Raw genomic sequence first — 55,447 nt, 5'->3', positions numbered from 1 at the left:
TCGTCGTCATCGGCGGCATCGGCTACATCGAGGGCCCCATCATCGGGGCAGTCATCTTCTTCGCGCTCCAGCAGGTGCTGTCGGACTACGGAAGCTGGTACCTCATCATCCTCGGTGCATGTGGCACGCTCGTGGCCATCTGGGCACCACGTGGTCTGTGGGGCCTGATCACGGAGCGGGCGCGGATCAGCCTCTTCCCGGTGGGATACCTCCTCGACCGCCGGCCCGGCGCCGGTGCACCTCAGAATGCCGGCGGCCGCCGTGCCTGAGCCGGAGCGGCTCGGTCTCGTCGAAGCGGCGGAGGCTGTCCTGCGGGGCGCGGGGTCGGATGCCCTGAGTCGCGGTCCGGATCGTCGGACGCCCCGGCGCCGACCACACCGTCGCAGCCGTCGCCGCGATCATCCACAACGAGACTTCGGGAAGGACCTCCTGGCATGAAGGTGACCGCCGCCGTCGTCGAGGAACTCGGCGCCCCGTTCACTCTCGCCGAGCTCGAGCTGGACGAACCCGGGCCGGGCGAAGCGCTGGTCCGGATCGTCGCAACCGGCATATGTCACACCGACGAGATCACCCGGCATGGCGACCTGCCGATGCCCTTCCCCGGCGTCCTGGGTCACGAGGGCGCCGGCGTCGTCGAGGCCGTCGGGCCGGACGTCACCCACGTAGCCGTCGGAGATCACGTCGTCATCGGCTGGCCGTCCTGTGGTAGCTGCGCGAACTGCCGACGTGGGCAGCCCCGTTACTGCGCGCGCCTCGGTGAGGCGCTCTGCGGTGGAGGCCGGCTGCTCGGACCCCGTGCGGGCCAGAGCGCTCTGCATCGCGCGAACGGAGACGAGGTGGTGCACAGCCACTTCTTCGGCCAGTCGTCGTTCGCCACGCATGCACTCACCTGGGCCGAGGCGCTGGTGGTGGTTCCCGACACGGCTCCGTTGGCGGCACTCGGTCCGTTGGCCTGCGGCATCGCGACCGGAGCGGGAGCCGTCTTCAACACGCTGCAGCCTCGTCCCGGGAGCTCGCTCGTCGTGTACGGCGTGGGAGCGGTCGGACTCGCCGCCGTGATGGCGGCACGACTGAGTCCGGCGACCCGCATCATCGCGATCGACCGGCACGCCAACCGACTCGAGCTCGCACGCCGCTTCGGCGCTACCGACATCATCGATGCGACGCACACCGATCCGGTCGAGGCCGTGCACACCATCTGCGGTGGGCCGGCCGACTACTCGATCGAGTGCACGGGCGTCATCTCGGTCGTCCGTCAGGCCGCCGACAGCGTCGGGATGCTCGGGACCTGCGTGCTCATCGGCGGTGCACCCGCCGGCGCCGAGTTGAGTCTCGACCATCTCACCACGCTCTGGGGCAAGCGCGTCGTGGGCGTCCTGGGGGGCGGAGGCCGTAGCGAGGAGCTGATCGGCACGCTGGTCGAGCTGAACGCCCAAGGCCGTTTCCCCTTCGATGAACTGGTGGAGTTCTACGACCTCGCCGACATCGAACGAGGTATGAACGACGCCCTCGCGGGCCGCGTGCTGAAGCCGGTCCTGCGCATGCCGGCGCACCCCTGACCGACGCGCACCTCATCGAACTCGAACTTGTCTACCAAAGGAATCGTTGTGGCACTCCTGGACTCTGTCGACTGGCAGGGCAAGATCTTCAAGAACGGCGCCTGGGTGACAGGCCGCGGTGGCGACTACCCCGTTGTCGAACCGGCAACCGGCACGGAGCTGGCTCGCATGGGAGCAGCCGGCCCGGAGGATGTGGCCGAGGCCGCTGCCTCAGCGGCCTCGGCGCAGCAAGCCTGGGCAGCCGTTCCGTTCACCGAGCGAGCGGCAGTGCTCCGCAGGGCAGGTGATCTGTGGAAGCAGCACGCGGAGGAAGTCGCCGAGTGGAACATCCGTGAGGTCGGCGCCGTCCCGGGCATGGCCCGGTTCGCACTCCACACCGCTGCCGAGGAGTGCTACGAAGCCGCCTCGCTCCCTGGCCGCCCGCTGGGTGAGGTGCTGCCGAGTGAGGAGCCGCGACTGTCCATGACACGCCGCGTCCCCGCCGGCGTCGTGACGGTGATCGCGCCTTTCAACGTGCCGATCATCCTGGCGATCCGCTCTGTCGCTCCTGCCCTGGCTCTCGGCAACTCGGTCCTGCTCAAGCCGGACCCCCGCACCGCAGTCACCGGTGGCACGCTGATGGCTCGTATATTCGAGGAGGCGGGCCTGCCGGCCGGTGTGCTGCAAATGCTTCCGGGCGGTCCGGACGTCGGCGAGGCATTGGTCGTCGACCCGCATGTCCGGGTGATCTCGTTCACCGGCTCCACGGCCGTCGGCCGACGCATCGGCGAGCTCGCCGGCCGGCATTTGAAGCGCGCTCACCTCGAGCTCGGCGGCAACTCCGCACTGCTCGTCCTCGATGACGCCGACGTGGAAGACGCGGTCAACCTGGCCGCATGGGGCTCGTTCTTCAACCAGGGTCAGATCTGCATGACCACGGGAAGGCACCTCGTGTCGAGTGCGATCTACGACGATTTCGTCGCTGCGCTCGCTGCGAAAGCGCAGGGCCTGCCGGTCGGGAATCCGGCGGCCGGTGGCGACGTCGCTCTCGGGCCGATCATCGACGCCAAGCAGCGTGACAAGATCCACCACCTGGTCACCGAGAGCGCCTCCCAGGGGGCGAAGGTCGCGGCGGGAGGCACCTATGAGGAGCTCTTCTACCGTCCGACGGTCCTGGCGGACATGTCACTCACGGCCCCGGCCTTCGCCGAAGAGGTCTTCGGGCCGGTGGCACCGGTCACCCGCGTCGAGTCCGTGGAGGACGCGGTGAGGATCGCCGAGGACAGCGAGTACGGGCTTTCGCTCGGCATCGTGACCAAGGATGCCATGCGCGGCTTGGCCGTGGCCGAGAAGATCCCCACCGGGATCGTGCACATCAACGACCAGACGGTGAACGACGAAGCGGTGGCACCGTTCGGAGGGGTCAAGGCATCGGGTACGGGATCCCGCTTCGGCGGGGCCGCTGCGAACATCGAAGCCTTCACCGAGACCCGCTGGATCACCATGCGTGGCACCACTGCGCGCTACCCCTTCTGACCGCTGTGCCTTGGCCCGGCCGGGGCGCCTCGTCCGGGGCCCCGGCCGGGCCGAGCGTCGTCGGCTCCGGCGGACACCGTCGGTATCAGACGCCTGGAGATCCGCCGACGAGATCCGCTCGGCGGCACCGTTCGCGCGTACCGACATGCGGCCTGAGCCGGGTGGATGAAGTATTCGGCAGCCGCACCATCGGCTCCGCTGCGTCAGTGCCGTGTGTAGGGGGCGACCAGCACCGCGGTGGCATCGGCCTGACTCCGTAGTTCTTTGAGGGTCTGGCTCGGCGAGGTGTTCCGGCCGAAGGACCCCGGCAGGGGGGTGCGGAACGCGTACAGCGTCAGCTGGTACTCGTGCGTGTGACCGGCCGGCGGGCAGGGGCCGTCGTACGTCGCCTCGTCGAAGTCGTTCAGGAGTTCCCTGGCACCGGGCGTCAGGGTGTGCGCCTGCGTTCCCGACGCTGTCGCGGGAAGGCCGACCTGGAGCCAGTGGATCTTCTGGTTCTCCCGGTCGACCATGGACAGGGCGAGCTCGGCGGTACCGGCGGGGACGTTCTCGAACGTGAGCCCCGGGGAGTAGTCGTGGGGGCTGTCGCAGGTCATGAGGGGGAGGAACGCGCCTGACGCGTCGAAACCCTGGCCTCTGCCGAGGGTGAAGGGACCTGTAGGTACCGCCGTCGCCCGGGAGACGGCGGTGGACGGGGCCGGCGTTGCTTGGGTCTGCCCGGAGGGTGACGAGCACGCGCCGGTCGTCAGCAGCGCCACTGCGGCAATCGCGTCTGACACAAGGAATCGACGCTTCATGCTGGAACCGTATGCCAGGCGTACGCCCCTGACCGCCCCGTACCGGCTCGCGGCTTCGTGACGTGAGGTTCCCCCGCTGTGCGGCAAGTGCTGATCCGCTGGTCAGAGCAGGTTGAAGGGCTGTCAGGTTCGCTCGTTCAGCCGCTGCCTGGTCGGCGTAGCACTTCTCTTCGAACTCGATCGGGCCGAGCCGGCCAAGCCGCTCCTCGATGCGCCGACATCACGCTCGCCCTGCTCGCCCACGCCTTCCTGGCGGTGATGGCAGTCCAGGAACACGAAAAGAACTGCACGCCGCGAGCACGTGGTGAACTGGACTCATGGCGGCGTCGCCGGCGCGCCTACGTGAGTGCGCGGATCGGTAAGCAGTTGGCGCACACACGGGTTGTTCGCCTACTGGGGGTGCCTTGTCTGCCGCTCGGCATCGCGGATGGCGCGAGCGGCGTTGATGAGCCCGATGTGGCTGAAGGCTTGGGGGAAGTTGCCGAGGGCCTCTGCTGTGGTGGAGTCGGTCTCCTCGGCCAGCAGGCCGAGGTCGTTGGCGTGTGCGAGGGCGGCTTGGAAGACGTGCCGTGCACGGGTGGTGTGGCCGGTGAGGGCGAGGGCTTGGGCAAGCCAGAAGGTGCACAGCAAGAAGGCGCCTTCTCCTTCCTGCAGCTCATCGGTGAGGTAGCGGCGGACCAGGCCGTCGCGGTCGGTCAGGTGGGTGGCGACGGCCAGCACGGTGGACTGGACGCGAGGGTCGTGCGGCGGCAGGAAACCGACGATGGGCAGCATCAGCGCGGAGGCGTCGAGGTCGTCACTGTCGAATGCCTGGGTGAAGGCGCCCAGGCCGGGGTTCCAACCATGTTGTTCGATGGCTCGGCGGATCTGGGCGCGCTCGTACCGCCAGTGGGGCAGGCGTTCGTCGGCCTGGAGGGCGGGGGCCATGGCGATGGCGCGGTCCAGGGCGACCCAGCACATCAGTTTCGAGTGGAGGAAGTGTCTGCTGGGTCCGCGTCTTTCCCAGATGCCCTGATCCGGTTCGTTCCACCGCCGGCCGGCTGTCTCGGCCGCCTGGAGCAGGAAGGTGCGGGTGGTCGGGTCGAGCGGCTCACCGGGCGGAAGGGTCTGGTGAGCGGCGTCGAGGAGTTCGCCGTAGACGTCGAGTTGGCGTTGGCGCCAGGCGTCGTTGCCGATCCGAACGGGGCTGCTGTTGCGCCAGCCGGTCAGGTGCGGCAGGAGCCGCTCGCTCAGGTCGTGTTCGCCGCCGATGCCGTACATGATCTGCAGGTCGACGCCGCGGTCGAGTTGGCTTGCCCCGGCCCGGGCGAGGAAGTCGAAGAATCGGTTCTTCTCCTTCTCGCAGGCGGCCGTGGCCAGTGCCTGAATGGTGAAGCTCGCGTCGCGCACCCACGTGTAGCGGTAGTCCCAGTTGCGCATCCCGCCCGCCTTCTCGGGCAGGGAGGTGGTGGCCGCGGCGACGATGGCCCCGGTGGGCGCGAAGGTCAGGGCTCGCAGCACGCGTCCGCTGTGGCCCACCTCGTCCTGCCAGGGGCCGACGTAGCCGCGGTGGAGCTTCGACCAGGAGCGCCAGCCTTCGACGGTGTCGGCCATGCGGCGCCGGATCCGCCCCGCCCGCCAGCCCACCGACTCCCTTTCCCACGCCGGTCTGACGTGCAGGGCGAATCCGAGGCGGTGCCCCGCCGAGAGCGGGATTCGGCCGTGCGCCGTGGAACCGCTCACCCGCAGGTCGACGGGGCTCGACAGCAGCAGAACATGGGCTCCCCCGTACGCCGCGAGCCCGCCTCGCACGGCTGAGAGGAGTGGGTGGACGAGTCCGAACTCCGGGCGCGGCGCATAGGCGATCTCGATGTCCACCCGCCCTTCGGTGCAGGTGATCTGCCGCAGCAGCGTTCCGGGGGAAGCGGTGCCGAGCGCGTGCCCGCGTTCGCGCCGTCCCAGGGCAAGGGCATCCCGCAGGACCGCCGTTCCCCCGGTCGTGCGGAAGACCGTCTCCAGAACCAGGGTGTCCTCGACGTAACGGCGGCTGATGCCGACCAGGCCGGTGACAGGGCGGATCGACCAGTGGCCGGCGTCCTCGTCGAGGAGCCGGGCGAAGATCGCCGGGCTGTCGAACCGGGGCAGGCACAGCCAGTCCACCGAGCCGTCGGAGGTGACCAGTGCGGCCGAGCGGCAGTCGGACAGCAGAGCGTGGTCACCGATCGGTCGCGCACTCATGTGCCGCAGCCCGTCCGCCTCGGGCTGAACGTGGCCCGGCTGGGACGACGTGAGCAGTCGCCTGCGCGGCAGGTCTCTCCCGGTGCCCGACGAGTGTCATTGATCCCAGCCTCCCTGCACAGCGGATTCACCCCTACTCAATCAGCACGATCGGTGGATCGCACGTGCCGGCCGCCGGCGGTTGCCCCGACCGGGTGGCACGATCAGGTGCCGCGCCTCGCGGTCGGCGTCCGGTCGGCGTACGTCGTGTCTCCCCGCCGCCGCGTGGCCGGCCCCGCCTCAGCAGCGACGTCCCGGGGCTGAATCCTGGCGGCCGAGGGCGAGGAAGCATCGGTGGCCGTGTCTCCACTGGTCGGTGACGCTGAGGGCGAGGTCCTCGGCGATCCTGTGGAGCGCCGGTGCTCCCAGACGCGCCCAGGGAAACGGCGGCCCCTCGTGGCCACGGATGTCTTCGAACCAGGCGGTGCAGCGCTCCTCGACATCGTCGGGGTCCACCTCGACGAGGAGAACACCCGTCGGGGCGGTGAGCCGGATGCATCGGCCCAGCAGGGCGCGCGGGTCACCGCCGATACCGATGTTGCCGTCGATGAGGAGGACGGTCTGCCAGCCTCCCTCGGCCGGCAGCCGGTCGAACACCGATCGGCACAGTGCGATTCCGCCGAGAGCGATGGTATGGGCCACCGCGCGGGGAGTCACATCGACGCCGAGAGCGAAGACTCCGCGGCCCAGCAGCGCTCTGCACAGCCGGCCCGGTCCGCTGCCGACGTCGAGAACGGGGCCGACGCAGCGATGGAGCAGGGATTCATCGGCCGGGGTGGGCTGCGCGTACCAGCGATCCACAGGCATCCGGATCCGGCGCCCGTCTCCCAGGCGTAGATACACCGGTCCGTGGCCGGTTCGCAGGGCGAGTGCATAGGGGTCTCCCTCGGCGCGGGGCGAGCCGTCCTCATCGGTCGTCACGGTGCAGCATCGTGACCTGGTGCGGGTCGTTCCTCGTCGGCGCGGGCGGCCCGCCGGACGCGGCGGAGCCTGAGAGCGAAGGCCAGTGCGGAGGCGGCGAAGAGCACGGCGGTGATGGCCAGCCACCGGCCGAGGTAGACGTCCATGGACAACCGGGTGGCACCCGGGTAGGGGGTCGACAAGGCGAAGATGAGGGGGAACCAGACGAGCAGGAGCACACCGGAGAGAAAGGTGGGCACGCGCAGGTGGTTGATCCACGGCGGTTGTGGCATGCGGATGGCGCGATGCCGCAGGACAGCGTGTGCCGACAGGTCGGCGAGTGAGTACAGGGGCAGCAGGATCAGATCGTGGAGGATCGCCACGCCGACGAACCAGATCGCGACCGCGAGCGGGCGGACCGCGAACAGGCGTACCAGGGCGTAGCCGGTGAGGGCGAACGAGGCGATCAGGACGAGAAGGTGGAGCGGGCCGGAGCCGTACCAGCGGACGAAGCGTGCCATGGTCAGGTCCTGAAGGTGAGCCGGTGCACCCACTTGGTGTTGTTCACGCCGGGGTTGGCCGGGACGATGACGCGGGCCGGGTAGCCGTGGTCGAGTGAGAGGTCCGCGCCGTTGACGTGCAGGGCGAGCAGCGATCGGAGGTCGTGGATCTGGTTGCCCCGCAGTACCACCGAGCTGTAGGGGCCGGGGGGTTGAACGGACTCCACCAGGACGCTTCCGGCGTCGGGGAGGCCCGCCAGGGCAGCGAGGTCGGCCAGCCGAAGGCCGCTCCACTGCTGGTTGGGGGTGGACCACCCTTCCACGCAGGCGATCGGCAGTGCGGCGGCGTGCTGGGGCATCGCGAGGAGCTGTGCGCGGGTGAAGACGAGCGTCGGACCGGGGCCGTGGATCTCCAGCCGCCAGCCGGGGCCGACGTGCGCGGGGGTGACGCCGACGGAAGCGGCCGTCTTGTTGATCTGGAAGCCGCTCGGGCCGCTGCCCGGAGTACGGTTGTGCGGCGCGAGAAGGGCGGTGCTCCGCAGCCAGCCGCCGATGCTCTGTCCCGCGGTGACCACCAGGAGGAGCAGCGATCCGCCTCCCACCATGGCGAGCGCGCCACGCCGGGTCATTGTCGGCGGCCCGGGAGCGGTCGAGACCAGGCCGTCGGGGTCGGGGGGCTCGGGCCGGGTGTGGGCGAGGTCGGTGCGCAGTTCGGCGGCCAGGCTACGGGAGCGCAGGGCGCGGGTCATCCGGCCGAGTCTGAGGCACACATGGACGACGAAGGCGGCGATGAAGACCCAGGCGCCGTAGAAGTGCAGGGTGTAGAAGGAGCCGGGGAAGACGTAGAAGAGCTGGATGTTGAAGATGCCGGTGACGAATTCGAAGATCACCCCGCCGACCAGCATGAGCAGGGACAACCGCTCCAGTCCGTGGGCGACGGAGCGGACCGGCAGCCACTCGAACAGCTTCGGGATCACCGACCACAACTTGGCCAGCAGCACGGGCACCAGGACCACGCCGAGGGTCACGTGCACGCCCTGGGTCAGCCGGTACAGCCAGTACGGATGTGTGGGCCAGTCGAAGAGGTAGAAGCCCAGCAGGCCCTTGTCCGGCGTCTGGTCGTTGATGCGGCCGAGTCCCGGGTTGTAGGAGGCGTAGGAGAGCATCCCGGTGACGAAGAGAAGCGGGATGCCGATCAGCAGCACCAGGCCGAACACGGACGTCAGCCAGGGCCCGCGGAGAGGACTGCGCCAGAAGCCGGGACGGAACGGTCCCGGGGGCGGAGGAGTCCTCTCGACCCGCCGCACGAGAGCTCGGATACGAGCGGCCTCCTTGGTGGCCCGCGCGGCCATGGCAGCGCGAACGCGCTCGAGGCGCCCTGGCGCGTGACCCTCGCCCGGTCTCGGGCGCTGAGGCCCGCCGGGCTCCGGGGACGGCGGCCGTCCGCCACTGTCCATCGGCTGCCTCCTCTGCCCGGGCCGACTCTCAGAGGGGGGATCGCATCCCGCCGCGCCGTCCGCGTCTGTGGTCGTCAGCCACAAACTGGCACAGATCCGGTGGGCTTTCCGTGCCAGGCCTGCATGCGGGTGTCGGGCGTCAGCCGAACGGCCGAACCGGGGCTCCGCACGGCTCGACGGGTCGCACGGTGGCCTCATGATGGTGAGGTGCGACGCCTCAGCGCACAGCGCAGCGCCGCCACCCGGCCCGGCCGCCCCGCGCTGACCAGAGAGGTGATCTGGTTCGTCGTGATCGGCGTCGCGTCCACGGTGGCCCAGGCCTTGCTGTACTGGGTTCTGCGCCACGGGTCGCCGCCCGTCCTGGCCAATTTCGCCTCTCTTCTCGTCGTCACCGTCCTCAACACGGAGGCCAACCGCCGGCTGACCTTTCGCGGGTCCGCGGTCCGGGTCCTCCAGGCGCATCTGGCCGCGGGTGGCCTGTTCGTCCTGGCGTACCTGGTCACCTCAGGCGCCGTCCTGCTCTTCCGCCACTACCGGCCCACCGCCTCACCGGCGGCGGAGACCCTGGTGCTCGCACCGAGCTTCGCTCTGGTGACCGTGGTGCGCTTCACCGTCCTGCGGATGGTCCTCTTCCGACGCCGCCGTCGATGACTCCCGCACACCCGATGCGGCAGGCACCTCAGCCCTCACGCACCGTCCCGCCGCCGGTCCTTGCCTCCACAAGCCCGCGCCCGGACAAATGCGCCGGCAAGCACCGCCACGGCGGCCGGCCCGTACGCGGCGAGTTGGACACCATGCCACTGCAGTGCGTCCGCGACATACAGCGCGGTGCCCGCGGCGGCAACGGCGAGCCACTCCCCCCGGCCGCCCAGGGCCACCAGGGCCACGACGAGCAGCGCGTACCAGTAGTACGCGGGCGAGGTGAGCAGCAGCGCAGTGCCCGTGACCAGCAGCGATCCGTGCCACGGCTGCTCTGGATCACCTCGCCGCAGGACATGCCAGGCGCTGAGCGCCACCAGTGCGGCGGCGGCCGGACCGGCCCAGGCGTCCGGCAGCACCAGCCGCAGCAGCCGAAACCGGCCGACGCCGCCCGGCTCGTACCCCTCCTCCCGCAGATACCCGGGGAGATAACCCAGAACCGCGGAACCGGACGCCAGCAGGTACGGAAGATAGGCGAACACCACGACACCGACGGCGGCGAGCAGCACGCTCGCCGCCTCCCGCACCCGGGCACGCGGGCCACGCCCGGGAGCCAGCACCCCCGACAGCGCACCTGGGAGGGCGAGCACGGGCAGCAGCTTGACGGCGATCGCCGCCCCCAGCAACGCTCCACGGCGCGCTCGCGCGGCCGTGCCGAGCGCGGTCACCGTGAACAGCACTCCGAGCGTGTCCACATGGGCGTCGTTGACCGCGGCGAACGGCACCGCCGGACACCACGCCCACAGCGCCACCCGCCGCACGTCCCCGCGCGTCCGCCGCTGCACCAGCAGCAGCGCCACCGTCGTGGCGAGCGCGAGCATCGCACCTGCGAGTTGCAGAGGCTTGTGCCGCCCGCCCGCCGGGGAGACGGCGTGCACCAGCAGGAACCACCCCTCGGCCACGGGCGGATAGATCGTGCGTTCGGAGGGCCTGTTGATGTGCGTGCACGCACCCGCCACCGGGTGGAGGTCCCACCCACGGCACGCGGTCCCGGCGGGGAAGAGCCACGGATCACGCAACCGGGCAAGCTGTGGCGCGTCCGGCGGGTGGGCGTACGGAGAGACTCCCGCGGCCTGCACGCGGCCGTCCCACGCATAGCGGTACATGTCGTCGCTGGTGCGCGGCGGAGCCGACAGCGCCGCCACACACACAGCGATCCCACCGGCCAGGATCAGCGCCACGGCGGTGCGCACCGGCACCCGCCGCACCGCCCACGCCGCCCCGGCGAACAGCACCCACGCGGCGGCATACCAGGACAGCAGCGCGGCCGGACGACCGAGATCACCGCCGATGCGGACCGCTGCGGCGACCACGGCGACGAGGGCGGCGAGCAGTGCCGTGGCGCAGAGCGTGCGTACTCCCACACCCGCCACAGTGGCAGCCGCGAGCGCGCCGGACGGTCTCGCGGCGCCGCGTGTCCGAATCCGCCGTAGCCTCGAAGGCGTGCTGGTCCTTGTCACGGGAGGGGCCGGGTTCATCGGCTCGCACGTCGTCCGGGCTCTCCTCGAGGCCGGGCACGGGGTGCGCGTGCTGGACGTGCGGTGGCCCGAGCCGCACTTCCCGCCCGGCGTCGCGCTCGTGCGCGGCGACGTACGGGACCGGGCGGTGGTCGAGGAGGCGCTGCTCGGGGTGGACGCGGTCTGTCACCAGGCGGCGATGGTCGGCCTGGGCCGGGACTTCGGCGACGCACCCGAGTACGTGGGGCGCAACGACCTGGGCACCGCCGTCCTGCTCACGGCCATGGCCCGACGGCGGGTGAGCGACCTCGTCCTGGCCGGATCGATGGTGTACTACGGCGAGGGCCGCTACGAGTGCGCCCGCCACGGGACCGTCCGGCCCGGCCCGCGCCGGGTCGCCGACCTGGACGCCGGGCGGTTCGAGCCCGTCTGCCCGCGCTGCGGCGATCCGCTCACCCCGGGCCCGGTGCCGGAGGACGCGCCGCCCGACCCGCGCAACGTCTACGCCGCGACGAAAGTCGCCCAGGAGCACCTGGCGGCAGCCTGGACGCGGGCCACCGGCGGCCGGGCGGTCGCCCTGCGCTACCACAACGTCTACGGGCCGGGCATGCCGCGCGACACCCCGTACGCCGGGGTGGCCTCGCTCTTCCGATCCGCGCTCGCGCGCGGCGAGCCGCCCCGGGTCTTCGAGGACGGTGGCCAGCTCCGGGACTTTGTCCACGTCGCCGACGTGGCCGCCGCCAACCTGGCGGCGCTCGGCGCGGTCGGCACCGCGATCCCGGCCTGGACGCTGCGCGCCTACAACGTCGGCAGCGGGAGCCCGCACACCGTGGGAGAGATGGCCACCGCGCTCGCCGGCGCCTGCGGCGGGCCCGAGCCCGTGGTGACCGGCGAGTACCGGCTGGGCGACGTCCGCCACATCACCGCCTCCTCGTCACGGCTGCGCACGGAACTCGGCTGGCTGCCCCGGGTCCCGTTCGCCGACGGCGTGCGGGAGTTCGCGAAGGCCCCCCTGCGCGGCCGGGCGTCGATGCCTCGGTAAGGCGCGCGTGGGAGACGGCCTCGAGCGCACGGCCACCGGAACCGTAGCGGCCCGCATCGGCCTGAGGCACCCGGCGTCCGAACCCCGCCGGCCGGCGTCGAAGACGGCGACGCCAGCTGCCTGCGCGGCACGGCAACGGCGGCGCGCAGGCAGGTGATCCGGGCGCGTCATCCCACGGATCTCCGTACTCTGGAAGACGTGACCGAGAGCCATCGGGCCCCCCTTGTGGACGTTGTGCTGCCCTGTCTCAACGAGGCAGCCGCCCTTCCCTGGGTGCTGGAGCGGATACCGCCCGGCTGGCGCGCCCTGGTCGTCGACAACAGCTCGACCGACGGCTCCGCCGAGGTCGCCGCGTCGCTGGGCGCGCGCGTCGTGGGCGAACCGGTGCGCGGCTTCGGCGCCGCCTGCGCGGCCGGGCTGCGCGCTGCCACCGCGCCCGTGGTCTGCTTCTGCGACTGTGACGCCTCCCTCGACCCGGGACTGCTGCCGTCACTGGCCGGGCCCGTCCTGGACGGCGAGGCGGATCTGGTGCTCGGGCGGCGCAGGCCGACGACGCGCGGAGCCTGGCCGGTGCACGCTCGGTTCGCCAACCGCGAGCTGGCGCGGCTGATCCGCCGCCGCACCGGCCTGCGCCTGCACGACCTCGGCCCGATGCGGGTGGCCCGCCGGGAGGCCCTGCTCGACCTGGACCTGACCGACCGCAGGTCGGGCTACCCGTTGCAGATGGTGATCCGCGCCGCCGACGCCGGATGGCGGGTGCGCGAGGTCGACGTGCCGTACTACCCGCGCTCCGGCCGTTCCAAGGTCACGGGCACCTGGCGTGGCACCTGGCACGCGGTGCGCGACATGCGCGCGGTGCTCAGCGAGCCGCCGCGGATTCCGGCGGGAGCACTTCGGTGAGCGGCCCGGCGGGGCCGAGGCCCGAGAACGAGGTCGGGCTGACCGCGCTGTTGGTGATCGCCAAGGAGCCGCGGCCTGGACACGTCAAGACCCGGCTCACCCCGCCGTTCACCCCTGCCCAGGCGGCTGCGCTGGCGGAGGCAGCGCTCGCCGACACGCTGGAAACCGTGCTGCGCTGCCCGGCCCGCCGCCGGGTGCTCTTCCTGGACGGCACGCCCGGACGCTGGCTGCCGCCCGGCATCCAGGTGATCCCGCAGGCGTCCGGTGGCCTCGACGAGCGGCTGGCCGCGGCCTTCGCCGCCGTGGCGGACGGCCCTGCCCTGCTGGTGGGCATGGACACCCCGCAGCTCACCCCGGAGCTCCTCGCCCCCGCACTGGATCCCGGCGCGTGGCGGAAGTGCGACGCGTGGTTCGGTCCAGCGGAGGACGGCGGGTTCTGGGCGCTCGGCCTGGCCGAGCCCGATCCTGCGCTGCTGCGCGGCATTCCGATGTCCACCGCGCACACCGGCGTCGCCCAGCGCCACCGCCTCACCGGGGCGGGCCTTCGGGTGCGCGACCTGCCGCTCCTGCGCGATGTGGACACAGCGCCCGACGCGGCCGAGGTGGCGGCCGCGGCGCCGGGATCGAGATTCGCCACCCGTTGGGAGCGCTACTCGTGCGAGCGTCGGTCAGCACGGTGACCGCAAGCCGCTCGTCGCGCAGCTCTCGGGATTCAGGGGCAGTCAGGTCAGGTTCCGGTCGGCTCGGTCGGTGGTGGGGCAGGGTGGCCCGCAGCTCGTTCTCGGTGATCTGCCCGGCGGGGCGGTGGAGTGTCCAGCGGTGCGCCTCGCCGTCCATGGGCAGCACCTCGACGACGGTCTCCAGCGGCGGTTAGCCGACCGGGCGGCTTCGTGGCGGTGGTTCAGTCGGGTGGCGTGCGGGTGGTGGCCCGGTTGGGTGTCCTGACGGTCGGTCGGGCAGCGCGGGGTTGCCTGCCGCGGCACGAGTCACGGTCATCTGCCAGATGGCGAGGAGCAGCAGCGTGCCGGTTTCGGCGAGGAGGCTGAGGACGGCTTGTGGCGCGGGCCGCAGACCGTGCTCGGTGAATCCGGACACCCCTACGGTGCGCGAAGCGGCGAAGCCGCCGAGAGCGCCGAGCGCGACGCCTGCCGCGGCGGTCCTCAGCAGCAGGGGCGGTGTCCCGATCAGCAGCAGGGCGGCGAGGGCGAAGGACGCGCTGGCCTGGAGCAGGAACAGGGGGCCGATGATGTGGATGAAGCGGTACCCGTCGATGTAGAGCTGGGCGTGAATGTATCCGCTGGCGGCGAGGGTCGCGGCGGTCATCCACCGCAGGGTGGGGGCGAGGAATCGTTGGGTGTTCATGCCAGCCTCTGGTCCTTGATGGCCAGTTCGCGGTCGCCTTGGCGGTAGCCGACGCTGCGGATGCCGAGTGCCTCTTTGAGCTGCCGGGCGGGGACGACCTGCGGGGTGGGGGCGGGGGCGCGGCCCGGTTTGGGCAGGGGGTAGGCGGTGGTGGTGGCGGAGTGGAAGGTGATGTTGCCCTCTGTCTTGGTGAACAACTGGTGGACGTGCCCGTTGAGACAGGTGACGGAGGAGAAGCGGCGCAGCAGGGCGATGACCTTGAGGGCGTCGTCGGTGCTCCAGCCCCACTTCGGGTACATGGCGAACAGCGGGATGTGGCTGAAGACCACGATGGGGGTGTCCGACGACAGTCCGGTGATGTCCTTGCGTACGAAGTCGATCTGGTCGGTGCCGAGGTGGCCGAGCTTCTCCAGGCTCAGGGTGTTGACCAGGGCGATGAAGTGCACGCCGTGGGTGTCGAAGCTGTACCAGCCGTCGCCGAGCGTGCCCATGCCGAAGGTCCGCCGGTAGGCGCGGCCGGCGTCGCCGATGGAATCGTGCTCGCCCGGCACAGTGAAGACGCGGTCCGTCTTCATTCCGGCCATCATCTGCCTGACCTGGTCGAACTGCCCGGCCGTGGACAGGTGGGTCAGATCGCCGCTGTGCATGACGAAGTCAGGTCTGAATCCGAGCGAGTTGACCTGCTTGATCGCTTCGGTGAAGGAGCCGGCCACATCCATGTTCGCCGGGCCCTGGAACCCGATATGGCTGTCGGAGACCTGCACGAACCGCAGCGCGCCGCTACCCGCTGCGGCGTCCCCGGCCGCGGCCCCGACGTTGGTGTTCCGGGAGCCGGCGATGTGGCTGATCACCTCTCCGCCGGCCACGGTGAGCACCACCGCGCCGCCGAACCACCCTGCGTGCCTGATGAGTTGACGCCGAGTCATACAGTGTTCGGTATCGGGCTGACCGGCGTCGTCGGCCAGTGCTCCGTCATGACTGTCGTAGTGGTCGGTCATCGGGTCACCTCCACAGTGGCGGTCATGAACGGATGGATGGTGCAGAGATAGGCATAGGTGCCGGGTTTGGTGAACGTGTAGGTGTAGGTGGCGTGGGTGGCCAGGGCGGCCGAACGCAACGGGCCGCCCGATCCGGCACTGGTGACGGTGTGGGGGTCGGTGTCCTGATTGGTCCACGTCACCCTCGTGCCCACTTTGACCTTCAGCGTGGCCGGGGAGAATGCGAAGTTCTTGATCGCCACCGCGTTCCCGGTCACCGGCGCGGCCGGCGCGCCCGTGCTCGAGGGACTCATGGGCATGCTCATACCGGGCATCGGCGAGGCGCCGGGAGCGGAGCCTTTCCCCGGCCCCGTGTCGCCGGGCATCCCTGCCGTCCGGTGCTGACCCGGACCGGGTGTGATGGCGCCGCCTCCGCCGGCCGAGGAGTGCGACGACTGGCCGCATGAGCTGAGGACCCCCACCGCGCCGGCGGTGGCGATGACGGCGACAGCCAGCCCGGCCGCAGCGCGTGATCGGCGGCCTGGTGTGCGAAAGTTCAGGTGCATGGTGTCCGTTCCTTAACTGATCAGGCGGAGACGGGGACTGCGCCGGCTCGGCGCACGTCACCGCAGGAATATGTGGTGGATGCCGTGGTGGATGCCGTGTTCATGGGCGTGCGCCCGTCTCGGACCCGGCGAACCAGCATGGGTGCCGCCCCGGGCCGGCGGCTCGCCCGACGTACCGCGCGCCGCACATCCGCCCTTGCGTGCCGCGAAGGTGCGGGCGGCATGCGGCAGTTCCCCTATGGGGAGCCGCGAGTGACCCGGGGCAGGCCGGCGGTGCCCATACGGGTGGTGCGCACGCCGGGCCGGGCGGAGTTCCGTCCCGGTGACTGCGCGGCCCTCGATCGCTGTGCGCGTAGAGCCGTCGCCGTGGTGGGCGCTGGGCACGGGCGGAGACTGCGCGGTGGCGCCTGCTTGGATGCGCGGGGGCGGGGTGAGCTTGGCCGGCGCCAGGGGCGTGTCCGTCGCGTGGTGTGTCTCCGTCACCTCTGATCCATCCTTTGTCGCATAGGGAATCGACGAGGAATCGCGTGTGAATCGGCTCTTGTCCGGCTCCACGGACGGCGGGGGTCCCACGGTTCGGCAGATATGCACTTTTTATGAGATTTCTTGACATCGCCGCAGATCAGTCGGCCTCCCGGGCGCCGCGCACCCTTGGCCCTGGTGGCACCACAAGGTCCGACAGGGACATATCACCTGATTCTCACAGAACGTAACCGAGATCGACCCGTGCGTCACGGGACAAAGCGATGCATGTGCGCGATTATCGGCTTATGCACTGGAGTTCCCGAAAACACGGTCCACGGACCGATCCGGATCGCTCCGCGCACCGTGTCTCTGGTAAAGGGACGCTTTCGACCGCAGATGAGGAACTGCTGCGCACGCTGTACGCGGAGCATGCAGGAGCCCTGTTCCACTACGTGCTGCGACTGACCTCAGGAGATCGGCAATGGGCGGAGGATGTGGTGCAGGAGACGCTGCTACGAGCGTGGCAGCATCCCGCCGCGTTCGATCCTGCACGGGGCCCGGCCCGGGCATGGCTGTGTACGGTCGCCCGGCACTTGGTCATCGACGCCCACCGGGCCCGGCAGTCCAGGCCCGCCGAGGTCGGCGGCGAGGCCCTTCAGCGGGCCGCCGAGCAGACGCCGGGCGAGGACCAGATCGAGCAGGCACTGCAGAGCTGGGCGGTGGCCGACGCCGTCCGGTCGCTGTCCCCGGACCACCGCGCCGTCCTGCTGGAGACCTACTACCGGGGGCGGACCATGGCGGAGGCCGCAGCGGTGCTGGGCATCCCGCTGGGCACCGTGAAGTCACGGACGTACTACGCCCTGCACGCCCTGCGGCTGGCGCTGCAGGAACGGGGCATCGAGCCATGACCGTGGCGGGCAGGAGGTGGCGGCCATGAGTGCGGAGCACGACGCCCTCCGGCTGGCGCTGGGGGGATACGTCCTGGGCACGCTGCCCTCGGCAGAAAGGGAACGGGTACGCACCCACCTCACGGAATGCGCCGAATGCAGGACCGAACACGCCCAGCTGGCGGGATTGCCTGCGCTGCTGGCGACGGTGACCGACGCCGAAGCCTCAGGCCAGAGGGTGCCGACGGCCGACGGGGACCTGGCCGACCGGCTGGTGGCACGGGCAGCCGAAAGCGCGCAGGGCTCCCTGCCCGAACGGCCCGCCGCGCCCGCGGTGCCGCAGGCGCCGGCCGGGGGTGTGCTGGAGAGGCTGCTCCAGCAGGCCGCGGCCCGGCGCCGCAGGACCTGGCGTCTGCAACTGGCCGGCGCGGCCGCCTCGCTGACGTTCATCGCGGCAGCGGCCGGCGGCACCTGGCTGGCGGCCATCGGCACCGTGGGCAGCGTGGCGACGCCGCCCGGGCCGACCGCGCCCACGGCCTGGCGCACCTTCTCCGGAAGCGATCCCACCACCGGCGTCTCCGCCTCGGTGAAGGTCTCGCCCTCTGCCTGGGGCAGTGTCCTGCAGGTCTCCGCCAAGGGGGCACCCGCCGGAATCACCTGCCGGCTGCAGGCGGTCGGACCCGGCGGAGTCAGAACGGACGGCGCTACCTGGCGGGCAGGCGAGTACCCTCCCGGCACCACGATCCCAGGGGCGGTTGCCATGTCCCCGGGAGCCATCGACCACTTCGAGATCCTCGCAGACAACGGTCAGAAGCTGGTCACAATCCAGGCGTGAGGCGATGCCGGAGTCGTCATGTCACTGGGCGGCCTGGCCGCCCAGTGACATGACGACAGCTGTCGGGTGTGAGCGTACGGCGGCGAGTGCGGCATCGAGCCCTGGCGGAGGCGAGTGAGCCCAGCCAGACCGCCGGCATTGACGTGACCCACAAGAAGTCGGGCAAAAGCCGTGCACGATTCGAACCGTTCGGCATGCGTCGCCCGTGGAACTGAATGAGCGCGCCCTTCAGGATCCGGCCTACCGACCGACCCCGAAGTTGTCGGTGGTGTCCCCCCGTTCCGCTCTCCGCACATCCACAGAAGAGCCAGAAGACCATGTTCGTGACCGATTCCCCCCGCCCGAGTTCACTGCTCGGCCAGCCCTGCCGCCACGAGGCGCTGCTCACCCTGCCCGCGCAGGAGGCGCACGTCTCCGCTGCTCGTCACTTCGCGGCCGATCTGCTGGAGACCTGGAGCGTGCCCGCGAGCGAGCGGGACTCCGCCGTTCTCATCGTCGACGAACTCGCCGCCAACGCCGCCCAGTACGGCCGCGAGCGCATGACCCTGCTGCTCGTCCTCGACGACGGCACTCTGCACATCGTGGTCACTGACTCCGGCACGGCCGTGGAGCGCGATCGCCCCGACACCGCCCCCGACGAACACGGCCGCGGCACCGGCATCGTCCAGTACCTCGCCCAGTCGACCGAGGTCCACCAGACACGCAGCGGCCGCGAGGTCCGCGCCTGCCTCAGGTGCTCGCCATGACCGAGCCGGGCGTTCCGCACGAACTGCGGCCCCTCGCCAGGGCGGGCACCGCAGCACAGCGACGGGTCACCGGGGGCGGCTGCGGCGCCGGGTCACCCGACGACCCCGCCGAGTGGGCCTCCACGACCCACAAGCCGTGCCCCGTCGACGGCTGCCCGGGCCCGGCCCGGGTGCCCATGCGGTCCGCGGCACACCCATCGGCCCTCGATCACGGCGACCCCGACCACGACACGGTGCTGTGTCGACGCTGCGGCGCCGGCCCCTGCGTACCGGCGGAGGTGTGAGCATGGACGTCACCCCGAACAGCGGCGAGGGCATCGACGCCCCGCCCCCGCACGAGGCGTACGCGAATGCGCCGGACCTGCGCCGCGAGATGCGCCACGTGCTCGCTCTCGGGGCCGAACGTGAGGGCCGCCAGGCCAGGCCCGTCACCGGTCCCCTGGTCGATGCGACGGCCGCCGAACGCGCCTGGCTGCTCCGACGGGCCGCCCTCATGGACCGGATGGCCCTCGACGACCCCGGCCCCGGCCCGGACGCAGCCGCCGCGGAAACCGCCGGGCAACTCGTCCTGCACGACCGTCGCCATCCCGAACTGGTGGCCGGCCCGCACCACCCCGACGCGATGACGCTCGCCCCGGGCCACCGCCTCTACGTCCGCCAGGAGTACGCCGCCTGGACGGCTGCCGGGCGCCCCAGAAACTGAATCGACCCCGATCCGACAAGGAGAAGGACACATGAACCGCAAGGACATCGACACCCGGCACTCCCCCGCGGCAGCCGGCCCACTCCCCTCGCCTCGCCTCCCATGCCCGACAGCCATGCGTGAGCATCACGCCGGTCCGCGACAGGAACGGTCACGTCAGGGAAAGCCGATGAACGCACCGTGGCCGAACGCGAAGACCCATCGGCTGTTCCCCGTGCCCGAACGTGTTTGCTCCCAGGGGCAGCGGCAGGGCGTCCATCCGGCCCAAACGCCTCCACACACTCCGCGAGCCGGGCAGCCGGCGCAGGTGGCCATGCGGGTCACAGGCGGCGAACCGCGCCTCGCCGTACCGGTCGAGCTCCCCGCGGTTGCGGCGGCGACGGGCGACGCGTTCGAAGGGGTGGTGTGACGATGTTCCGCAATGCGCTGGAGCCCTGGCACCTGCTGATCCTGGTCGCGGTGGTGGTTTTGATCTTCGGCTCGAAGAAACTGCCCGACACGGCCCGGGCGCTGGGCAGGTCCATGCGGATCCTCAAGAGCGAGACCAAGGCCATGAAGGACGACGGCGCCTCGAACGAGCCACGCCCCGAGCCTGCACCGGGACCGGGACCGCGGACGATCTCGGGCGCTCCCGGAGACACCGCCGCCGCCCGCACCGCGCCCACGGACAGCACGACCAGCGACTGAGACCGAGCCCGGTCCTGCGCACCCCTGGCTCATCCCCGCACGAGACGCTGCCCGAAGCCTCCCCGGCCGGCTCACCTCTTGCACGGTCGGGCCGCCCGCGTCCGTTGTCTGCGGTATCGGTCGGCGTCTTGGCCGGAGCACCACGGGCCGCAATCGGCGCCGTAGCGCGCTCGCGCCCCACCGGGTGACGGAGACAATCAACTACGCACGCAGGGCCGGTCGTCTCCGGTCTGCCGCACGAGATGAGGACGAGGCGTGCCCCAGTCGGCCCGCAGCAAGGAGAAGGATCCCGAGGGGCGGATGCCGCTCGCGGAGCACCTTCGTGAGCTCCGCAAACGGCTCGCCAAGGCCGTCCTTGCCATCCTGGTCGTGACGATCGCCGTGGCCTTCCACTACAAGGGCATCGTGAACTTCTTCACCAGGCCGGTGCTGGACTCGGTCGGCTGCCCGACGTCCTTCGCCGATCTGGCCCGGCAGACCGCGGACACCACCTGCGCGCGGATCACGATCAACGGTCTGCTCGCGCCCTTCACCCTGGCGCTGAAGGTGTCCCTGATGGCCGGCGTCGTGCTGGCCTCGCCGGTCTGGCTGTACCAGCTGTGGGCGTTCGTCGCCCCCGGCCTGCACAAGCACGAGCGGACATACGCCTACGCGTTCGTCGGCGCGGGCGTCCCGCTGTTCTTCGGCGGCGCCTTCTTCGCCTACAAGGTGCTGCCCACGACCGCGAAGGTGTTGATCGACTTCACCCCGCACGGGGTGAACAACCTGCTGCCGCTGGACGATCTGCTCGACCTCGTCACCCGCATGGTGGTCGTCTTCGGTCTCTCCTTCGAGATGCCGCTGCTGCTGGTGATGCTGAACCTCACCGGAGTGCTGTCCGGCCGGCGGATGCTCGGCTGGTGGCGCGGCATGATCGTGGGGATCACGGTCTTCTCGGCTGTGGCGACGCCGAGCACGGACCCGCTGACCATGCTGGCGCTGGCCGCGCCGATCTGGGTGCTCTATTTCGCCTCCGTTGTCTTCTCGCTTCTCAATGACCGGCGCAAGGCCCGAAGAGAGGCAGCGGCACCCGGTGACGACGAGACCTCCGACCTCGACCTCACGCCGCAGGACATCGGCGCAGTGGAATCGGTGTCCGCCAGTCAGGCCCTGCCCGCGCCGACGGGTAATGACGACGTGACCTGAGGATGCCTTCAGGCCAGTTCGCGTCGGGCGCGGGCGGCGGCTCCGACCGGGATGGCGTCGGAGGCCAGGGCGGCCTGGACCAGGCGGACGGGGTGGCCGCTGACCGGGGGGTCGGCGGCGAGGGCGGACAGGATGACGGGCTCCAGCAGGGGCCAGGCGCGGCTGACACCGCCACCGACGACCACCGTGGTGATGTCCACGATGCCCGCCGTGATCACGATCGCGCGGGCGATGCCCGCTCCCGCGGCTCGGTACACCGCGGATGCGTCCTCGTCCCCTCGGGCGGCGGCCTCGGCGACTTCGCGGGCGGTGAGGCGGTGGCCGGTGCGGTCGGCGTAACGAGTCCCGATGGAGCGGCCGGAGGCCAACGTCTCCAGGTGGCCGCGTCCGCCGCAGGAGCAGGGCAGGTCACCGAAGCCGGGGATGTGCCCGATCTCGCCGGCCGCGCCGTGCGGACCCGCGTACAGGGCGCCGTTGGTCCACAGAGCGCCGCCGACCCCGGTCCCCAGGGTCATGCCGAGGACGTCGGCCTCGCCGCGCACCGCTCCGCCGCAGACCTCCCCGTAGAGGAAGGCGTTGACGTCATTGTCCAGGAAGGCCGGGACGCCGAGGGCCTCCTCGACGGCGGCGGTAACGGCGAAGCCGGCCCAGCCGCGGAAGGAGTCGCTTGCGACCAGGATGCGGCCGTTCGCGGAGTCCACCACACCGGCGGCGCCGATTCCGGCGCCCACCAGGCGGCCCGGGGTGCGGGCCAGCAGCGGGGCGAGCGCGTCGAGCGCGGCGCCGACCATGGCCCGGCCGCCCTCGTTCGCCGGGGTGACGACCTCTGCGCGGTCGAGGACGGTCAGGTCGTCGGAGCAGACCACCACCTGGGTGGTGGTGCCGCCGATGTCGATGCCGGCGAACAGCGGGCGGGGGGTGGTGAGCATGGCCGGTTCCTGCGGAGTGTGGGGGGAGAGAAGGGGTCCGGTCACGCCTGGGCCTCCGTACGGCCAGCCGCGAGGGTGGCCAGGCGTTCGGCCCTGCGGCCTCGCTGCACCACCGGGTCGGGCACCGGCACGGCGGCCAGCAGACGGCGGGTGTAGTCGGTCTCCGGATGGAGCAGGGTCGTCCCGGTGGAGCCCTGCTCCTCGATGCGGCCGGCGCGCATGACGACGACGCGCTGCGCGAAGTGCTGCACGACGGCGAGGTCGTGGGAAACGAACAGGCAGGCGAAGCCCAGTTCGCCCTGGAGTTCGGTGATGACCTCCAGGACCGCTTCCTGCACGCTCACGTCGAGCGCGCTGGTGGGTTCGTCGGCGACCAGGAGCCGGGGTTCCAGGACGAGGGCGCGGGCCAGGCTGACCCGCTGGCGCTGTCCGCCGGAGAGTTCGCGGGGCGTGCGCCGGGCGAGTTCGCGGGGCAGCCGGACCCGGTCGAGGACGGCGGCGACCTTGGCCTGCCGGTCCTTGGCGGACAGGTCGTGACGGTGTACCCGGAGCGGTTCGGCGATGCACTCGCCGACGGTCATCCGGGCGTCGAGGGAGGCCACCGGGTCCTGGAGGACGACACCGATGCCGGCCCGCAGAGCGCGGCGGGCCCGGGCGCGGGTGCGGCGGAGGTCGGCGCCGAACAGGGAGACGGTGCCGGAGGTGGGCGGAATCAGGCCGAGTGCGACCCGGGCAGCGGTGGACTTGCCGGAGCCGGACTCGCCGACCAGGCCCAGCGTCTCCGCCGGCCCGACCTGGAACGACACTCCGCCCAGGGCATGCACGGCGGCCCGGCCGCGGCCGAACACCACGCTGATGTCGCGCAGTTCCACCACCGGTTCACCCTCGGGGCCGCCGGGCGCGGCAGGCGAGGCCGAAGGCTCGGCCGCGGAACGGTTCGTCCGGGCCGGCACGGATGCCGCAAGCCGGCCCGTGCCGTCCGCGACCTCGGCGACGGACAGCCGGGGCACGGCGGCCAGCAGGCGCCGAGTGTAGTCGTGGGCAGGGCGCAGCAGGACGTCCTCGACCGATCCCGTCTCCACGATCTCGCCGTGGTACATGACGGCGACCCGGTCCGCGAAGTCGGCGACGACACCCATGTTGTGGGTGACGAGCAGTACGCCGGTGCCGGTCTCGACGGCGAGCCGGCGGAGCAGATCGAGGATCTCGGCCTGCACGGTCACGTCGAGGGCGGTGGTCGGCTCGTCGGCGATGAGCAGGACGGGCTCGTTGGCGATGGCCATGGCGATCACGACCCGCTGGCGCTGTCCGCCCGAGAGCTGGAACGGGTAGGCGTGGGCGCGCTTCTCCGGTTCGGGGATGCCGACCCTGCGCAGCAGTTCGACGGCCTCGGCGGCGGCGTCCTTGGCGGACACCTCGCGGTGGTTGCGGATCACCTCGGTGATCTGCTTCCCGATCCGGGTAAGTGGGTCGAGCGCAGTGGCCGGTTCCTGGAACACCATGGAGACGGTCTTGCCGCGCAGCGCCGCGAGGCCGTTCTCCGAGGCGCCGACGATCTGGGTGCCGGCGATGACGGCGCTGCCGGTGGCGCGGGCGTTCCCGGCGAGCAGGCCCATCGCGGCGAGCGCGATGGTCGACTTGCCGGAGCCGGACTCGCCCACCAGGGCCAGCGTCTCGCCCGGTCGGACCTGGAGAGACACTCCCTTGACCGCGGGTACGTGGCCGGTCTCGGTGGTGAAGACGACGCCCAGGTCGTCGAGTTCGAGGATCGGGCCGGACGCCGCGGTGCGGGCGGCGGAGCCCTTGGTGGTGGCGGTCATCCGCGTCCCCTCACATCGAATGCGTCGCGGAGTCCGTCCCCGATCGCGTTGAACGCCCACACCACCAGGATGATGGCCAGGCCGGGCGGCAGGATGAGCCACCAGTAGCCGGAGTAGGCGGCGGTCAGACCGGCGGAGAGCATGCCGCCCCAGTCGGTCTGCGGCGGCCGGACTCCCATGCCCAGATAGGAGACGTAGGCGACCAGCAGGATGGCGTCGGCGACCTGGAAGGTCGCGGCGACGATGATGGTCGAGACCGAGTTCGGCAGGATGTGACGCAGGATCGCCCGGGCGTGCGTGCCGCCGATGGCGCGCAGGGTCAGGACGTAGTCCCGGTTCTTCAGGGTCAGCGTCTCGGCGCGGACCAGCCGGGACGGTACCAGCCAGGACACCAGGCCCAGGATGACGACGAGGCCCGTCAGTCCCGGCGTGGTGATGGCGGAGACCACCAGCAGGATGAACAGCGCGGGGATGGCGATGCCGGCGTCGACGATCCGCATCATCACGGCGTCGATCCAGCCGCCCGCGTAACCGGCGGCGGCGCCCCACAGAGTGCCGATGACGGTGGCGAGCACGCCCGCGGCGAGGCCGACGATCAGGGAGACCTTGCCGCCGTACATCAGCCGACCCAGCTCGTCGTGGCCGACGGCGTCGGTGCCGAGCCAGTGCGCGCCGCTGGGGGCGAGGTTGACCTGCTGGAGCATGGTGTGGGTCTGGTCGGTGGAGTACACCAGCGGACCGACGAAGCAGAACAGGAAGAAGAAGACCACGACGGCGAGTCCGACGACGGCCAGCTTGTTGCGCAGGAAGCGGCGGACGGCGAGCCGCGCGCCGGAGGCCTCGCGCGGCGCGGCGGCCTTCGCCGGGTCCATGTCCACCTGGGGGACGGCGCTCATGCCCGACCTGCCTTCACTCGGGGGTCGATGATCCGCTGGACGATGTCGGCGAGCAGGGTGCCGACAACGGTGGCGACGGCGATCACCAGGACGCAGCCCAGCAGGACCGGGTAGTCGGAGGACTGCGCCGCAGTCCAGAACAGCAGCCCCATGCCGGGGTAGTTGAAGAGCTGCTCGACGACCAGGGCACCGCCGAAGAGCACGGGCACGTAGTAGCCGAGCATGGCGACCACGGGCGTCAGCGAGTTGCGGAACACGTGCCGCCGCAGGATGGCGCCGGAGTGGGAGCCGCCCGCCCTGGCCGTGCGGACGTAGTCCTCGGAGAGGTTCTCCAGGGTGGCCGACCGCATGTAGCGGCTGAACACCGCAACCATGGAGGCCGCGCCCGCGGCCACCGGCAGCACCAGGGCCTGTGGGTCGGAGAACACCTGGCCCAGCGTCTCGCCCTGCGGAGCCTGCGACGGGAACCACCCCAGCTCCTGGCTGAAGACCAGCACCAGGATCAGCCCGAGGAAGTACACGGGCGTGGAGTAGGCGATGAAGCTCAGCGTGGTGAAGACGTAGTCCACCGCCTTGTTGCGGCGCACGGCCTGCCACATGCCCAGCGGGATCGCGAGGGCGAGGCCGACGAGAGCCGACAGCACCGTGAGGACCAGGGTCTTCGGCAGCCGCTCGGTGATGAGCTGGGAGACCGGCTCGTTGAGGGTGTACGAGGTCCCGAGGTCCCCGTGCAGCAGCTGGCCGAGGTAGTAGAAGTACTGCACGGGCAGGGGCTTGTCCAGGCCCTGTTCGTGGTTGAAGCGGGCGATCTGCTGTGCGGTGGCCTGCGGCCCGAGGATCCCGCGCGCGGGGCCTCCGGGCAGGGCGTGCAGCAGGCCGAAGACGACGATCGTCACGATGACGATCACCGCGACGGCCTGGAGGACGCGTCTGATCAGGTACGAGGAAGTGCTCATGTGTTTTCCGGTCGCTTCGTCTCTGTGGTGCGCGCGGGCGTCACCTGGACATGGATGTCTCTGCGACGTGGGTGTCGGCGTGGTGGGTGCCGGTGTGGCGCGGGCGCGCGAGGGGTGCGCGCCCGCCCCGGGCAGTCGGCCGGTCGGTGCCCGCGCGGGCACCGACGTCGGAGCTCTACTTGGTCCACTTCCACATGGCGGGGTGGAAGTTGGCGAGGGAGTCCTGGGCGAAGCCGCCGAGGCCGTCCTTGACCACGGAGATCTGGTAGTCGGGCTCCGGCAGCCAGATCACAGGGAGGTCCTTGGCGAGCGCGGCGCTGTACTTCTGCACCGCCTCGTTCGAGGAGGACGTGGTGGTCTCGTTGATCAGCTTGTCGACCTCGGAGTTGGAATAGCTGCCGAAGTTGGAGCCGCCGCCGGTGGCGAAGAGCGAGTCACCGCTCGGGAAGGCGGGGAAGTACCAGCTGCCCGCGGTGCCGAAGAAGGACAGCTGCCACTTGCAGTTCGACTCGCCGGCGGTGCACTGGCCGGCCTGCGACAGGACGGAGTTGACCGGGGCCGTCTTGATGCTGAACGTGATGCCGGTCTTCGCGAACGACGACTGCAGCGCGCTCATCATGTTGTCGGTCACGGTGGAGCCGGACTGGGACAGCACCTGCATCTCGAACTTGGTGCCCTTGTCGACGCCCGCGCCGCACTGGTTGTCGCCGTGGCCGGGGCTGGTGCACACCATGGTGCCGCCCTGTTCGGTCCAACCGTGGTCGGTGAGCAGCTTCTTCGCCTTGGCGGTGTCGAACGGGTACGGGTTGTTCTTCTGGTCCGGGGAGACGAAGGACGAGTCCTGGCCCTGCGGGATCGGGCCGTAGGTGGAGACGGCGGTGCCGTTGAAGACCACCTTCGAGAGGGTGGTCTGGTCCACCGACATCTGGATCGCCTGGCGGGCGTACAGCTGCTTGAACACCGGACCCATGGTGGGGTTGTTGAAGTTGTACGGCATGTAGGTGATCGCCCAGCCGGTCCACGGCTTCACCGAGTAGCCCTTGGCCTTGAAGGACGACTCCTGGCTCAGGTCGGTGGCGTTGATGTAGCCGTAGTCGACGGTGCCGGCGCGGAGGGCGTTCTCCTCGGCGTCAGTGGTGGTGAACGGCAGCAGGTTGACGTTCTTGATGTTGGCCTTGCCGCCACCGTCGTACTTCGCGTTGGCGGTCAGCTCGACCCTGCCCGCGGTGGAGAACGACTTGATGGTGTACGGGCCGCTGATCGTCTTCCACAGCGGGTCGGTCGCGTAGCCGGCGATCTTCTTGGCGGCGTCGTTGAGGTACGTCCAGACCTTCTTGGCGCCGGCGGCGGTCCGGTCCAGGTCGGAAACGGCGCCGGAGTCGCTGGTCTTGTCCCAGACGTGCTGCGGCATCGGGCGGATCATGCTCAGCTCGTTGGCGAGCATCCACTCCTGGTTGTACGCCTTGTCGAAGGTGATCGTGAAGTGCGTGTCGTCGATCGTCTTGAAGGAGGTCCAGTTGTCCGGCGCCTTGCCCGGGCTGTAGCTTGCCCAGTCCGCCTTGTTGGCCTTGATCAGGTTGAACCAGAACTCCACGTCGCGCGAGGTGATCTGCTTGCCGTCGCTCCAGTGACGATTGCCGAGGGTGATCGTCACGCTCTTGCTGTCCGCGGCGAACTTCGCGTCGGTGGCCAGCGAGTTGTCCTTGTTCCAGCCGACCTTGCCGGTGGAGCCGTCGTACGCGATCAGCGGCTCCCAGACGGCCTGGGATATGGAGGAGTTGTTGGTGTTCAGGTGCGAGGCGGTGCCGACCGGGAGGATCCAGTTCGGCGTGAAGTTCGCCGGGAGGGCGTAGTTGATGGTGTCCGACGACGCCGAGCCGGAGGACGACGACGTACCGCCGCCGGAGCAGCCGGTGACCAGCGCGCCAGTGGTGATGGCGGCACCCGCGACGAGGGCCCAGCGGCGGCCGGCCGCCGTGTGAGCAAGGAACATGACTCTCCTCAAAGTGGAACGACCCGCATACGTCCCGGGGGGACCCGGGCCGGCGCCGCGGATCGGCGCTGTGCATGGCGACAGTCAACGACGGGCGCGCTGAACTAACAAACAAGAATTAATAACAAGTAAGTTTCTGCAATCTCGAAAAAAGTCACACCCACCCCCTCTAGGCGCCTCAAGTAGCGCTTATATGCCGATTTGAGGCGGTTCTACTTTGCATCGACACTCTCTACTTCTTCTACGGAGCTGTTCCCTGCCCGCCAGGACGGGCGTACTGTCTCCGTCACACCCACCGTTGCGGAAGTTACTTCGTACATGACTGAAATAAGTGCACGGGACCGCAAGACCACCAAGGGCGTGTCCCCGAAGGGCACGACATCGAGGGGCGCCGCGCCGAAGGGCACGACCACCCTCGCCGCGCGGGTCCTCGAACTCGTCGCCTCGGGCCAGGCGTCGTCCCGCGCCGAACTTGCGGAACTCCTCGGCACGGCCGCCTCCACCATCTCCCTCACCGTGGCCCAGTTGGTCGAACGCGGGCTCATCGCCGAGGAGGGCACCCAGTCCTCCACCGGCGGCCGCCCCCGCAGGGTGCTCAGGGCGGGCAGCAACGACGAGTACGCCGTCGCTGCCGACGTCGGCGGCCGCCATGCCCGGATCGGCGTGGTGCTCCCGGGCGGCGATGTCCGTGACGTCGCCAACGTCCCGTTCGAGGTCGCCGACGGTCCCGAGGCTGCCCTGCCGAGGCTCGCCGAGCACCTGGAGTCCCTCGCCGAGCAGCGGGGACGCGACCGGCTTCGGGGCGTCGGGCTATCCCTGCCCGGGCCGGTGGACGTCACCGCCGGCGCCGTCGTCCTGCCGTCCCGGATGCCCGGCTGGAACCGCTTCCCGGTCGCTGCCTGGCTGGAGGAGCGCTTCGGGGTCCCGGCCGCCGTCGACAACGACGCCAACTGCATGGCGGTCGGTGAGCAGAGCGTCATGCCCGCCGAGCACCGGCAGTCGATCATGGTGAAGATCGGCTCGGCGATCGGTGCCGGCGTCATCGCCGACGGCCGCCTCTACCGGGGTGCCACCGGAGCCGCCGGCGACATCACGCACATCCGCATCGACGGCGCCGCCGACATCCCCTGTTCCTGCGGCCACACCGGCTGCCTGGAGACCGTGGCGTCCGGCGCCGCGCTCGTCCGCATCCTGCGCGAACGCGGTCTCGACGTCGCCGGCCTCGAGGACGTGGTACGACTCGCCACCGACGCCGACCCGGAAGCCACCCGCGCCATCCGCAAGGCCGGCGACCACCTCGGCCAGGTACTCGCCGCCAACGTCAACTTCTTCAACCCGGACGCCGTCTATCTCGGCGGCATCCTCTCCACCCTCGAACCGTTCGTCGCCGCGGTGCGCAGCAAGCTCTACGAGAGCTGCCACCCACTGGTGACCGAACACCTCACCATCGAGCGGGCCGTCCTCGGCGCCGACGCCGGACTGGTCGGCGCCGGACTGTTCGCCCTGCAGCGCGCCCTGGCCGGCGCTCTGGCCCGCACTCTGGGCGACATCGGGGGCACCGGCACGGACCGGTTCCCTACCGTGGCGTTTCCTGGAAACTGACGCCCGTTCAAAAAGCCCCGCACCGGGTGGACTCCCGCCTCGGGCCGCGTCCCACGGCTACCGGCGTCGTCCGGCGGCCGGCCTCCCGCGGGAAACGAAGTCCTGCAGGAGGCGAAGAAAGTCCGGGGCCCGGGATCCGCCCGCGGTGCGAGCCCGGACCCCGGGCAGCAGCCCGAGGCCCGCAGAAAGAGCCTCCCGCACCGCCCACTCCGCACCACCACGCACGAGGAGCCATGTCGCACACCCGCACCGCCGTCGCCCGCCCGGCCATCGCCGTCGCCGGCCTCGGCATCGAGTCCTCCACCTTCTCCCCGGCCCGCACCGAGGCCCCCGCCTTCCACCCCTCGCGCGGCGCCGCGGTATTCGACCGGTACCCGTTCCTCGCCCCCGGCGAGGAACTGCGCGAGGCCGCCGAATGGCACGGCGCCCTGGTCGGCAAGTCTCTGCCGGGCGGCACCGTCACCGCTGCCGCCTGGACCGCGCTCACCGACGAGCTGATCGAACGCCTCGCCGCGCTGCCCCGGTTGGACGGCCTGTGGTACGACATCCACGGCGCCATGACCGTGGAGGGGATCGACGACGCCGAGGCTGTGCTGCTGGAGCGCATCCGCGCCACCGTCGGCCCCGACGTGATCGTCTCCACCTCGATGGACCTGCACGGCAACGTCTCCCGCGAACTCGCCCACCGCAGCGACCTGATCACCTGCTACCGGATGGCCCCGCACGAGGACCACATGGAGACCAAGGAGCGCGCCGTCCGTAACCTGGTCGACCTGCTGGCGTCCGGCGCCCCCCGCCCGGTCAAAGCGTGGGTGCCGGTCCCGGTGCTGCTGGCCGGCGAGCAGACCTCCACCCGGATCGAACCCGCGAAGAGCGTGTACGCGGCGGTCGACGAGGTCGAGGCAGCCGACGGCGTGACGGACGCCGCCATCTGGGTCGGCTACGCCTGGGCCGACGAACCCCGCAATCGCGCGGTCGTGGTCGTCACCGGCGACGACACGGCGGCGGTCTCGGCCGGGGCCGAACGCCTCGCCCGGGGCTTCTGGAACGCCCGCCACGACTTCGACTTCGTCGCCCCGACCGGCACTTACGACGAACTCCTCGACGAGGCCCTCGCCTCCGACCAGCGGCCGTACTTCATCAGCGACACCGGCGACAACCCCACCGCGGGTGGCGCCGGTGACGTCACCTGGGGCCTGACCCGGCTGCTGGAGCGCCCCGAGTTCCAGAAGGAGGACGGGCCGACCGTCATCTACGCCTCGGTGCCCGGCCCCGCCGCGATCGAGACCGCCGTCGCCGCCGGGGTCGGCGCCACCGTCACCGTCACCGCCGGTGCCGAGGTCGACGACCGGCACGCCGGCCCCGTCACCCTCACCGGCGTGGTCCACGCGATCCGGCACGGCGACCGGGACGCCGAGACCGAGGTCGTCATCCGGGTCGGCAGCGTGTACGCGATCCTCACCAGGCTGCGCAAGCCGTACCACCACGAGCACGACTTCACCGACCTCGACCTCGACCCGCGCTCCGCCGACATCGTGATCGTCAAGATCGGCTACCTGGAGCCCGAGCTGTTCGACATGTCGGTCGGCTGGAAGATGGCCCTCACTCCCGGCGGTGTCGACCAGGACCTGGTGCGCCTCGGCCACCGCCGCATCCGCCGCCCGATGTTCCCGTTCGACCGCGACATGGCCGACCCGGACCTGACAGCCCGTATCATCCCGGCCTCCGACCAGCCGCTCACCGGGGACGCCGAATGACCGACCACACCACCCGGCCCCTCGGCCCGCCCCGGGCCGGCGGTGCGGGCCGGGCCCCGGCACCGGTGGCGGCCGACGAGGTTCCCGGACTCGGGCGGCCCGGACCAGTTGGACCGGTCCACCGGCCTGCACTGGAGATCGCCGTCACCTCACCGGCCGGTGCCCGGGTCGCCCTCGACCACGGAGCCGATCGCGTCGAACTCTGCACCGGCCTGGAACTGGGCGGTCTGACCCCGTCGGCCGCGCTCGTCGAGGCGGTCGCCGCAGTAGGCCTGCCGATGCAGGTCCTGATCCGCTGCCGACCGGGCGACTTCGTCCACGACGCCGAGGAGATCGCCCTGATGGTCGCCGAGGTGCGGTCCGTGATCGCCTCCGGCGCCTCCGGCGTGGTCGTCGGCGCGCTCACCGCCGACGGCGGCCTCGACACCGACGCCGTCACCCGCCTCGCCGCGGCGGCTCATGACGCGGGCAGCCCTGTCGAGGTGACCCTGCACCGCGCGATCGACCTGACCGCGGACCCGGTCGCCACCGTCGCGCTGTTGCCGGCCCTGGGGCTCACCCGGGTGCTCACCTCCGGCGGCGCCCCGGCCGCCGGACAGGGGCTGGCCCGCCTCGCCGCCATGGTCGAGGCAGCGCCGGGCGTGCAGGTGATGGCGGGCGGCGGGGTGCGCCCCGCCGACATCCCCGCGTTGACCACCGCCGGCGTGGCCGCCGTCCACCTCTCCGCGAAGCGCCGCGCCGAACCCCGCCGCGAGGGCGCGTGGATCCCCCTCGGCGCCGCCAGCGTCTCCGCCGAGCAGGACACGCACTTCGTCACCGACCCGGCGGTGGTCGCCGAGGCCAGGAGAATGCTGGAATCGCAGGCAACCGGCTGACCGGCCGTGCGCTCCCTGCCGGAGCGGGCCGCCCCGAGAGTCCGCGGGAAGGCGGGTTCCTGCCTGAGCTCGCCCAGCGTCTTACGCAGGCCGCACGGGTCGTACGGGTGAGGTTCTTGATCCAGATCATCGAGGCGCGCAGGTGGAGGCCGGCGAGGCAGCTTTCCGGGGTCTTGTCGTACCGGGTAGCGATGCCCCGTCAGGACTTCAGCTCGGGTCGTCTGACCCACGCATGGCAGGAACGGTCGATGGCCCGGCCCATCCGCCCGGCCCAGGGCGGGCCGAGCGGACCGGCCGGTGCCGGGTTGTCAGCGCACGTCGACGTAGTCGCCCGTGGCGTTGACCGCCGACGTGGTGGAGGTACCCGCGAAGGACCAGCGCCAGTAGCCGTCGGCCGAGGCCGTGACCGTCGTCGACAGGTTGCCCGTCGAGTTGGTCTTGACCGTCTTGACGGTCGTGTAGGTGCTGGTGCCCGCCTTGCGGAACTGCAGCTTCACGGGCTGGTTGGTGTAGCCCGCGTAGGTGCGCTTTTCCCAGTTGGCGCGGGTCAGCTTGCCCGTGACCTTGAGCGACTTGCCCTTGGTCACCGGCTCGGGCCCGGCATCGACGCTGAGCTTGCCGCGGCGCAGGACCGGGTGGGTGATGTCGCCGCCGTTGTTGTAGAGATCGCCGTCCTTGGACTGGAGCTGGACGACCACCTTCCACGGACCCGCGAGGGTGTTGCGGGGCACGCCCCAGCCCGAGTCGAGCTTGAAGGCGAGCTTGCAGGTGGAGGTGGTGGCGCTGCTCGCGGTGCACGTCGGGGTGCCGTGGTACGACCAGTAGGTGTCCCCGACCTCGCGCTTGATCTGGAAGAACGCGAGCTTGCTGCTGATCCCGGAGTCGTCCGAAGCCGCCACCGAGATGGTGAACGACTCAGTCTGGGAGGTGCCGAGGACGATGGGCTTGCCGCCGTTCACGGACACCTTCTGGATCACCACACCGGTCTCCGCGGCGTATGCGGCCGGAGCGGTGACAGCGGAGGCGGAAAGGACCAGGGCGCCGATGAGTACGGCGCTTATGGATGTTGCACGCAATGAATCCCCAATGTGTCGAGCCGGCCCCCGGCCGTGTGAATCCCCCCGGCCGCGGACGTGGCAGGTGACGTGAGGATATGTCACCCGTGCGGCTCGGCCTCAGCGGTGTACGGGCCGCCCAGGCCCCACACCTGGTGTGTCCGCGTCGGCGGAGGCGGCCGCGAGCCTGTGCTCGCCGGAGGTGTTCGGGTGCGTGCCGTCGTACGTGTCGCGGTGGAGGTCCCAGCCGGCGCGGCGGGAGGCGAGCAGCGGGGGCGACCGAGGGGTGTCGGGCTCGGCGACCACCTTCGCGAGGAGTTCGTTGAAGCGGTCGACCTCCGCTGCGAAGGGCGCGTCGGACATGGCGCGTACGTTCGGGACGACCGGGAGCAGAACGGCCTGGACCTGCGGATAGGCCGCGCGCGGTCCGCACACTCCACGAGCGGGCGGCCCCGGTCGACAACGCGCGCGCCGCTCGCTGAAACCCCCAGTCCGTTGAACACCGGACCGAGTGAGGCGACGAGTAGCCCTGGCCGTTTTCAGGGCTCTGGCCGCAGTTCCGTGAATGCGCAGGTCAGCGGCGGGAAGACACGATCCGTCCCTGGGTGTCTGTACCGTCGCGATCAATGCGCTCGGGGACGCATGGACAGGGCTGGCTGTCTCGTGATGGTCGACGGCTCGGCCTGTTCACGCCTGGAACTCGGAGAGATCGATGGCGTGAACGCGCAGCGGGTAGCCGTATACCGGGTGTGCCGTCTCCCGTTCGGGCACCAAGCCGAGCTTGCGGATGACGTTCTCGGAGGCGTTGTCACCCACCCGGTTGATACTGATGACGCGGTCCAGGCCGCGGTCCTGGAGAGCGAACTCCAGCGTGGCGTGGGCGGCTTCGGAGGCGTATCCCTGGCCCCAGAACTGTGAGCCGATCCGCCAACTGATCGCCACCGCGGGCATCACCTCCGGCAGGAACTCGGGCACGAACAGTCCCGTGAAGCCGATCAGTTCGCCCGAGGCCAGCAACTCGACGGCGAAGAGTCCGAAGCCCTCCTCGTCCCACTCCTCCTCCCAGCGCTCGATGTCCTCGGCCGTGTGGTCCAGGTCGCGCACCGAGCCGTCGTCGATCCAGCGCATGACCCGTGGGTCCGCATTGATGTCCGCCATCGGCGCGAGGTCGTCGTCGTGCCAGCTACGGAGGAGGAGACGGGGTGTGCGGATCTCGGTCATGCGCCCATCCTGCCGAAGGCAAGGGCCTCATCGGTAATCCGGAACCCACCCCGGCCTCCCGACACGACCGTGATCAAGCAGCACGGCCTCCGACATGACCGTGGTCGACGCACAAACCCTGCCGCCGCCGGACGGACCAGCGCATTCACTCCAGAGAGGGCATGTCGCAGCCCTGCATGCCGGCCAACTGACGCGCTGGTGGTCCACACCCAGGCGCTCCGCCATCGGCGGCATCGGCTTGCGTGTGCCGTCCAGTATCAGCCCGCGCACATACAACCCCCCCTTGGCCTGCTGACCCCGCCGCGCCGGCGAACCAAGCATCTCGGCCGCGAACGCCTCCAAGCGCGGACGAACCTGGCGACGTCCCGGGGTGTGCCTTTCAGCGTGTACGAGCGCGCACCTCCCGGACCAGCGGGCCGGCCGCGTCAGCAGATGGGTGCCGGCATGGGCTGGACGTCGTAGTCGAGGCGGATGACGTCTCCAGTGACGGGGTCGCCCAGTTCCACGCTCCAGCCGTCGGCGAATCCGTCTCCGCGCCCGCCTACTTCGAGGGCGAGAGCGACTGGCACCACGTCATCGGCTGGTCGGCTCAGGTCGGAAATCTGTGGCGGGAGGGAGCCGACATCGCCATGGAGCCCGCCTCCGCGCGCGGCAAGTGGGCATCCATCAAGTACAACTACGGCTACAACGTCGCGCTGGCCGACCTGCAGAGCCCGGGCCGCTGGAACGACCCCGACTTCCTGCTCGCCGGTCAGTCCAGGCTCACCGGTGACGAGGTCCGCAGCCAGATGTCGCTGTGGTCGGTCATGGCGGCTCCGCTCATCTCCAGTACCGACCTGACGACGGCCTCCCCCGAAGCGCTCGCGGTGCTCGGCAACAAGGACGTCGTCGCGGTCGACCAGGACGCCAAGGGACTGCAGGGACGCATCGTCCAGCAGGGCGACGGATACGACGTCCTCGCCAAGCCCCTCGCGAACGGTGACCGCGCCGTGGCCCTGTTCAACTCCTCGGACCAGGCGCAGACCATCACGACCACGACTGCCAAGGCCGGGCTGCCCGCCGGGTCCTCGTATCTGCTCAAGGACCTCTGGTCGAAGCGGACCACACAGACCACCGGCACGATCGCCGCGAACGTCCCCGCCCACGCGACCGTGCTGTACCGGGTGCGCACGGCAACCGCCCACCAGGTCCAGCCGGCCACCGCGATCACCTGGACCAGGACCGGAGGTACGGGCCCCACGTCCACGTGGCGGATCGAGCTGGCAGACCACGGCCCGACCGGGCTCACCGGCGCCACGCTGCGGCTGAGCGCACCCGACGGCTGGAACGTCAGCCCGTCGACGGTGTCCCTCGGCCACGTCAGGCCCGGCGGGACGGCGAGCGCGACCGTCACGGCCAAGGGCCCCGACGCCAAACCGGCACCACCGTCACCTCCCTGAAGGCGACCGCCGACTACCGGGCCGCAGGCGCAGGCGCCGTGTCCGCGGATGCCACGGTGGTCACGGATGTGCCCTACCCGAACCTGGCCACCGCCTTCAACAATGTCGGCGTGACCAATGAGGCCGGTCCCCCAGTCGAGGGCAACTACACCACGGGCGACTTCGACGGAAGCGGTGACAGCTACTCGGCGCAAGCCCTCGCCGCGGCCGGTGCCACCCCCGGCGCCCAGCTCACCAAGGACGGCGTGACCTGGGCCTTCCCCGACACCAAGCTGGGAACGCCGGACAACGTCGCCTCCGCCGGCCAGACCATCACAATGTCCGGCAGCGGCTCCAAACTCTGGTTCCTCGGCGTCGAAGCCGGATTCACCACCGGCCAGGTCACGGTCACCTACACCGACGGCACCACGAGCACCGGCACCCTCGGCTTTCCCAACTGGTGCTGCACGGCGGGCACCGAGTACGGCGCGACGGCGGTCGTCACGACCGGCCACCGCAACACCCCGACCGGGCCCGCCAACTTCGGCATCGGCTACAAACTGTTCGGCAACTCCGTGCCGCTGACCGCGGGGAAGACCATCCGCACGGTCACCCTGCCCGACGCGGAACCGATCCACGTCTTCGCGATCAACGTGCAGTAGCTCGCCATACCGGGCCGGTTCGTTGAACGACCCACTGCCGGCCGAATCCCCCGTCGGGGACAGAACCGCGAAGGCGATCCGGGTACGGAGCAAGGATCGGTGAAGCCTCCGGGGCCGTCGGCCCCGGAGGCCCTGATCAACACCGTGCGGCGGCCTGGTGTCCGGGACGCCCCGCCCGTCCAGCGTCCGCCGGCAGTCGCGGACCGCGGAGCCGGTGTGGGTGGGGAGGTTGAGACACACCGTGGCCGGTGTGCCGAACGATCCGAAGTCGGTGCTGGTCAGCAGTGATACGCCCGCCCTGTGACGTCCCGGTGGTCGCCGACGCCACCTTCCGGACCGGGCATGCCATCACCACCATGAAGAGGGACGGCCGGTTCCCCTGCGGTCGCGCTGCTCCCGCCGGCTCCCTCGCCCCGCGTCCTGGTCACATGCCGGATGCGTGTTGCGAGGGCAGCGTCCACCGCTGGTTGGCGTCGCCGTTGCAGTCCCAAATCTGCAGCTGGGTGCCGTTGGTGGTACTGGCGGCAGGGTCATCCAGGCAACGGCGTGACTGGGCGCTGTTGAGGGTGCCGTCGGGCTGGGGCTCCCACTGCTGGTTGGCGCCGCCCGTGCAGTCCCACAGTTCTACCAGGGTGCCGTTGGCGGTGCCCCCTCCCGTCACGTCCATGCACTTGCCCTGGTGCACGAGGATGCCGTTGGTCCAGGTCCAGACCTGCGCGGAGCCGCCGTCACAGTCCGCGAGCTGCACTGGCGCACCGTTGGCGCTGGAGTTGTCCTTCACCTCGACGCACTTGCCGGGCAGGGCTGAGGTGATCGGGCCCGTGTTCGAGGGCGTGGGAGTGCCGGGGGTGAGGGAGAAGTTGTCGAACTGGTCGGTCTGGTAGCCGGTGACGCCGAGGCCGGGCTGGCCGTGCCGGCCGCGACCTGCTCGCTCACCGTGCCGGTGTTCGCCGGGTCGTACTCCGTGGAGGGGGGCGTGTACCCGGTCCCGTTGGCGGAGTCCACCGGCACCATGTTGCTCTCCTTGCCGCCCACGCCGGGCTCAAACCAGGAGCCGTCGTACCACTTCCGCCAGGAGCCGGGCGCCATCTTGGCGGAGATGGGGGCGCGGGCCACGTGCCCGTGGAACACCTTCCATCTGCCGCCCTTCTCCACGATCCGGGAGCCGTAGTAGACGTAGAAGTAGCCGGAGGCCGTGTCGACGAACAGCCGCTGGTCGCCGTCACCGTAGTGGTAGGTCTGATGGGGGGAAGGCGGCGTCGTCACCCCGCTTGGTGCTGTACGGGGAGGTGATGACATGGCCCTTGATGGTCCACGTCCTGCCCTGGTTCGTGGAGACCGCGTAGTCGATGGCGTCGTAGTGGATGCCGTCGCCGAACGGCTGCGGGTGAACTCGTTGTGCACCAGGCCGTACCAGTCACCGGTGTCCGGATCGACCCACACGCCGGACAGGTCGCAGAAGTTCCGCTGGGAGTAGCCCGACCCGATCGGCGGGTAGGTGGCCTCCAGTCCCGTGGTACCACCGGGCCGGGCCGAGGACGTCGCGCGCGCCACGTCCTCGGGTGTCCATTCGTCGAGGGGAAGCCCGCGCATGGTCCAGCCGTGCACCAGCCGCCGCTCCACGCGCACCCCGCCGAGGATGCCCTTGCCCTGGCCGAGCAACGGGCCGTAGTTGATCCGCCCCTGGTTCTCCACCAGCAGCTCCAGCAGGACGCGCCGCCCGGAGCCGGCCACGGTGCACGACGATGTCTCGCGGTCGAGTACGGCCACGGGGGCACCGTCGACGAAGACCTGGGCCCGGTCGTGCAGGCCCGTGACGGTGAGCTCGTGGGTGCCTGCGGGCAGCAGCGGTTCGGCCTCGTACAGCACCAGACCGGAGGACTGCCCCAGCTCCTCGAAACCGTCGATGGCGGAGGCTGCGTTGTCGTAGCTGCCGTTGGCTGCGAAGAGCAAGCTGAGGAAGGCCACGCCAAAAATACTCCGCCGACCTCGCGCATGGCGCCGTTGGAACCGGAGGCGATACCCATGTCCTCCGAGGCAGGGGCGCCGTCGGCACTCAGTCCCCGTACTCGTCGTGCAGGCGCCACCACTGGTAGGGGGCTGTCTGCGGCCAGCCCTCCGGGGAGTCCTCCCAGGTCTCCTGGCGGCCGTACGGGGTGAGGTCGAGCAGGTTGAAGTCGGCGCGCAGCCGGTCGACGCCGCGCGAGGTGGTGAAATAGGTGCGGAAGATCCGGTCGCCGTCGCGCAGGAAGACGCTCAGGCCGAAGCCTCCGCCGAGGCCGCAGTCGGCGTTGAAGTCGCTGCCCTGCGACGAGTACCAGGGCAGGGTCCAGCCCATCCGGGTGCGGTAGGCCTCGATCTGGCCGAGCGGGGCCGGAGAGGCAAGCACCATAGTGGTGTCGCGGGCGCGTAGGTGGGCCAAGTTGCCGATGTTGTCGGTGAAGGTGGAGCAGCCCTTGCAGTAGTGGTCGGAGCCGGGCTCCATCATGAAGTGGTACACGATCAACTGGCGGCGGCCCTCGAAGAGTTCGAGCAGGGTGGCCTTCCCGTTCGGGCCGTGGAACAGGTACTCCTTCTCGAACGCGACCATCGGGAGCCGGCGGCGTTCGGCAGCCAGGGCGTCCAGGGCTCGGGTGGCGGCCTTCTCCTTGACAAGGAGTGCGTCCCGGGCGGCCTGCCACTCCTGGGGCGACACGATCGGCGGAAGGCTCATGACATCTCCTGGCGGTAGCGCGTCCGACTAGTGACTTCGAGCACAGTAACAGGTACTCCTAATTTCTAATCAAACACACTTCGGTAAAGAAGCAACCCCGGCTATGCTGGGGCTGTGGCAGGTAAACGCAGATACGACGACGGGTGCGGGGTCGCGCACGCCCTGGAGATGGTCGGCGAGCGCTGGGCGCTGCTGATCGTCCGGGACCTGCTGCTCGGCCCGAAGCGCTTCACCGACCTGCAGGCCGGACTGCCCGGAGCCGGGCCGAACGTGCTCACCCAACGGCTGCGCGACCTGGAGCGGGCCGGGGTGGTGCAGCGCCGCACGCTGCCCCCGCCGGCCGGCTCCCGGGTCTACGAACTCACTGAGTGGGGCGCCCAGTTGGAGCCCATCGTGGTGGCCCTCGGGCTGTGGGGGTCGCACTCCCCGGTGCTTCCCCGGGAGGGCGCGGTGCGCACCGACTCGCTGATGATCTCGATGCGCTGCGCCTTCGACCCGGGCACCGAGCCGGCCTGGTCGGCCAGCTACGAGATCCGGCTGGACCGGGACCGGTTCACCGCCCGGGTGGTCGATGGCCGGCTGGTCGCGCTCACCCGCGGCCAGCCCACCGAGCCCGCCGACGTGGTTCTGGAGACCGCCCCGGCCACCCTGGACGCCGTGCTCAGCGGCCGCACGTCCACCGACACGGCGCTCGCCGACGGCTCGCTGCGGTTGACCGGCGACACCGAGGCGGCCTGCCGGCTGCTGCGCGCGGCGCACTCCTGATCCCCCGCCCGGCGCCCATCGTCCCACCATGCCACTCGAGTTGACCGCCCGAGCCGGTGCAACGAGCCGACGTACCCGTGAAGGCTCACGGGCAAGTCCGGAAGCGAAGTGCACGGGAGGGAGTGCCAAGGCCCAAAGGTGTTCCCGTGCACGGCGGGAACTGCCGATCCGGCCAGCGCCGTTGCACTGGCCGAGGGAGTGGCGCAGCGCGGGCGGGGAACAGAGAGACCAAAGATCTTCTGCTGCGCCGCGATCCGGGCCCCCGGGTCCGCGGTACGCCCGGTCACCCGATATTGGGGCGAGAGCTGATACGCCTGCCGCGGACTCGGACCGAGGCCTTTTCACACAGGAGGACTGTTTCATGAATGACTGGCCCTTGACGCTCATGGCGGTGCACGCCCACCCCGACGATGAGGCCACTGGAACGGGAGGTGTCCTCGCCCGATATGCGGCGGAGGGCATCCGCACGGTCCTCGTGACGTGCACCGACGGTGGTTGCGGTGACGGACCGGGGGGTGTCAAGCCGGGCGATCCCGGGCACGATCCAGCAGCCGTCGCCTTGATGCGGCGTCAAGAACTTGAGGCAAGCTGCGACATCCTGAAGGTCAGTCACCTGGAGATGCTGGGCTACGCCGACTCCGGGATGATGGGGTGGCCGACCAACGACGCCCCCGGATCCTTCTGGCAGACACCCGTGGAGGAGGGTGCTGCCCGACTCGCGGAACTCTTCCGCCGCTACCAACCCGATGTGGTCGTCACCTACGACGAGAACGGCTTCTACGGCCACCCCGACCACATCCAGGCAAACCGCATCACGATGGCGGCACTGGCGATGACCGTGCCGACACCGAAGGTGTACTGGACGACGGCGCCCCGCTCGATGATGCAGCGGTTCGGGTAGGCCATGCGCGAGTTCGATGCGGACTGGCAGGAGCCGGATCCCACCGAGGCCGCCGCGATGGCCGAGATCGGACTCCCCGACGAGGAGATCACCACCTGGGTGGACACCACCGCGTTCGGCGGTCAGAAGTTCGATGCGCTGGCCGCGCACGCCAGCCAGGGCGAGAACATCTTCTTCCTCAAGATGGGCAAGAAAAGGTTCACCGAGTTGATGGGCGTCGAGACCTTCGTACGTGTCCAGGACACCACCGGCGCGGCCGTGCCCGAGAACGACCTCTTCGCCGGACTGCGCTGATCCGTCCGCCTTCCCGGGGCCTGAGAAAGCTCCTGGTCCGTACGGCTCGATCGAGCGTGCTCGCACACCTGGAGGCTTGTTCACGTGGGGTCCGCTCCGGCGGCCCTTGATCATCAGGGTGGCCCTGCTCGGCATCGTGGCGGTTACGAGGACGCCAGTCCCCTACCCGGGCAGGGCCGTTGAGCAGGAACGTTCGACAGGGCCGGGCGGGGAACAACCGGTCGAGCTGGTGGCCGGTGTCCATCCTCGAAGACCGCGATGTCGCGCTGATGTCGTCGACCACCCCCTCGGCGACCGGGAAGTCGGCCGGCTTGGCCTTGGCGATCTACTTGAGCTCCCGGCGCTCGGGGAGCGTGAACGTCTTCGGGCGCCCGCCCCGGTATGTCGGGGAGAGCGCCTCGAAGCCGTCGGCGCTGAAGTTGCTTCGCGTTCTCGCGCGCCGATGACGACCGCCTCACATGGGAACGGGTGACTCGTGATCAAGGCGGTTGTCGCCCTCCCCGCGCCTACGGTGGATCAGGGCTGACAGCAGGAAGATCCACAGCGGGCGGATCGCCAGCAGAGTGAAGGGGATCACCGGCACCCACAGCCGCCAGCCGTGCTCGTCGCCCGCGAGATGCCGGACGGCCGAGGGGGAGCTCGAGCCCGATCATAGCGAAGACGACGCTCTCCAGCAGGAAGGTCACGGAGTCGTAGACGGCGTGGACCTGGAAGCGGACGGGGACGTTGCCGAGCTTGTGGCCGGTGCTGCCGAGGACGACCCCGGCCAGGGAGCCGCTGCGAAGCCGAGTCGACCCGTCGAACCCACCCGCGGCCACTGCACGGAAGACGCCGCCGGTGCTGGGGGAACGCCTGGGATTCATCAGGAGAGCGGAATCCGAACAGCGGTCACGACAGGCAATTGCTATGCCGTTGCTTCTTTTTGACCGAGCATTTCCTCTAACTTTCCTGAATTCAGAGCCCGCTCAGAGGATGGATGGCCCTAGGTCGATGAATGACCTGCCACGACCCGCGGCTCGTCGGCTTAGCAACTAGTCGCCGTAGGGTCCGACTTCACGTTCGACCAGCAAAAACAGCAGGCGATCGACGTCGAGGCCGCCCGTTCGAGAGAACGGCGACCGCGCCTCTGCGAAAAGGCCGCACTCTTCCATTGACCTGAACCCGTCAAATCTGCTTTGCTTCTGTGCGTCTGACAGGGCATCACCATTCCGACCAGCAAGAAGTCGCAGTGCGAACGAACCCTTCTCACTGCCTTTTTCATTCGTCCGGTCCAGGACGAGAGTTCCCCCGCCCATCACAACGCCGTGTGTGAGTTTCCCCAGCTGCCGAGCACATCGCCCGTGCAGTCACCCGGTGCGGCTCGGGCCTCTCCTCCTGTTCTGCGACGGAACCGGCGTCAACGTCGGTGGCCGGATTCGGCGTACCGAGTGATGCGCCTCGTCGACGTCCCGTTCAGCTCACCTCCGCCGGACCGACGGCGGAGGTCCGTGCGAAGAAAGGGCCCCAACACCCATGGGCAGACCCCACATACGCGGCGCAGCCCGCGCGACCCTGACCGGTCTCGCGTCGTTGTCCCTCGTCACCGGCGTGGCACTCGCCTTCGTACCCCAGGCGGCAGCCGCCACCCAGGCCACGGCTCACACCGCGAGCCAAAACCCCTACAGCCCTGCCTACCAGCACCCGTACCGGCACGGTGCCGTACCGACCATCCGGCAGAACGCCAAGATGAAGTCCTGGGCGGCCGACCAGCCGGCCGCCACCACGGCGACCGGACCGGAGACGCTGTCCTACGGCGGCGGCATCGACGGCATCGGCGTCCAGAGCGGCCACTCCAAGGTCTACCTGGTCTTCTACGGCTCGCAGTGGGGCACGCAGAGCACCAACAGCAACGGCGACGCCACGTTCTCCGGCGACCCGGACGGCGCGGCCCCGGTCACCCAGGAGATGTTCAAGGGCATCGGCACCGGGAACGAGCTGTGGTCCGCGGACCTCACCCAGTGGTGTGACGGACCGAACGTGTCGGCGGGCGCCACGAGTTGCCCGTCCAACGCGAACTTCATCCCGTACCAGAGCGGCGGCGTGCTGTCCGGCGTGTGGTACGACAACTCGGCGGCCTCGCCCAGCGCCGCGACCGGGCACCAACTCGGCGCCGAAGCCGTCAAGGCGGCCGGACACTTCGGTAACACCACCGCCGCGTCCAACCGCGACGCCTACTACGTCGTCCTCTCTCCGCACAACACCAACCCGGACAACTACCAGGGGCAGTACTGCGCCTGGCACGACTACAACGGCGACAGCACGCTCACTGGCGGGCCTGTGTCCTCCTCCTACGGGGACATCGCGTTCAGCAACCAGCCGTACAACATGGACTCCGGCTCCGGCTGCGGCGTCGGATTCGTCAACTCGCCCGGCACGCTGGACGGCTGGACCATGACGCTCGGCCATGAATGGCACGAGATGATGTCCGACCAGAACCCGGCCGGCGGCTGGACCAACCAGACCGGCAGCTCCTACAACGGCCAGGAGAACTCCGACGAGTGCGCCTGGATCTCGCCCGGCAGCACGGGCGGGGCAGCCAACGTCACGATGGGCACCGGTACCTTCGCCGAGCAGGCGAGCTGGTCCAACGACACCAACAACTGCGCCATCTCCCACCCGATCGTCGGTGGCGGTGGCGGCGGCACCGGCGGCACCTTCACCAACGGCACCTTCGAGACCGGCAGCCTGTCGAGCTGGACGACCAGCGGCACCACCTCCGCCACCACCTCGGCGGCGCACAGCGGCACCTACGGTGCGATGGTCGGCTCCACCAACCCGACGAACACCTCCTCGGTCTCCCAGTCCTTCACCGCCCCGTCCGGCAGCAGCACGGTCTCCTTCTGGTACAACGTCACCTGCCCGGATACCGTGAGCTACGACTGGGCGACGGCTACCCTCCAGGACACCACGGCGGGCACCACCACGACGCTGCTCGGCAAGACCTGCACCCAGGGTGCGGGCTGGAAGCAGGTCTCCGGCACAGTGACCGCGGGCCACACCTACACGCTCACCCTCACCAACAAGGACGACAACTACGCGGGTGACGCCACCTACACCTACTACGACGACGTAACCGTCTCCTGACCTCGCACCGCACGGTGGGGGCGAGCCGACGGCTCGCCCCCACCCCCGTCCAAGCGCCCACGCCGGGCGGCATCCACCGGAGGACCCATGCTTCCTTCGTCAGCCCGCATGAGCCCCGCCCTGCGCGCGCTGCACGCCGGGCTCGCCGCCGTGGCCGCAGCAGCCGCGACCGGCGTCCTGGGCGGCTGTTCGTCCGGCCCCGCCGGATCGCCGTCTCCCCCGCCGTCGCACCCTTCCGCGTCATCCGCGTCATCCGCGTCATCCCCATCCTCCACCGGGTCGGTCGTCCTCGACGAACGGTCACGCGGAACGACGGTCCGGGTGACCGTCGGCACGCTCATCGTGGTGCGCCTGCACAGCGCCTACTGGTCAACCCCCGCCAGCTCGAACCCGCGAGTGCTCACCGCCATCGGCGGCGGGACCACAGTCACCACCACCTGCCCGCCCGGCCGCGGCTGCGGAACGTCTTCCGCGCAATTCACCGCCCTGCGGCCCGGCACGGTACACATCACCGCCCACCGCGACTCGTGCGGCGAGGCGATGCGCTGCTCGCCGGGCCAAGGACGCTACGACGTCACCGTGACGGTCACCCGACAGCACAGGCCGCCGTCGGGCTCCCGCTCCTGACACCGCGCTGCTGAAACCGCCTCCCGGCGGGACAGCCACCTCGCGGTGCAGCCGCCGCATCACTACGACGACGACTTTCCGGCAGCCGGTGGTCCTGCACGGTTGCGGACGCGGACGACTCAGGCGGTCCAGTGTGTTGTTCCCGCCCCGCCGCCCCAGTGGTCCGCCCTGCTGCGTTCCTGGTCTCCCGTAGCGCCTGCACACGCTCGCGGTGATCGAGCACGCCGGCCACCGGATCCGGGTCCTCGGTGCCACCGCACACTCCACCGCCACATAGGTTGCTCAAGCCGCGAAGAACCTCGTCATGGACCTCGAAGATGCCGGCATCCGGACCAGGTTCCTCGTCCGGGACCGGGACGGGAAGTTACCCGCCCCGTTCGACGCCGTCCTCAACGATGCAGGGATCGAGGTCGTGCTCAGCGAAGTACGGATGCCGCGCATGAACTGCCTCATGGAGCGTTGGGTGCAGACCTGCCGACGCGGAAGAACCCTGCCCGCACCGGTCTCGGGGGCACGGCGGCAGGACACACGCGCGTCCCTCACGTTGCGGGGTGAGGGACGCCACGCATGTCTTGCTCCGCACTCGCCGTGCTGACTACCAGGAGGACTTCGTCACCCCTGGCAGGTGTCCGGCATGGGCCTGGCTGCGCACATTGACACGAGAAAGGCCGAACTTGCGCAGATGCCCACGCGGGCGGCCGTCCACGCTGTCACGGTTGCGCACCCGGGTCGCGCTCGCGTCCCGGGGCTGGCGGCGCAGTTCCGCCTGCGCGGCGGCCTTCTCCTCGACCGTGGCCCGCGGGGACGCCAGGACGGCCTTCAGCTCGGCCCGCCGCCCCGCGTAGCGGGCCACGATCTGCTTCCGCTTGTCGTTCTTCGAAATCTTGCTCTTCTTCGCCATCAGACACGCTCCCCGCGGGCTCGGATCCGGGCGACGGCTGCCTCGATGCCGATGGCGTCCACGGTCTTGATGGCACGCGCGCTCAGCCTGAGGCGGACATGCCGCCCTTCGCTGGGCAGCCAGTAGCGCTTGCTCTGGATGTTGGGGTCGAACCGGCGCGAGGTGCGCCGGTGCGAGTGGGAGATCTTGTTGCCGAAGCCCGGCTGGGCGCCGGTCAGCTGACAGTGCGCGGACATGTAGGTTCTGCCTTTCTTTCCACCGGCCTTGACGGTAATGGAAATCATTGTCATATGCTACCCGTCATGGCCCGCAACGAGGTACGCCCGATCGTCAAGCTTCGCTCCACCGCCGGAACCGGTTACACGTACGTGACCCGCAAGAACCGCCGGAACGACCCGGACCGGCTGGTCCTGCGCAAGTTCGACCCCGTCGCCGGACGCCACGTCGAGTTCCGCGAGGAACGCTGACCAGACTGGCCGCGCCCGCCCGTCGACACCAGACCGAGAGAACACACCCATGAAGCCTGGAATCCACCCCGCCTACGGCCCGGTCGTCTTCCGCGACAAGGCCGGTGACTTCGCCATCCTCACCCAGTCCACGATGACCAGTGACAAGACTGTCGAGTGGGAGGACGGCCACACCTACCCGGTGGTCGACGTCGAGATCTCCTCGGCCAGCCACCCCTTCTACACCGGCACCGCCCGCGTGCTGGACACCGCGGGCCGCGTCGAGCGGTTCGAACGCCGCTACGGACGCGGCGGTGACCGCCGATGACCCTCGACGGACCGATGCCCGTGGTGATCGTCGCCGGACTCCACGCCGACGCCCGCCGTGCCACGGTCGAACGGTTGTTGCGCGAGGTGTCCGACAGCGTCGCGCTGCACCACGACCTGTCCGCCGGTCCGGCAGGCACGGTGCGCCGCAGCATCCGTGACGCCACGGGCGAGACCGCCTGGGGCGAGACACCCCTGGTCAACGACTGCGCCTGCTGCGCCCTGCGCGAGGACCTCGTTCCGGAACTGGAACGGCTGGCCGACTGCGGCCTGACCCGGCTGGCCGTCGTGGAGCTCTGGGACTCCGTGGAACCCCGCGGCATGGCCGAGGTCATCGCCGCCCATGGCGGCGGTGTCCTCCGGCTGACCAACGTGCTGACCGCCGTGGACCCCGCCCTCGTCCTGGCCTGTCTGTCCAACGGCGACGACCTCGCGGAAGCCGGACTCGCCGCAGCCGCCACGGACCAGCGCACCGTGGGCGACACCTTCGCACGACAGCTGGAGTACGCCCCCGTCCTCACCGTGGCCGACAACGCCGCCACCGGACTCGACGACCTGGCCCTTCTGCGGCAGTTGCACCCCACGGCACAACAGATCGGCATCACATCAGGCCAGTTGGGCGTCACGGGTGTGACCGGCTTCGACGTGGACGCCGCGGCAGCCGCACAGCACCCGGCCTGCGCCCGGCTCCCCCACGACTGTGACGAGCAGGGCGTCAGCACGCTCGTCTGGCGGCGCCGTCGCCCCTTCCACGCCGGCCGCCTGTACGAAGCGCTGGAGGACCTGTGCTGCGCGGCCGCCCGCAGCCGGGGCAGGTTCTGGCTGGCGGACCGGCCCGACAGCCTGCTCGCATGGGATGCCGCCGGAGGCGCGCTGTGCGTGGAGAGCGCCGGGCCGTGGATGGCCGCGCTCCCCGACGCCGCCTGGGAGATGATGCCGGCCGAACGCCGCACCGCGGCTGCCCTGGACTGGCACCCCGAGCACGGCGACCGCTGCCAGCACCTCGTCTTCACCTCCCCCGGCCTCGACCGGGCGGGGCTGCTCTCCCTGCTCGACTCCTGTCTGCTCACCGACGACGAACTGGCGTCCGGACCCGGCACCTGGCCCCGGCCCACCGGCTTCGACGAACTGCTCGACTCCGTCGCCTGACCTGCCCCACCACACCACCGAGGAAGCCGTCATGCCCCACCCCGCCAAGACCGCGCTCGCGCGCAAGAACCGGCCAAACCCGCTCGACGCGGCCGGCATCACCTACATCGACTACAAGGACACCGACCTCCTGCGGAAGTTCATCTCCGACCGCGGCAAGATCCGCAGCCGCCGCGTCACCCGGGTCAGCCGCCAGCAGCAGCGCCAGATCGCGACGGCCATCAAGAACGCCCGGGAGATGGCCCTGCTCCCCTACTCGAGCCGCTGACCTCCACAGCGCCCAACTACTTTCCTCACTGACGAAAGGACCGACATGGCCGTCCCCAAACGCAAGATGTCCCGGAGCAACACCCGCCACCGCCGCGCCCAGTGGAAGGCGAGCACCCCGAGCCTCGTCCCCGTCACCGTCACCGTCGACGGAAGCACCCACCTGGTGCCTCAGCACCTGAGGAAGGCGTACGAGCGCGGCCTCCTCCGTCCGGAGGACTGACACCGCATGCCGCACGACCGCCTGCCGGTGACCGTCCTGTCCGGCTTCCTGGGAGCAGGGAAGACCACGCTGCTCAACCACCTGCTGGCCAACCGCGAGGGCCTGCGGGTCGCCGTGATCGTCAACGACATGAGCGAGATCAACATCGATGCCGCGCTGGTGCGCGGGGGTGAAGCCGCTCTCTCCCGAACGGAGGAGCGGCTGGTCGAGATGACCAATGGCTGCATCTGCTGCACGCTCCGAGACGACCTCCTCGAAGAGGTGGAGCGCCTCGCCAGGGAGGGACGCTTCGACTATCTCCTGATCGAGTCGAGCGGCATCTCCGAGCCCATGCCGGTGGCGGCCACCTTCTCCTTCGCACGCGAGGACGGGGCGACGCTCGACGACCTCACCCGGCTCGACACCATGGTCACCGTGGTGGACGCGGCCAACTTCCTGGGCGAGCTGAGAACCGGCGACGAACTCGCCGCGCGCGGCCTCGCCCCCTTCGAGGACGACGAGCGCACCGTCAGCGATCTGCTCATCGATCAGGTCGAGTTCGCCGACGTGATCGTCCTGAACAAGCTCGACCTCGTCGACGCGGCATCCGCGGCACGTCTGCGCGGCATCCTCAGCCGGCTCAATCCGGGCGCCCGCCGGCTGGACAGCGTCCGAGGGCAGGTACGCGCTTCCGACGTGCTCGGGACCGGCCTCTTCGACGTCGAGCAAGCGCAGCTTGCCCCAGGGTGGGTACGGGAACTCAACGGTGAGCACGTCCCCGAGACAGAGGAGTATGGAATCTCGTCCACCGTGTTCCGTGCCACCCGCCCCTTCCATCCGGGTCGGCTCTGGCAGCTGGTCACCGAGCGACTCGACAGCGGCGAGTTCGGAACCGTGCTGCGCAGCAAGGGATTCTTCACACTGGCCGGACGCGCCGGCGTGACGGGACTGTGGTCCCAGGCGGGCAGCGTCGCCCGCTTCGAGCCCGCCGGAACCATCGACGCTGAACTGCCGGAACAGCACGCCCAGGAGCTGGTGTTCATCGGGACAAACCTGGAGGCGAAGGCCCTGCACACCGCTCTGGAGAGCTGCCTCTTGGACGGCGGATGGACCGGCGCCGAAGATCCCTTCCCACGCTGGGACGTCCCGGAAGCCCACGACGCCTGCGCGCATGAGCGGGACGGTGCCGCCCTGCCCGTCTGAAGAACTCCGGGCCGGGTGGTGGTCGCAGCCACGGCACCACCCGGCCCGGTCGGGCGAGCGAACGACACAGCGGGGCGTAGCGGTCACGCCCCCTCGGGGCCGGCCGGCGCAGAGGTGTTTCGCGACGTCGGCGATCACCGTTCGAACCGACCAGGAACACCTGGCCGCATCACGGATGCCTCTACGAAACCTGGGGATTGACAATTTCAGAGTCCCCAAAAATGCCGGCACGCCGGTTCCCCACCATGAGCAGCACCCAGTTGTCCTGGTTGAGCAAGGTGTGGCAGCAGCGGAGTCATGGCCGCCCGGTGTCACGCCGAGGGCCGTTAGTGTTGCCCCATGAGCGCGTTGGACACGGCCCAGCTTGAGGCCATGATCGAAGAGGCGACCGTCGACGCCTACAACGAGGACGAGCAGCTGACCGGACTGTTCACCCTGCTTGAGGAGCATCTCGACCTGCCCCTCACCACCGCGGTTCTCGGCGTCGAGGTGACCGTGCGCGGCATCGACCTCACACCGGACGGCAGGATCGTCGCCCTGTGCTCTCGCGGAGGCATGACGCAGTCGATCGGAATCCTGGATCTGCCTCTGCCCAGCCCGGCGCCCGAGGGCGCGGAGTGGATCGAGGCAATCCGTCACTGGGCCGGTTGAGGCCGGGCACCTCACACCCACGCGGAACCGGTCTGTGTGAAAGGGCTGAACATGGCTGACGCCGTACAGGGCACGCATCGGCACGTCGGCGAACCGTCGCTGACCGAACTCATCGAGCGCAGTGCCGAGTTGAAAGGACAGTTGGTCGCCTTCGGACAGAGCGCCCGCTTCGACCAGTGGTTGACGCCCCTCCTGCTGGAGGCAGCAGGGCCTGAGCGCCGACTGGACGAGGGCGAGGCGATCCGGATCGTCGACCACTTCATCCTGCGATACCGCCTGCCGGGCGGTTCGACCGTGGTGGACCGGTTCGTCGCCGGGCGCAAGGACCTGACTGAGGCCGACCGGGAGATGCTGCTCGGCTGGCGCGACCCGGTCGAGGGCATCTTCGAGGTCCAACGGAAGGAAGGGAGTGCCGTCGTCCTTCTGAACCTGGTCGACGACCTGGAGTACCGCACGTACTCGAATGTCGGACGGGCGGCGTTCCGCAAAGTGTCCAAGGGGAGCTTCCTCCACACCTGTCTGGTACCGGTCCACTCGGCCGACGGGGCATGGCTGGTGTCCGGGGCGATGTCGAGCTACCCCAGGTCCAGCGCCACCGAGATCGCCCAGGTCGCCCTGGAACTGGCCACCAGCCGACCCGAATTGGTCTTCCGCAACCCCCGGAAGGTCGAGCAGGGGTGGCAGGCGATGCGGGAGGACCGGGCCGCGTTCGTCGAATTCTGCGGCGGCGACGAACTGGTCCTTCCGCCTGACGAAGCCGAGGACCTCCTCAACGCCTACTACCGCCACCGCCAGGAGTCCACCGTCGCCGGACATCCCGACCGTGCCCGGGGCAGACGGCTCCCCGGCCTGGACCTGCCCTTTTTCGAGTTTCCGCCGGAACTGACAGACTCGGACACCATCGGTGTCATCTACGATCAGGTCGACGGACTCAACTTCTACGCGGACTACGGAATGCTGCGAGACCTCTTCGCAGACCCGGCGCTCGCGGGCCGCAGGCAGTACCAGGACCTGCTGCGCACCTACCTGCGCGAGGAGTCGATCGGGCCACTGCCGATCCGCCGACTGGCTGCCGCGCACCCGGAGACAGTCGACGCCGTGTTCCGAAAGCTGCTGCGGAAGCCCGGATTCACCTGGAGCGAGCACGGCGAGGCACTGCTACGCCGACGCAAGCCCTGGTACTACGCGAACGAGCCCCGCCCCGGTGTCTCCGTCATCGGCGACCGCCTCAGCACGCTTGCCGCCGGCCGTCGACGGTCATCGTTCACACGGCAGTGACGCCGCGCAACGCTGCCCGTCCTCCTTCCGTACCTCGCATCCGAGGTCAGTGCGTGAAAGGGGGCAGAGGCTCCGCCTGAACTGGACGGACGATGTCGGCGCTCTTGAACGGGGCATCAGGTACCGAGAGCTGGAGGAAGCCGTCGAAGGCGCCATGCCCGAAAACCTCGGCCAGCCGCTTGTAGTCGCCGGGCAGTGTGGTCCCCAGCCGAGCCTCGAACGCCCCCAGCCGACTGTACGGGTCCGGTCCGGATCCCACCCTGTGACCGCAACGCCCCGGTCCACCCGGGAGGCATCCTCCGGCAGCCCGTCCGCCGCCGGATCGGGCCGCTCGGCGACGACCACGACGGGCCGTATCCCCTCGCTGGTACGCGTCGCACCGCATCCGGTCCACCGGCCGGCGTACGCCCACGCCCCCATCTCGACCAGCCGCTCGCCGAAGGGACGAGGAGCGGCAGCCGTTTTCGGCAGGCGCACCGGCTGAACGTACGCAGGTGACGGCGGCCAGATACAGCGGCTCGACCACCCGGGTTCACGGGCACCACGGCGCCCGCGGACAGTGGTCGTTGTTTGCACGGAACATAATTCACGACTTTTCTTTCGTCGTGTATTGACGGCTCGTCGGGTGGCACCTAACGTCCGATCAACATCTCGCCCATCAGGCGAACTAGGAGACACGCGTGACAAACGTTCTCGCTGTGCTCGTCGGAGCCCACCGTCCCCGCAGACGCACGACCGCCCTCACGACTGCGCTCCTGCTGCCGGCCGCCGCCGGCATCGCGCTGGTCTCGGCCCCGAGCGCCGCCGCCGCGACCATCCCCACCGTCCCCACCACCGTCGTGAACGCGAACAGCGGCAAGTGTGTTGACGCGCGTGCCGCGGCCACCGGCAACGGCACCGCTGTGCAGCAGTACACCTGCAACGGCACCGGCGCCCAGTCCTGGCAGTTCACCGCGACCGACAGCGGCTACTACCAGATCGGCGCGGCCTCCGCGCCGAACCAGGTCTGGGACGAGACCGGTGCCTCCACCGCCGACGGCGCGCTGACCCAGCTGTGGCTCTACGGTGGCGGCGCCAACCAGCAGTGGCTGCCGGTCGCCGAGGCGTCCGGGACGTACCACTTCGTCAACCGCAACAGCGGCAAGTGCCTCGATGTGCCGTCGGCGTCCACCGCCGACAGCGTCCAGCTGCAGCAGTACACCTGCAACGGCACCGGCGCCCAGTCCTTCACCCTCACCGGCGGCATCAACACGCCGCCCACCACCCCGGACTTCGGCCCCAACGTCACGGTGTTCGACCCGTCGATGCCGACGTCCACCATCCAGTCGAAGATCAATTCGGTCTACAGCACCCAGCAGACCAACGAGTTCGGCACCCAGCGCAACGCCCTGCTGTTCACCCCCGGCACGTACAACGTCGACATACCCGTCGGCTACTACACCCAGGTCGCCGGGCTGGGCCTGTCACCGGACCAGGTGTCGATCACGGGCGGCGGCGTTCACGTCGAGGGTCACACCAGCGACGGCAACGCCACCCAGAACTTCTGGCGTGACGCCGAGAACATGTCGGTGAGTCCCAGCTCGGGAAGCACCATGTGGGCCGTCTCGCAGGCGGACCCGTTCCGGCGCATGGACGTGCACGGCAGCATGAAGCTGTGGGACGACACCCACGGCACCAGCTCCAACTGGTCCAGTGGCGGCTACATCGGCGACTCCCGGGTCTCCGGCCAGATCAACTCCGGGACGCAGCAGCAGTTCCTCACCCAGGACACCGCCATGGACGGCGGCTGGACCGGGCACAACTGGAACATGGTCTTCGTCGGCGACACCGGCGCCCCGGCGACCAGCTTCCCCAATCCGCAGTACACCACCGTCACCCAGAGCCCCGTGATGCGCGAAAAGCCGTTCATCTACGTCGACGGCTCGGGCAACTGGCAGGTGTTCGTCCCGTCGGTGCGCACCAATGTCCAGGGCCCGGACTGGATCAACGGTACCGCTCCGGGCACCTCACTGCCGATCAGCCAGTTCTACATCGTCAAGTCGGGTGACAACGCCACGACGATCAACAACGCGCTCGCCGCGGGCATGAACCTGATCGTCACCCCGGGCGTCTACCACCTGTCCGCCCCGCTCAACATCACCCGCCCCGACACCGTGGTCCTCGGACTGGGCCTGGCCACCCTCGTGCCGGACAACGGCGTCACCGCGATCACCACCGCCGACGTCGACGGCATCGACATCGCCGGGCTGCTGATCAGCGCGAACACCACCAACTCCAACACCCTCATGCAGATCGGCCCGGCCGGCTCGACCGCCGGTCACACCGCCGACCCGATCGTGCTCCACGACGTGTTCTTCCGCATCGGCGGCGACATCGCCGGCCAGGCCACCCAGACACTGGTGATCAACAGCAACGACGTCATCGGCGACGACCTGTGGCTATGGCGGGCGGACCACACCAACGGCGTCGGCTGGACGACCAACCCGGCCGTCAACGGGCTGATCGTCAACGGCAACAACGTCACCATGTACGGCCTGGCGGTCGAGCACTACCAGAAGTACCAGACCACCTGGAACGGCAACGGCGGCCGCACGTACTTCTACCAGAGCGAGACCCCCTACGACGTGCCCGCCCAGTCCAACTGGACGACCAGCGGAGGCGACCTCGGCTACGCCTCCTACAAGGTGGCCAACTCGGTCGCCTCCCACGAGGCATGGGGGGTGGGTGTCTACGCCTATCTCCGCGACAACCCCTCCGTGGTACTTGGCCATGCCATCGAGGTGCCCACCACGTCCACGGTGAAGTTCCACAGCATGGTCACCACGGTCCTGGGCGGCGCCGGCACCATCAACCACATCATCGACAACACCGGCAGCCAGGTCACCCCCAGTAACAACGTGGCCTACCTGGTCAGCTACCCATGAATCGGGCGCAGACCTGACAGCGCACGGGAGAGGGCCCGGCATGGATGGAGAGGGCCCGGGCGATGTGACCGCCCGGGCCCTCTCGGTAGAGCGGAACCAGACCTCCTGCAGGGCGAAGCCCAGCGTCGACCGGTCGGCCGCCGACCGCCGTACCGCTCAAAAACTCCCATCCCGCAGCACATCGTGCTGGGGGCCGAGCCTGAACCGCTCGTCACTCCACCGGTCACGCGGATACAGCCACACCGGCTTGCCCACCAGCTCGGCCGCCTCCCACGATACGGTCGCGGTCGCGCAAGGGCGCGTCCGAAGGCCGAGATCGTCAGGCTGGTCCAGGGCGCATTTGGCTTGAAGTGCGTTGCTGAGCAACAAGCGGCACTGGGCCGTCCCCGACACCCCGTGCCAGAGCCGGCCCGGCCGGGCAGCGGCGGTGCGCGCCGGCCCGCCCCGGCCAGCCGGGGCGGGCCGGGGCCGGGTCAGCGGACGCGGTAGACGTACTCGTAAGCCTGCAGGCCGTTCCACCAGCCGCTGATGTGCCAGGAGGTCCAGGTGCCGGTGGAGCAGTCCGTCACCCGCAGTCGCAGTCCCGCGGTGCTGGGGCTGTTGCCGATACGACCGTCTCCGCGGACGCAGTAGCCGTCCTTCCTGGTGTCCTCCACGCGCATCTTGATGCTGCTCTGGATCCGGCCGTTGTAGTTGCGCCGGCACTCGTAGTACTGCATCCGGCCGCCGGTGGTCGTGTGGGTTCCCCCGTACCAACAACTCTGGCTCGCCGAAGGCATCGCCGGCGCGGCGGCGGCGGTCGGGGCGAGGCCCAGGCCGCTCGCCAGGGCCGCGCCGACTGCCGCCAGAACGACGCTGTTGCGGATGTTCACGATCTTCCCCCATCTCGTATGGACGAATGTCTAAGAACTCCTAACAGAATGCTGCAACTCGCCTCGGAATGAAGGGGTCTGATGACTTGTTAGCCTGCACATGAGAAGGGGTGAGCGGCCGCCGT

The 55,447-nt window shown here is 70.0% G+C and carries 55 protein-coding genes and 7 pseudogenes (1 of these 62 cut by a window edge); 33 read left to right on the top strand and 29 right to left on the bottom strand.

All coding sequences use genetic code 11. The annotated features are described in order from the left end of the window. The 3 genes from ACWD5Q_RS24700 to ACWD5Q_RS24690 all read left to right on the top strand — a co-directional run. On the top strand, positions 1–269 hold the 3' portion of the coding sequence (locus ACWD5Q_RS24700) for a branched-chain amino acid ABC transporter permease (protein ID WP_451429205.1). 793 nt of this gene lie to the left of the window's left edge; only the last 269 of its 1,062 coding nucleotides appear in the window; the start codon falls outside the window, past its left edge; the stop codon is at positions 267–269. A 165-nt stretch (positions 270–434) separates the two neighbouring features. Beyond that, complete coding sequence (locus tag ACWD5Q_RS24695; protein ID WP_451429204.1) at positions 435–1,559, top strand: NAD(P)-dependent alcohol dehydrogenase; 1,125 nt, start codon at positions 435–437, stop codon at positions 1,557–1,559. Positions 1,560–1,607: 48 nt separating this feature from the next. Further along, the gene (locus ACWD5Q_RS24690; RefSeq protein ID WP_451429203.1) at positions 1,608–3,074 is read left to right on the top strand and encodes a benzaldehyde dehydrogenase; all 1,467 of its coding nucleotides are present in this window, start codon (positions 1,608–1,610) and stop codon (positions 3,072–3,074) included. 203 nt (positions 3,075–3,277) lie between these two features. Here ACWD5Q_RS24690 and ACWD5Q_RS24685 read toward each other — a convergent pair whose 3' ends face one another. The 5 genes from ACWD5Q_RS24685 to ACWD5Q_RS24665 form a co-directional block, all read right to left on the bottom strand. Continuing rightward, complete coding sequence (locus tag ACWD5Q_RS24685; RefSeq protein ID WP_451429202.1) at positions 3,278–3,670, bottom strand: YbhB/YbcL family Raf kinase inhibitor-like protein; 393 nt, start codon at positions 3,668–3,670, stop codon at positions 3,278–3,280. A 591-nt stretch (positions 3,671–4,261) separates the two neighbouring features. Continuing rightward, positions 4,262–6,088 carry a glycoside hydrolase family 15 protein gene (locus ACWD5Q_RS24680; protein ID WP_451429201.1) on the bottom strand — a complete coding sequence of 609 codons (1,827 nt, stop codon included), beginning with the start codon at positions 6,086–6,088 and terminating at the stop codon, positions 4,262–4,264. Between the two features lie 279 nt (positions 6,089–6,367). Continuing rightward, a complete protein-coding gene (locus ACWD5Q_RS24675; RefSeq protein WP_451429200.1) occupies positions 6,368–7,048 on the bottom strand; it encodes a class I SAM-dependent methyltransferase in 681 nt (226 codons plus the stop codon). After that, a complete protein-coding gene (locus ACWD5Q_RS24670) occupies positions 7,045–7,548 on the bottom strand; it encodes a hypothetical protein (RefSeq protein ID WP_451429199.1) in 504 nt (167 codons plus the stop codon). Before ACWD5Q_RS24670 ends, ACWD5Q_RS24675 begins: the two co-directional genes overlap by 4 nt. A gap of 2 nt (positions 7,549–7,550) precedes the next feature. Beyond that, the gene (locus ACWD5Q_RS24665; protein ID WP_451429198.1) at positions 7,551–8,879 is read right to left on the bottom strand and encodes a molybdopterin-dependent oxidoreductase; all 1,329 of its coding nucleotides are present in this window, start codon (positions 8,877–8,879) and stop codon (positions 7,551–7,553) included. A gap of 312 nt (positions 8,880–9,191) precedes the next feature. On the opposite strand from ACWD5Q_RS24665, the gene ACWD5Q_RS24660 reads away from it, so the two are divergent. Beyond that, entirely contained in the window at positions 9,192–9,635 is a 444-nt protein-coding gene (locus tag ACWD5Q_RS24660; protein ID WP_451429197.1) for a GtrA family protein, read from the top strand. A 35-nt stretch (positions 9,636–9,670) separates the two neighbouring features. Here ACWD5Q_RS24660 and ACWD5Q_RS24655 read toward each other — a convergent pair whose 3' ends face one another. Next, positions 9,671–11,047 carry a hypothetical protein gene (locus tag ACWD5Q_RS24655; protein ID WP_451429196.1) on the bottom strand — a complete coding sequence of 459 codons (1,377 nt, stop codon included), beginning with the start codon at positions 11,045–11,047 and terminating at the stop codon, positions 9,671–9,673. A gap of 79 nt (positions 11,048–11,126) precedes the next feature. Between ACWD5Q_RS24655 and ACWD5Q_RS24650 the strand changes: the two genes are divergently transcribed. The 3 genes from ACWD5Q_RS24650 to ACWD5Q_RS24640 all read left to right on the top strand — a co-directional run bounded on the left by ACWD5Q_RS24650 (position 11,127) and on the right by ACWD5Q_RS24640 (position 13,762). Further along, positions 11,127–12,182, top strand: coding sequence for an NAD-dependent epimerase/dehydratase family protein (locus ACWD5Q_RS24650; protein WP_451429195.1), 1,056 nt, complete (start codon positions 11,127–11,129; stop codon positions 12,180–12,182). A gap of 189 nt (positions 12,183–12,371) precedes the next feature. Next, a complete protein-coding gene (locus tag ACWD5Q_RS24645; protein WP_451429217.1) occupies positions 12,372–13,082 on the top strand; it encodes a glycosyltransferase family 2 protein in 711 nt (236 codons plus the stop codon). Further along, entirely contained in the window at positions 13,079–13,762 is a 684-nt protein-coding gene (locus tag ACWD5Q_RS24640; protein ID WP_451429194.1) for a TIGR04282 family arsenosugar biosynthesis glycosyltransferase, read from the top strand. Before ACWD5Q_RS24645 ends, ACWD5Q_RS24640 begins: the two co-directional genes overlap by 4 nt. Positions 13,763–13,952: 190 nt before the next feature. Here ACWD5Q_RS24640 and ACWD5Q_RS24635 read toward each other — a convergent pair whose 3' ends face one another. From ACWD5Q_RS24635 to ACWD5Q_RS24620, 4 genes are all read right to left on the bottom strand, one after another. Beyond that, the gene (locus tag ACWD5Q_RS24635) at positions 13,953–14,444 is read right to left on the bottom strand and encodes a hypothetical protein (protein ID WP_451429193.1); all 492 of its coding nucleotides are present in this window, start codon (positions 14,442–14,444) and stop codon (positions 13,953–13,955) included. After that, positions 14,441–15,442, bottom strand: coding sequence for a metallophosphoesterase family protein (locus tag ACWD5Q_RS24630; protein WP_451429192.1), 1,002 nt, complete (start codon positions 15,440–15,442; stop codon positions 14,441–14,443). Before ACWD5Q_RS24630 ends, ACWD5Q_RS24635 begins: the two co-directional genes overlap by 4 nt. After that, complete coding sequence (locus ACWD5Q_RS24625) at positions 15,439–15,735, bottom strand: plastocyanin/azurin family copper-binding protein (RefSeq protein WP_451429191.1); 297 nt, start codon at positions 15,733–15,735, stop codon at positions 15,439–15,441. The genes ACWD5Q_RS24630 and ACWD5Q_RS24625 overlap by 4 nt, the downstream gene beginning before the upstream one ends. A gap of 309 nt (positions 15,736–16,044) precedes the next feature. Further along, positions 16,045–16,470 (bottom strand): hypothetical protein, encoded by a 426-nt coding sequence (locus ACWD5Q_RS24620; protein WP_451429190.1) that lies wholly within the window; start codon positions 16,468–16,470, stop codon positions 16,045–16,047. A gap of 287 nt (positions 16,471–16,757) precedes the next feature. Between ACWD5Q_RS24620 and ACWD5Q_RS24615 the strand changes: the two genes are divergently transcribed. From ACWD5Q_RS24615 to tatC, 7 genes are all read left to right on the top strand, one after another. Next, positions 16,758–17,360 carry a sigma-70 family RNA polymerase sigma factor gene (locus ACWD5Q_RS24615; RefSeq protein WP_451429189.1) on the top strand — a complete coding sequence of 201 codons (603 nt, stop codon included), beginning with the start codon at positions 16,758–16,760 and terminating at the stop codon, positions 17,358–17,360. A 25-nt stretch (positions 17,361–17,385) separates the two neighbouring features. Further along, complete coding sequence (locus ACWD5Q_RS24610) at positions 17,386–18,174, top strand: zf-HC2 domain-containing protein (protein WP_451429188.1); 789 nt, start codon at positions 17,386–17,388, stop codon at positions 18,172–18,174. Between the two features lie 323 nt (positions 18,175–18,497). Next, complete coding sequence (locus tag ACWD5Q_RS24605; protein ID WP_451429187.1) at positions 18,498–18,920, top strand: ATP-binding protein; 423 nt, start codon at positions 18,498–18,500, stop codon at positions 18,918–18,920. Continuing rightward, the gene (locus ACWD5Q_RS24600) at positions 18,917–19,204 is read left to right on the top strand and encodes a hypothetical protein (RefSeq protein ID WP_451429186.1); all 288 of its coding nucleotides are present in this window, start codon (positions 18,917–18,919) and stop codon (positions 19,202–19,204) included. Before ACWD5Q_RS24605 ends, ACWD5Q_RS24600 begins: the two co-directional genes overlap by 4 nt. 2 nt (positions 19,205–19,206) lie before the next feature. Then, positions 19,207–19,623 (top strand): hypothetical protein, encoded by a 417-nt coding sequence (locus tag ACWD5Q_RS24595; protein WP_451429185.1) that lies wholly within the window; start codon positions 19,207–19,209, stop codon positions 19,621–19,623. A 411-nt stretch (positions 19,624–20,034) separates the two neighbouring features. Beyond that, entirely contained in the window at positions 20,035–20,310 is a 276-nt protein-coding gene (gene tatA / locus ACWD5Q_RS24590; RefSeq protein ID WP_451429184.1) for a Sec-independent protein translocase subunit TatA, read from the top strand. 255 nt (positions 20,311–20,565) lie between these two features. Further along, complete coding sequence (tatC, locus tag ACWD5Q_RS24585; RefSeq protein ID WP_451429183.1) at positions 20,566–21,495, top strand: twin-arginine translocase subunit TatC; 930 nt, start codon at positions 20,566–20,568, stop codon at positions 21,493–21,495. A gap of 8 nt (positions 21,496–21,503) precedes the next feature. Here the strand turns inward: tatC and ACWD5Q_RS24580 are convergent, their stop codons facing one another. The 5 genes from ACWD5Q_RS24580 to ACWD5Q_RS24560 all read right to left on the bottom strand — a co-directional run bounded on the left by ACWD5Q_RS24580 (position 21,504) and on the right by ACWD5Q_RS24560 (position 28,089). Further along, the gene (locus ACWD5Q_RS24580; RefSeq protein WP_451429182.1) at positions 21,504–22,424 is read right to left on the bottom strand and encodes an ROK family protein; all 921 of its coding nucleotides are present in this window, start codon (positions 22,422–22,424) and stop codon (positions 21,504–21,506) included. 41 nt (positions 22,425–22,465) lie between these two features. Then, positions 22,466–24,244 carry a dipeptide ABC transporter ATP-binding protein gene (locus ACWD5Q_RS24575; protein WP_451429181.1) on the bottom strand — a complete coding sequence of 593 codons (1,779 nt, stop codon included), beginning with the start codon at positions 24,242–24,244 and terminating at the stop codon, positions 22,466–22,468. Continuing rightward, complete coding sequence (locus tag ACWD5Q_RS24570; RefSeq protein WP_451429180.1) at positions 24,241–25,140, bottom strand: ABC transporter permease; 900 nt, start codon at positions 25,138–25,140, stop codon at positions 24,241–24,243. The genes ACWD5Q_RS24575 and ACWD5Q_RS24570 overlap by 4 nt, the downstream gene beginning before the upstream one ends. Further along, positions 25,137–26,096: an ABC transporter permease gene (locus ACWD5Q_RS24565; protein WP_451429179.1), complete on the bottom strand. Its 960-nt coding sequence runs from the start codon at positions 26,094–26,096 to the stop codon at positions 25,137–25,139. The genes ACWD5Q_RS24570 and ACWD5Q_RS24565 overlap by 4 nt, the downstream gene beginning before the upstream one ends. 175 nt (positions 26,097–26,271) lie before the next feature. After that, a complete protein-coding gene (locus ACWD5Q_RS24560; protein ID WP_451429178.1) occupies positions 26,272–28,089 on the bottom strand; it encodes a peptide ABC transporter substrate-binding protein in 1,818 nt (605 codons plus the stop codon). A gap of 318 nt (positions 28,090–28,407) precedes the next feature. Here ACWD5Q_RS24560 and ACWD5Q_RS24555 point away from each other — a divergent pair, with 318 nt between their 5' ends. From ACWD5Q_RS24555 to ACWD5Q_RS24545, 3 genes are all read left to right on the top strand, one after another. Further along, positions 28,408–29,691, top strand: coding sequence for an ROK family protein (locus tag ACWD5Q_RS24555; protein ID WP_451429177.1), 1,284 nt, complete (start codon positions 28,408–28,410; stop codon positions 29,689–29,691). 233 nt (positions 29,692–29,924) lie between these two features. Then, entirely contained in the window at positions 29,925–31,448 is a 1,524-nt protein-coding gene (locus ACWD5Q_RS24550; RefSeq protein ID WP_451429176.1) for a M81 family metallopeptidase, read from the top strand. Further along, positions 31,445–32,323, top strand: a complete 879-nt coding sequence (locus tag ACWD5Q_RS24545) for a copper homeostasis protein CutC (protein ID WP_451429175.1) — start codon at positions 31,445–31,447, stop codon at positions 32,321–32,323. The genes ACWD5Q_RS24550 and ACWD5Q_RS24545 overlap by 4 nt, the downstream gene beginning before the upstream one ends. Positions 32,324–32,631: 308 nt before the next feature. Here ACWD5Q_RS24545 and ACWD5Q_RS24540 read toward each other — a convergent pair whose 3' ends face one another. From ACWD5Q_RS24540 to ACWD5Q_RS24520, 5 genes and pseudogenes are all read right to left on the bottom strand, one after another. Further along, a complete protein-coding gene (locus ACWD5Q_RS24540) occupies positions 32,632–33,399 on the bottom strand; it encodes a hypothetical protein (protein WP_451429174.1) in 768 nt (255 codons plus the stop codon). An 80-nt stretch (positions 33,400–33,479) separates the two neighbouring features. Then, positions 33,480–33,801: pseudogene (locus tag ACWD5Q_RS24535) on the bottom strand (hypothetical protein); the annotation flags it as partial. Positions 33,802–34,065: 264 nt separating this feature from the next. Continuing rightward, complete coding sequence (locus tag ACWD5Q_RS24530) at positions 34,066–34,599, bottom strand: GNAT family N-acetyltransferase (protein WP_451429173.1); 534 nt, start codon at positions 34,597–34,599, stop codon at positions 34,066–34,068. Between the two features lie 189 nt (positions 34,600–34,788). Then, positions 34,789–34,920, bottom strand: a pseudogene (locus tag ACWD5Q_RS24525) (IS701 family transposase); the annotation flags it as partial. A gap of 104 nt (positions 34,921–35,024) precedes the next feature. Then, positions 35,025–35,168 (bottom strand): hypothetical protein, encoded by a 144-nt coding sequence (locus ACWD5Q_RS24520; protein WP_451429218.1) that lies wholly within the window; start codon positions 35,166–35,168, stop codon positions 35,025–35,027. 6 nt (positions 35,169–35,174) lie between these two features. Here ACWD5Q_RS24520 and ACWD5Q_RS24515 point away from each other — a divergent pair, with 6 nt between their 5' ends. Both ACWD5Q_RS24515 and ACWD5Q_RS24510 read left to right on the top strand, forming a co-directional pair. Next, positions 35,175–36,038 carry an NEW3 domain-containing protein gene (locus tag ACWD5Q_RS24515; protein ID WP_451429216.1) on the top strand — a complete coding sequence of 288 codons (864 nt, stop codon included), beginning with the start codon at positions 35,175–35,177 and terminating at the stop codon, positions 36,036–36,038. Positions 36,039–36,076: 38 nt separating this feature from the next. Then, a complete protein-coding gene (locus ACWD5Q_RS24510) occupies positions 36,077–36,679 on the top strand; it encodes a hypothetical protein (protein WP_451429172.1) in 603 nt (200 codons plus the stop codon). Between the two features lie 424 nt (positions 36,680–37,103). Here the strand turns inward: ACWD5Q_RS24510 and ACWD5Q_RS24505 are convergent, their stop codons facing one another. From ACWD5Q_RS24505 to ACWD5Q_RS24495, 3 genes and pseudogenes are all read right to left on the bottom strand, one after another. Next, positions 37,104–37,460 (bottom strand): ricin-type beta-trefoil lectin domain protein, encoded by a 357-nt coding sequence (locus tag ACWD5Q_RS24505; RefSeq protein WP_451429171.1) that lies wholly within the window; start codon positions 37,458–37,460, stop codon positions 37,104–37,106. After that, positions 37,457–38,578: pseudogene (locus tag ACWD5Q_RS24500) on the bottom strand (hypothetical protein); the annotation flags it as partial. The pseudogene ACWD5Q_RS24500 and the gene ACWD5Q_RS24505, both read right to left, overlap by 4 nt. A 157-nt stretch (positions 38,579–38,735) precedes the next feature. Further along, positions 38,736–39,392 carry a DUF899 domain-containing protein gene (locus ACWD5Q_RS24495; protein ID WP_451429170.1) on the bottom strand — a complete coding sequence of 219 codons (657 nt, stop codon included), beginning with the start codon at positions 39,390–39,392 and terminating at the stop codon, positions 38,736–38,738. A gap of 114 nt (positions 39,393–39,506) precedes the next feature. Between ACWD5Q_RS24495 and ACWD5Q_RS24490 the strand changes: the two genes are divergently transcribed. Next, positions 39,507–40,157, top strand: coding sequence for a winged helix-turn-helix transcriptional regulator (locus ACWD5Q_RS24490; protein WP_451429169.1), 651 nt, complete (start codon positions 39,507–39,509; stop codon positions 40,155–40,157). Positions 40,158–40,518: 361 nt separating this feature from the next. Beyond that, positions 40,519–41,352, top strand: a pseudogene (locus ACWD5Q_RS24485) (PIG-L family deacetylase). A 265-nt stretch (positions 41,353–41,617) separates the two neighbouring features. Here the strand turns inward: ACWD5Q_RS24485 and ACWD5Q_RS24480 are convergent. Beyond that, positions 41,618–41,773, bottom strand: a pseudogene (locus ACWD5Q_RS24480) (helix-turn-helix domain-containing protein); the annotation flags it as partial. A gap of 1,091 nt (positions 41,774–42,864) precedes the next feature. Between ACWD5Q_RS24480 and ACWD5Q_RS24475 the strand changes: the two are divergent. The 3 genes and pseudogenes from ACWD5Q_RS24475 to ACWD5Q_RS24465 form a co-directional block, all read left to right on the top strand. After that, positions 42,865–44,475, top strand: a complete 1,611-nt coding sequence (locus ACWD5Q_RS24475; RefSeq protein ID WP_451429168.1) for a hypothetical protein — start codon at positions 42,865–42,867, stop codon at positions 44,473–44,475. Between the two features lie 87 nt (positions 44,476–44,562). Continuing rightward, positions 44,563–45,102, top strand: coding sequence for a hypothetical protein (locus ACWD5Q_RS24470; protein ID WP_451429167.1), 540 nt, complete (start codon positions 44,563–44,565; stop codon positions 45,100–45,102). Between the two features lie 193 nt (positions 45,103–45,295). Next, positions 45,296–45,583, top strand: a pseudogene (locus ACWD5Q_RS24465) (integrase core domain-containing protein); the annotation flags it as partial. Positions 45,584–45,697: 114 nt separating this feature from the next. Here the strand turns inward: ACWD5Q_RS24465 and rpsN are convergent. After that, on the bottom strand, positions 45,698–46,003 hold the full coding sequence (gene rpsN, locus ACWD5Q_RS24460) for a 30S ribosomal protein S14 (RefSeq protein WP_451429166.1): 306 nt from the start codon (positions 46,001–46,003) through the stop codon (positions 45,698–45,700). Continuing rightward, a complete protein-coding gene (gene rpmB, locus ACWD5Q_RS24455) occupies positions 46,003–46,239 on the bottom strand; it encodes a 50S ribosomal protein L28 (protein WP_451429165.1) in 237 nt (78 codons plus the stop codon). Before rpmB ends, rpsN begins: the two co-directional genes overlap by 1 nt. A 66-nt stretch (positions 46,240–46,305) precedes the next feature. Between rpmB and rpmG the strand changes: the two genes are divergently transcribed. From rpmG to ACWD5Q_RS24415, 8 genes are all read left to right on the top strand, one after another. Beyond that, complete coding sequence (gene rpmG, locus ACWD5Q_RS24450) at positions 46,306–46,470, top strand: 50S ribosomal protein L33 (RefSeq protein WP_085567822.1); 165 nt, start codon at positions 46,306–46,308, stop codon at positions 46,468–46,470. Positions 46,471–46,519: 49 nt separating this feature from the next. Then, positions 46,520–46,777 (top strand): type B 50S ribosomal protein L31, encoded by a 258-nt coding sequence (locus tag ACWD5Q_RS24445; protein WP_451429164.1) that lies wholly within the window; start codon positions 46,520–46,522, stop codon positions 46,775–46,777. Then, positions 46,774–47,925: a GTP-binding protein gene (locus ACWD5Q_RS24440; protein WP_451429163.1), complete on the top strand. Its 1,152-nt coding sequence runs from the start codon at positions 46,774–46,776 to the stop codon at positions 47,923–47,925. Before ACWD5Q_RS24445 ends, ACWD5Q_RS24440 begins: the two co-directional genes overlap by 4 nt. 31 nt (positions 47,926–47,956) lie before the next feature. Continuing rightward, positions 47,957–48,193 (top strand): 30S ribosomal protein S18, encoded by a 237-nt coding sequence (gene rpsR / locus ACWD5Q_RS24435; protein ID WP_451429162.1) that lies wholly within the window; start codon positions 47,957–47,959, stop codon positions 48,191–48,193. Between the two features lie 45 nt (positions 48,194–48,238). Beyond that, entirely contained in the window at positions 48,239–48,415 is a 177-nt protein-coding gene (gene rpmF / locus ACWD5Q_RS24430; protein ID WP_451429161.1) for a 50S ribosomal protein L32, read from the top strand. Between the two features lie 6 nt (positions 48,416–48,421). Further along, on the top strand, positions 48,422–49,597 hold the full coding sequence (locus tag ACWD5Q_RS24425; RefSeq protein ID WP_451429160.1) for a GTP-binding protein: 1,176 nt from the start codon (positions 48,422–48,424) through the stop codon (positions 49,595–49,597). A gap of 339 nt (positions 49,598–49,936) precedes the next feature. Then, positions 49,937–50,248, top strand: coding sequence for a hypothetical protein (locus ACWD5Q_RS24420; RefSeq protein ID WP_451429159.1), 312 nt, complete (start codon positions 49,937–49,939; stop codon positions 50,246–50,248). Positions 50,249–50,299: 51 nt separating this feature from the next. After that, positions 50,300–51,526, top strand: a complete 1,227-nt coding sequence (locus tag ACWD5Q_RS24415) for a hypothetical protein (protein ID WP_451429158.1) — start codon at positions 50,300–50,302, stop codon at positions 51,524–51,526. A gap of 46 nt (positions 51,527–51,572) precedes the next feature. Here ACWD5Q_RS24415 and ACWD5Q_RS24410 read toward each other — a convergent pair whose 3' ends face one another. Beyond that, the gene (locus tag ACWD5Q_RS24410; RefSeq protein ID WP_451429157.1) at positions 51,573–51,785 is read right to left on the bottom strand and encodes an SMI1/KNR4 family protein; all 213 of its coding nucleotides are present in this window, start codon (positions 51,783–51,785) and stop codon (positions 51,573–51,575) included. 421 nt (positions 51,786–52,206) lie between these two features. On the opposite strand from ACWD5Q_RS24410, the gene ACWD5Q_RS24405 reads away from it, so the two are divergent. Continuing rightward, positions 52,207–54,450, top strand: coding sequence for an RICIN domain-containing protein (locus ACWD5Q_RS24405; protein ID WP_451429156.1), 2,244 nt, complete (start codon positions 52,207–52,209; stop codon positions 54,448–54,450). 156 nt (positions 54,451–54,606) lie between these two features. Here ACWD5Q_RS24405 and ACWD5Q_RS24400 read toward each other — a convergent pair. Together ACWD5Q_RS24400 and ACWD5Q_RS24395 are read right to left on the bottom strand one after the other, a co-directional pair. Continuing rightward, positions 54,607–54,723, bottom strand: a pseudogene (locus ACWD5Q_RS24400) (diadenosine tetraphosphate hydrolase); the annotation flags it as partial. Positions 54,724–54,923: 200 nt separating this feature from the next. Further along, entirely contained in the window at positions 54,924–55,322 is a 399-nt protein-coding gene (locus ACWD5Q_RS24395) for a hypothetical protein (RefSeq protein WP_451429155.1), read from the bottom strand. Positions 55,323–55,447: the final 125 nt, after the last annotated feature.

The organism is Streptomyces sp. NPDC002513, from assembly GCF_053595355.1.
Note: the sequence above shows the minus strand (reverse complement) of the source record. Positions and strands in the feature narration are given on the sequence as shown.

Excerpts from the sequence above, each read along its gene's own strand:
- ACWD5Q_RS24695 (WP_451429204.1), top strand. The coding sequence starts at position 435 with ATGAAGGTGACCGCCGCCGTCGTCGAGGAACTCGGCGCCCCGTTCACT.
- ACWD5Q_RS24685 (WP_451429202.1), bottom strand. The coding sequence starts at position 3,670 with ATGACCTGCGACAGCCCCCACGACTACTCCCCGGGGCTCACGTTCGAG.
- ACWD5Q_RS24680 (WP_451429201.1), bottom strand. The coding sequence starts at position 6,088 with ATGAGTGCGCGACCGATCGGTGACCACGCTCTGCTGTCCGACTGCCGC.
- ACWD5Q_RS24670 (WP_451429199.1), bottom strand. The coding sequence starts at position 7,548 with ATGGCACGCTTCGTCCGCTGGTACGGCTCCGGCCCGCTCCACCTTCTC.
- ACWD5Q_RS24665 (WP_451429198.1), bottom strand. The coding sequence starts at position 8,879 with ATGGCCGCGCGGGCCACCAAGGAGGCCGCTCGTATCCGAGCTCTCGTG.
- ACWD5Q_RS24635 (WP_451429193.1), bottom strand. The coding sequence starts at position 14,444 with ATGAACACCCAACGATTCCTCGCCCCCACCCTGCGGTGGATGACCGCC.
- ACWD5Q_RS24630 (WP_451429192.1), bottom strand. The coding sequence starts at position 15,442 with ATGACCGACCACTACGACAGTCATGACGGAGCACTGGCCGACGACGCC.
- ACWD5Q_RS24625 (WP_451429191.1), bottom strand. The coding sequence starts at position 15,735 with ATGAGTCCCTCGAGCACGGGCGCGCCGGCCGCGCCGGTGACCGGGAAC.
- ACWD5Q_RS24615 (WP_451429189.1), top strand. The coding sequence starts at position 16,758 with ATGCACTGGAGTTCCCGAAAACACGGTCCACGGACCGATCCGGATCGC.
- ACWD5Q_RS24610 (WP_451429188.1), top strand. The coding sequence starts at position 17,386 with ATGAGTGCGGAGCACGACGCCCTCCGGCTGGCGCTGGGGGGATACGTC.
- ACWD5Q_RS24600 (WP_451429186.1), top strand. The coding sequence starts at position 18,917 with ATGACCGAGCCGGGCGTTCCGCACGAACTGCGGCCCCTCGCCAGGGCG.
- ACWD5Q_RS24595 (WP_451429185.1), top strand. The coding sequence starts at position 19,207 with ATGGACGTCACCCCGAACAGCGGCGAGGGCATCGACGCCCCGCCCCCG.
- tatA (WP_451429184.1), top strand. The coding sequence starts at position 20,035 with ATGTTCCGCAATGCGCTGGAGCCCTGGCACCTGCTGATCCTGGTCGCG.
- ACWD5Q_RS24580 (WP_451429182.1), bottom strand. The coding sequence starts at position 22,424 with ATGCTCACCACCCCCCGCCCGCTGTTCGCCGGCATCGACATCGGCGGC.
- ACWD5Q_RS24575 (WP_451429181.1), bottom strand. The coding sequence starts at position 24,244 with ATGACCGCCACCACCAAGGGCTCCGCCGCCCGCACCGCGGCGTCCGGC.
- ACWD5Q_RS24570 (WP_451429180.1), bottom strand. The coding sequence starts at position 25,140 with ATGAGCGCCGTCCCCCAGGTGGACATGGACCCGGCGAAGGCCGCCGCG.
- ACWD5Q_RS24565 (WP_451429179.1), bottom strand. The coding sequence starts at position 26,096 with ATGAGCACTTCCTCGTACCTGATCAGACGCGTCCTCCAGGCCGTCGCG.
- ACWD5Q_RS24560 (WP_451429178.1), bottom strand. The coding sequence starts at position 28,089 with ATGTTCCTTGCTCACACGGCGGCCGGCCGCCGCTGGGCCCTCGTCGCG.
- ACWD5Q_RS24555 (WP_451429177.1), top strand. The coding sequence starts at position 28,408 with ATGACTGAAATAAGTGCACGGGACCGCAAGACCACCAAGGGCGTGTCC.
- ACWD5Q_RS24550 (WP_451429176.1), top strand. The coding sequence starts at position 29,925 with ATGTCGCACACCCGCACCGCCGTCGCCCGCCCGGCCATCGCCGTCGCC.
- ACWD5Q_RS24545 (WP_451429175.1), top strand. The coding sequence starts at position 31,445 with ATGACCGACCACACCACCCGGCCCCTCGGCCCGCCCCGGGCCGGCGGT.
- ACWD5Q_RS24530 (WP_451429173.1), bottom strand. The coding sequence starts at position 34,599 with ATGACCGAGATCCGCACACCCCGTCTCCTCCTCCGTAGCTGGCACGAC.
- ACWD5Q_RS24495 (WP_451429170.1), bottom strand. The coding sequence starts at position 39,392 with ATGAGCCTTCCGCCGATCGTGTCGCCCCAGGAGTGGCAGGCCGCCCGG.
- ACWD5Q_RS24475 (WP_451429168.1), top strand. The coding sequence starts at position 42,865 with ATGGGCAGACCCCACATACGCGGCGCAGCCCGCGCGACCCTGACCGGT.
- ACWD5Q_RS24470 (WP_451429167.1), top strand. The coding sequence starts at position 44,563 with ATGCTTCCTTCGTCAGCCCGCATGAGCCCCGCCCTGCGCGCGCTGCAC.
- rpsN (WP_451429166.1), bottom strand. The coding sequence starts at position 46,003 with ATGGCGAAGAAGAGCAAGATTTCGAAGAACGACAAGCGGAAGCAGATC.
- rpmB (WP_451429165.1), bottom strand. The coding sequence starts at position 46,239 with ATGTCCGCGCACTGTCAGCTGACCGGCGCCCAGCCGGGCTTCGGCAAC.
- rpmG (WP_085567822.1), top strand. The coding sequence starts at position 46,306 with ATGGCCCGCAACGAGGTACGCCCGATCGTCAAGCTTCGCTCCACCGCC.
- ACWD5Q_RS24445 (WP_451429164.1), top strand. The coding sequence starts at position 46,520 with ATGAAGCCTGGAATCCACCCCGCCTACGGCCCGGTCGTCTTCCGCGAC.
- ACWD5Q_RS24440 (WP_451429163.1), top strand. The coding sequence starts at position 46,774 with ATGACCCTCGACGGACCGATGCCCGTGGTGATCGTCGCCGGACTCCAC.
- rpsR (WP_451429162.1), top strand. The coding sequence starts at position 47,957 with ATGCCCCACCCCGCCAAGACCGCGCTCGCGCGCAAGAACCGGCCAAAC.
- rpmF (WP_451429161.1), top strand. The coding sequence starts at position 48,239 with ATGGCCGTCCCCAAACGCAAGATGTCCCGGAGCAACACCCGCCACCGC.
- ACWD5Q_RS24425 (WP_451429160.1), top strand. The coding sequence starts at position 48,422 with ATGCCGCACGACCGCCTGCCGGTGACCGTCCTGTCCGGCTTCCTGGGA.
- ACWD5Q_RS24420 (WP_451429159.1), top strand. The coding sequence starts at position 49,937 with ATGAGCGCGTTGGACACGGCCCAGCTTGAGGCCATGATCGAAGAGGCG.
- ACWD5Q_RS24415 (WP_451429158.1), top strand. The coding sequence starts at position 50,300 with ATGGCTGACGCCGTACAGGGCACGCATCGGCACGTCGGCGAACCGTCG.